49 protein-coding genes, 1 tRNA gene and 1 pseudogene (2 of these 51 running past the window's edge) are annotated in these 56939 nt (G+C 62.9%); 31 read left to right on the forward strand and 20 right to left on the reverse strand.

What is annotated here, in order from left to right:
• Positions 1–541, reverse strand: the 5' portion of a protein-coding gene (locus tag ACPPVP_RS38275; protein WP_426528706.1) for a hypothetical protein. Its footprint begins 863 nt before the window's first position; 541 of the gene's 1404 nt are visible here — the first part of the coding sequence; its start codon is at positions 539–541; its stop codon lies off the left edge, out of view.
• Between the two features lie 371 nt (positions 542–912).
• On the opposite strand from ACPPVP_RS38275, the gene ACPPVP_RS38280 reads away from it, so the two are divergent.
• Entirely contained in the window at positions 913–1386 is a 474-nt protein-coding gene (locus ACPPVP_RS38280; protein WP_426528707.1) for a hypothetical protein, read from the forward strand.
• A gap of 7 nt (positions 1387–1393) precedes the next feature.
• Here ACPPVP_RS38280 and ACPPVP_RS38285 read toward each other — a convergent pair whose 3' ends face one another.
• Positions 1394–2386: a Bug family tripartite tricarboxylate transporter substrate binding protein gene (locus tag ACPPVP_RS38285; protein WP_426528708.1), complete on the reverse strand. Its 993-nt coding sequence runs from the start codon at positions 2384–2386 to the stop codon at positions 1394–1396.
• Positions 2387–2587: 201 nt separating this feature from the next.
• On the opposite strand from ACPPVP_RS38285, the gene ACPPVP_RS38290 reads away from it, so the two are divergent.
• The 9 genes from ACPPVP_RS38290 (at position 2588) to ACPPVP_RS38330 (ending at position 13207) form a co-directional block, all read left to right on the forward strand.
• Positions 2588–3346: an IclR family transcriptional regulator gene (locus tag ACPPVP_RS38290; RefSeq protein ID WP_426528709.1), complete on the forward strand. Its 759-nt coding sequence runs from the start codon at positions 2588–2590 to the stop codon at positions 3344–3346.
• Positions 3347–3445: 99 nt separating this feature from the next.
• The gene (locus ACPPVP_RS38295) at positions 3446–5047 is read left to right on the forward strand and encodes an FAD-dependent monooxygenase (protein ID WP_426528710.1); all 1602 of its coding nucleotides are present in this window, start codon (positions 3446–3448) and stop codon (positions 5045–5047) included.
• Positions 5048–5117: 70 nt separating this feature from the next.
• Positions 5118–6851 carry a thiamine pyrophosphate-requiring protein gene (locus ACPPVP_RS38300; RefSeq protein ID WP_426528711.1) on the forward strand — a complete coding sequence of 578 codons (1734 nt, stop codon included), beginning with the start codon at positions 5118–5120 and terminating at the stop codon, positions 6849–6851.
• Positions 6852–6906: 55 nt separating this feature from the next.
• Positions 6907–7878: a Bug family tripartite tricarboxylate transporter substrate binding protein gene (locus tag ACPPVP_RS38305; RefSeq protein WP_426528712.1), complete on the forward strand. Its 972-nt coding sequence runs from the start codon at positions 6907–6909 to the stop codon at positions 7876–7878.
• 14 nt (positions 7879–7892) lie between these two features.
• Positions 7893–9551 carry an FAD-dependent oxidoreductase gene (locus tag ACPPVP_RS38310; protein ID WP_426528713.1) on the forward strand — a complete coding sequence of 553 codons (1659 nt, stop codon included), beginning with the start codon at positions 7893–7895 and terminating at the stop codon, positions 9549–9551.
• Between the two features lie 361 nt (positions 9552–9912).
• Positions 9913–10686, forward strand: a complete 774-nt coding sequence (locus tag ACPPVP_RS38315) for a LuxR C-terminal-related transcriptional regulator (protein WP_426528714.1) — start codon at positions 9913–9915, stop codon at positions 10684–10686.
• Between the two features lie 411 nt (positions 10687–11097).
• The gene (locus ACPPVP_RS38320; RefSeq protein ID WP_426528715.1) at positions 11098–12201 is read left to right on the forward strand and encodes a C1 family peptidase; all 1104 of its coding nucleotides are present in this window, start codon (positions 11098–11100) and stop codon (positions 12199–12201) included.
• Positions 12202–12216: 15 nt separating this feature from the next.
• The gene (locus ACPPVP_RS38325) at positions 12217–12588 is read left to right on the forward strand and encodes a hypothetical protein (RefSeq protein ID WP_426528716.1); all 372 of its coding nucleotides are present in this window, start codon (positions 12217–12219) and stop codon (positions 12586–12588) included.
• A 298-nt stretch (positions 12589–12886) separates the two neighbouring features.
• Positions 12887–13207, forward strand: a complete 321-nt coding sequence (locus tag ACPPVP_RS38330) for a protease inhibitor I42 family protein (protein ID WP_426528717.1) — start codon at positions 12887–12889, stop codon at positions 13205–13207.
• Positions 13208–14146: 939 nt separating this feature from the next.
• On the opposite strand, the gene ACPPVP_RS38335 is transcribed toward ACPPVP_RS38330, so the two are convergent.
• Positions 14147–14221 (reverse strand) — tRNA-Val (locus ACPPVP_RS38335).
• Between the two features lie 137 nt (positions 14222–14358).
• The gene (gene cpdR / locus ACPPVP_RS38340; protein WP_027539837.1) at positions 14359–14718 is read right to left on the reverse strand and encodes a cell cycle two-component system response regulator CpdR; all 360 of its coding nucleotides are present in this window, start codon (positions 14716–14718) and stop codon (positions 14359–14361) included.
• A gap of 319 nt (positions 14719–15037) precedes the next feature.
• On the opposite strand from cpdR, the gene ACPPVP_RS38345 reads away from it, so the two are divergent.
• The 5 genes from ACPPVP_RS38345 (at position 15038) to ACPPVP_RS38365 (ending at position 20002) form a co-directional block, all read left to right on the forward strand.
• Positions 15038–15925: an N-formylglutamate amidohydrolase gene (locus ACPPVP_RS38345; RefSeq protein WP_426528718.1), complete on the forward strand. Its 888-nt coding sequence runs from the start codon at positions 15038–15040 to the stop codon at positions 15923–15925.
• 619 nt (positions 15926–16544) lie between these two features.
• A complete protein-coding gene (hisN, locus tag ACPPVP_RS38350) occupies positions 16545–17324 on the forward strand; it encodes a histidinol-phosphatase (protein WP_426528719.1) in 780 nt (259 codons plus the stop codon).
• Between the two features lie 22 nt (positions 17325–17346).
• Positions 17347–17874 (forward strand): isochorismatase family protein, encoded by a 528-nt coding sequence (locus tag ACPPVP_RS38355; RefSeq protein WP_426528720.1) that lies wholly within the window; start codon positions 17347–17349, stop codon positions 17872–17874.
• 105 nt (positions 17875–17979) lie between these two features.
• A complete protein-coding gene (locus tag ACPPVP_RS38360) occupies positions 17980–18948 on the forward strand; it encodes a tripartite tricarboxylate transporter substrate binding protein (protein ID WP_426528721.1) in 969 nt (322 codons plus the stop codon).
• A gap of 88 nt (positions 18949–19036) precedes the next feature.
• Complete coding sequence (locus ACPPVP_RS38365) at positions 19037–20002, forward strand: Bug family tripartite tricarboxylate transporter substrate binding protein (protein ID WP_426528722.1); 966 nt, start codon at positions 19037–19039, stop codon at positions 20000–20002.
• A gap of 18 nt (positions 20003–20020) precedes the next feature.
• On the opposite strand, the gene ACPPVP_RS38370 is transcribed toward ACPPVP_RS38365, so the two are convergent.
• Both ACPPVP_RS38370 and ACPPVP_RS38375 read right to left on the reverse strand, forming a co-directional pair.
• Complete coding sequence (locus ACPPVP_RS38370) at positions 20021–20668, reverse strand: glutathione S-transferase family protein (RefSeq protein ID WP_426528723.1); 648 nt, start codon at positions 20666–20668, stop codon at positions 20021–20023.
• A 20-nt stretch (positions 20669–20688) separates the two neighbouring features.
• Positions 20689–21582, reverse strand: a complete 894-nt coding sequence (locus ACPPVP_RS38375) for a LysR substrate-binding domain-containing protein (protein ID WP_426528724.1) — start codon at positions 21580–21582, stop codon at positions 20689–20691.
• 193 nt (positions 21583–21775) lie between these two features.
• Here ACPPVP_RS38375 and ACPPVP_RS38380 point away from each other — a divergent pair, with 193 nt between their 5' ends.
• The gene (locus ACPPVP_RS38380) at positions 21776–22528 is read left to right on the forward strand and encodes a sulfite exporter TauE/SafE family protein (RefSeq protein ID WP_426528725.1); all 753 of its coding nucleotides are present in this window, start codon (positions 21776–21778) and stop codon (positions 22526–22528) included.
• A gap of 74 nt (positions 22529–22602) precedes the next feature.
• Here the strand turns inward: ACPPVP_RS38380 and ACPPVP_RS38385 are convergent, their stop codons facing one another.
• On the reverse strand, positions 22603–23247 hold the full coding sequence (locus tag ACPPVP_RS38385; RefSeq protein ID WP_426528726.1) for a LysE family translocator: 645 nt from the start codon (positions 23245–23247) through the stop codon (positions 22603–22605).
• Positions 23248–23439: 192 nt separating this feature from the next.
• Here ACPPVP_RS38385 and ACPPVP_RS38390 point away from each other — a divergent pair, with 192 nt between their 5' ends.
• Together ACPPVP_RS38390 and ACPPVP_RS38395 are read left to right on the forward strand one after the other, a co-directional pair.
• Positions 23440–25254 carry an adenylate/guanylate cyclase domain-containing protein gene (locus ACPPVP_RS38390; RefSeq protein WP_426528727.1) on the forward strand — a complete coding sequence of 605 codons (1815 nt, stop codon included), beginning with the start codon at positions 23440–23442 and terminating at the stop codon, positions 25252–25254.
• Positions 25255–25422: 168 nt separating this feature from the next.
• Positions 25423–26082 (forward strand): annotated as a pseudogene (locus ACPPVP_RS38395) (di-heme-cytochrome C peroxidase); the annotation flags it as partial.
• A gap of 12 nt (positions 26083–26094) precedes the next feature.
• Here the strand turns inward: ACPPVP_RS38395 and ACPPVP_RS38400 are convergent.
• Entirely contained in the window at positions 26095–27042 is a 948-nt protein-coding gene (locus ACPPVP_RS38400) for an alpha/beta fold hydrolase (protein WP_426528728.1), read from the reverse strand.
• Positions 27043–27279: 237 nt separating this feature from the next.
• Here ACPPVP_RS38400 and ACPPVP_RS38405 point away from each other — a divergent pair, with 237 nt between their 5' ends.
• A complete protein-coding gene (locus tag ACPPVP_RS38405; RefSeq protein WP_426528729.1) occupies positions 27280–27747 on the forward strand; it encodes an Hsp20 family protein in 468 nt (155 codons plus the stop codon).
• A gap of 166 nt (positions 27748–27913) precedes the next feature.
• Here ACPPVP_RS38405 and ACPPVP_RS38410 read toward each other — a convergent pair whose 3' ends face one another.
• Complete coding sequence (locus ACPPVP_RS38410) at positions 27914–28582, reverse strand: hypothetical protein (RefSeq protein ID WP_426528730.1); 669 nt, start codon at positions 28580–28582, stop codon at positions 27914–27916.
• Between the two features lie 476 nt (positions 28583–29058).
• Here ACPPVP_RS38410 and gltB point away from each other — a divergent pair, with 476 nt between their 5' ends.
• A complete protein-coding gene (gltB, locus tag ACPPVP_RS38415; protein ID WP_426528731.1) occupies positions 29059–33807 on the forward strand; it encodes a glutamate synthase large subunit in 4749 nt (1582 codons plus the stop codon).
• A 150-nt stretch (positions 33808–33957) separates the two neighbouring features.
• The gene (locus tag ACPPVP_RS38420; RefSeq protein ID WP_426528732.1) at positions 33958–35415 is read left to right on the forward strand and encodes a glutamate synthase subunit beta; all 1458 of its coding nucleotides are present in this window, start codon (positions 33958–33960) and stop codon (positions 35413–35415) included.
• A gap of 113 nt (positions 35416–35528) precedes the next feature.
• Here the strand turns inward: ACPPVP_RS38420 and ACPPVP_RS38425 are convergent, their stop codons facing one another.
• Complete coding sequence (locus ACPPVP_RS38425) at positions 35529–37241, reverse strand: outer membrane beta-barrel protein (RefSeq protein ID WP_426528733.1); 1713 nt, start codon at positions 37239–37241, stop codon at positions 35529–35531.
• A gap of 192 nt (positions 37242–37433) precedes the next feature.
• Here ACPPVP_RS38425 and ACPPVP_RS38430 point away from each other — a divergent pair, with 192 nt between their 5' ends.
• Positions 37434–38453: a KpsF/GutQ family sugar-phosphate isomerase gene (locus ACPPVP_RS38430; RefSeq protein ID WP_426528734.1), complete on the forward strand. Its 1020-nt coding sequence runs from the start codon at positions 37434–37436 to the stop codon at positions 38451–38453.
• A gap of 111 nt (positions 38454–38564) precedes the next feature.
• Here the strand turns inward: ACPPVP_RS38430 and ACPPVP_RS38435 are convergent, their stop codons facing one another.
• The gene (locus tag ACPPVP_RS38435; protein ID WP_426528735.1) at positions 38565–39116 is read right to left on the reverse strand and encodes a carboxymuconolactone decarboxylase family protein; all 552 of its coding nucleotides are present in this window, start codon (positions 39114–39116) and stop codon (positions 38565–38567) included.
• A gap of 73 nt (positions 39117–39189) precedes the next feature.
• Between ACPPVP_RS38435 and ACPPVP_RS38440 the strand changes: the two genes are divergently transcribed.
• Positions 39190–39525, forward strand: coding sequence for a winged helix-turn-helix transcriptional regulator (locus ACPPVP_RS38440; protein WP_426528736.1), 336 nt, complete (start codon positions 39190–39192; stop codon positions 39523–39525).
• A 174-nt stretch (positions 39526–39699) separates the two neighbouring features.
• On the opposite strand, the gene ACPPVP_RS38445 is transcribed toward ACPPVP_RS38440, so the two are convergent.
• From ACPPVP_RS38445 to hemH, 3 genes are all read right to left on the reverse strand, one after another.
• Positions 39700–40146: an NfeD family protein gene (locus tag ACPPVP_RS38445; RefSeq protein ID WP_426528737.1), complete on the reverse strand. Its 447-nt coding sequence runs from the start codon at positions 40144–40146 to the stop codon at positions 39700–39702.
• A 44-nt stretch (positions 40147–40190) separates the two neighbouring features.
• The gene (locus tag ACPPVP_RS38450) at positions 40191–41192 is read right to left on the reverse strand and encodes an SPFH domain-containing protein (protein WP_426528738.1); all 1002 of its coding nucleotides are present in this window, start codon (positions 41190–41192) and stop codon (positions 40191–40193) included.
• A gap of 187 nt (positions 41193–41379) precedes the next feature.
• Positions 41380–42417: a ferrochelatase gene (gene hemH, locus ACPPVP_RS38455; protein WP_426528739.1), complete on the reverse strand. Its 1038-nt coding sequence runs from the start codon at positions 42415–42417 to the stop codon at positions 41380–41382.
• An 81-nt stretch (positions 42418–42498) separates the two neighbouring features.
• Between hemH and ACPPVP_RS38460 the strand changes: the two genes are divergently transcribed.
• Positions 42499–42897, forward strand: a complete 399-nt coding sequence (locus ACPPVP_RS38460) for an MAPEG family protein (RefSeq protein WP_426528740.1) — start codon at positions 42499–42501, stop codon at positions 42895–42897.
• 126 nt (positions 42898–43023) lie between these two features.
• Here ACPPVP_RS38460 and ACPPVP_RS38465 read toward each other — a convergent pair whose 3' ends face one another.
• The 3 genes from ACPPVP_RS38465 to ACPPVP_RS38475 form a co-directional block, all read right to left on the reverse strand.
• On the reverse strand, positions 43024–44667 hold the full coding sequence (locus tag ACPPVP_RS38465) for a serine hydrolase (RefSeq protein ID WP_426528741.1): 1644 nt from the start codon (positions 44665–44667) through the stop codon (positions 43024–43026).
• Between the two features lie 46 nt (positions 44668–44713).
• Entirely contained in the window at positions 44714–45862 is a 1149-nt protein-coding gene (locus ACPPVP_RS38470) for a serine hydrolase domain-containing protein (RefSeq protein ID WP_426528742.1), read from the reverse strand.
• A gap of 100 nt (positions 45863–45962) precedes the next feature.
• On the reverse strand, positions 45963–46397 hold the full coding sequence (locus ACPPVP_RS38475; protein ID WP_426528743.1) for an acyl-CoA thioesterase: 435 nt from the start codon (positions 46395–46397) through the stop codon (positions 45963–45965).
• A 289-nt stretch (positions 46398–46686) separates the two neighbouring features.
• On the opposite strand from ACPPVP_RS38475, the gene ACPPVP_RS38480 reads away from it, so the two are divergent.
• On the forward strand, positions 46687–47190 hold the full coding sequence (locus ACPPVP_RS38480; RefSeq protein WP_426528744.1) for a hypothetical protein: 504 nt from the start codon (positions 46687–46689) through the stop codon (positions 47188–47190).
• 163 nt (positions 47191–47353) lie between these two features.
• Here the strand turns inward: ACPPVP_RS38480 and ACPPVP_RS38485 are convergent, their stop codons facing one another.
• The 3 genes from ACPPVP_RS38485 to ACPPVP_RS38495 all read right to left on the reverse strand — a co-directional run bounded on the left by ACPPVP_RS38485 (position 47354) and on the right by ACPPVP_RS38495 (position 51299).
• The gene (locus ACPPVP_RS38485; RefSeq protein WP_426528745.1) at positions 47354–48433 is read right to left on the reverse strand and encodes a nickel/cobalt transporter; all 1080 of its coding nucleotides are present in this window, start codon (positions 48431–48433) and stop codon (positions 47354–47356) included.
• Positions 48430–49065 carry a DUF1007 family protein gene (locus ACPPVP_RS38490; RefSeq protein ID WP_426538279.1) on the reverse strand — a complete coding sequence of 212 codons (636 nt, stop codon included), beginning with the start codon at positions 49063–49065 and terminating at the stop codon, positions 48430–48432. The genes ACPPVP_RS38485 and ACPPVP_RS38490 overlap by 4 nt, the downstream gene beginning before the upstream one ends.
• Positions 49066–49208: 143 nt before the next feature.
• Positions 49209–51299, reverse strand: a complete 2091-nt coding sequence (locus ACPPVP_RS38495; RefSeq protein WP_426528746.1) for a M3 family metallopeptidase — start codon at positions 51297–51299, stop codon at positions 49209–49211.
• A gap of 129 nt (positions 51300–51428) precedes the next feature.
• Here ACPPVP_RS38495 and ACPPVP_RS38500 point away from each other — a divergent pair, with 129 nt between their 5' ends.
• The 6 genes from ACPPVP_RS38500 to ACPPVP_RS38525 all read left to right on the forward strand — a co-directional run.
• Positions 51429–51689 (forward strand): hypothetical protein, encoded by a 261-nt coding sequence (locus ACPPVP_RS38500; protein WP_426528747.1) that lies wholly within the window; start codon positions 51429–51431, stop codon positions 51687–51689.
• A 651-nt stretch (positions 51690–52340) separates the two neighbouring features.
• Complete coding sequence (locus tag ACPPVP_RS38505) at positions 52341–53483, forward strand: type III PLP-dependent enzyme (protein ID WP_426528748.1); 1143 nt, start codon at positions 52341–52343, stop codon at positions 53481–53483.
• Positions 53484–53606: 123 nt separating this feature from the next.
• A complete protein-coding gene (locus tag ACPPVP_RS38510) occupies positions 53607–54206 on the forward strand; it encodes a GNAT family N-acetyltransferase (RefSeq protein ID WP_426528749.1) in 600 nt (199 codons plus the stop codon).
• Between the two features lie 139 nt (positions 54207–54345).
• The gene (locus ACPPVP_RS38515; RefSeq protein ID WP_426528750.1) at positions 54346–54732 is read left to right on the forward strand and encodes a RidA family protein; all 387 of its coding nucleotides are present in this window, start codon (positions 54346–54348) and stop codon (positions 54730–54732) included.
• A gap of 289 nt (positions 54733–55021) precedes the next feature.
• A complete protein-coding gene (gene rnk / locus ACPPVP_RS38520; protein WP_426528751.1) occupies positions 55022–55426 on the forward strand; it encodes a nucleoside diphosphate kinase regulator in 405 nt (134 codons plus the stop codon).
• Between the two features lie 102 nt (positions 55427–55528).
• A protein-coding gene (locus ACPPVP_RS38525) for a homospermidine synthase (protein WP_426528752.1) crosses the window boundary here: on the forward strand, positions 55529–56939 show its 5' portion. The gene runs 38 nt beyond the window's last position; the window shows 1411 of its 1449 coding nt (coding positions 1–1411); its start codon is at positions 55529–55531; its stop codon lies beyond the right edge, outside the window.

Here is a 56939-nt window from a genome sequence, read left to right on the forward strand (position 1 = left end):
TTTCGTGATCGTCAATGAGATGCCCGTCATAGGCGCTCGTATTGGGATCGGCATGCCCACCGAATACCGTGGCTACGATATTGGAAAAATGGAATTGGCCGATTGCCGGTGCCGCGGGCAGCGCGCTTGTCTTGGCCAGAACGTCCACGCTCCACGGCTGCGTGTCATCGTAAAGAGCCGGGACGTCAACTACCGAAACATGAACATGCTTTTCATGCGCATTGGTGCCTGTGTATGGCCTCCATTGCCACGGAGAATTTTGACTGCTGAAAATTTGCCGATTCGAAATTACGTATTTGATGCGCGAATCCTGTGAGATCCGCAGCATTTCGGCAATATCGCGGGCAACAACCCCGTGCGCGGGGTCGTTGGTGATATCCATCGCCGTAACGACGCCGCTGGCGTTGGGATTGTGATCGGATTTCCTCGACTGATGCGAGGGATCGCCGATCGTGCCGTCGCTTGATTTATCGCGGTGGGGCGCCGAGGCATCGACCTGATCGCGCAATGCAAGAAGACTTTTCGCTACTCTAAACCCCATGGCTTGCTCCGCTGACAGAACAATTCGAACCGTTGGGGGGACGCAAGCAAACAAGAGCGTTGAAGACTGAGGTCGTCGCTGCCCGCGCCCCGTACTAATGAATATATAAAAACCTTACTTACAATCTTTCGTTGTTCTAGTACAGAGTGTCTTCTATTTATTTACATCCAAGACCGAATTTGGATGCGCTGCACTGCCACCCCTGGATGGGCGGCAGCTATCCAGGCTCGGGCATCGCGCTCGGCACCAAGCTGACGTTCGGTACATCGCGCGGAAGGCATATCAGCGGCACTGGCCCTAGAAATGTCCGGAGCTGGAACGAACGTCGATCGATTCGATTGTCTCGACTCGAGCGAACCGGAGATCGATCCATGCGTGCGCCGTGCCTGTCTGCTGCTGTCATCCTGTTGGGATTCCTTCCGCAGTTCGCCCTTGCCGGCGACACCGAGTGGCGGCGCTACGTGATCCCGTCCACCGGGACCAGCGTCGACATGCCGGTCTCGATCTTCACCAGCGACGCCGGAGCGCCCGACGGCGGAGGCACCGGACGGCGGTTTTTCACCGAGGACCGCCGCGCCGACCTGACGGTACAGTCCGTTGCCAATCCCGCAAACGATTCGCCCGCGACCTTCCTCGGCAAAATGCAACCACCCGCCGGGATCGTCTACAAGCGGGTCACGTCCGACTTCTTTGTCGTGTCCAGCATTCGCAACGACCGCATCTGGTACAATCGCTGCAACCGAGGCAACGGCAGCATGAACTGCGTGATGATCAATTATCCCGTCGCCGAAAAGCGCCAGTGGGACGCGGTGGTGACCAGGATCAGCCGGACGCTCAGGGGCTAGCGTTGCCCTACTCTGCCGTGATCTGCGCGTCCTTGACGACTTTGGCCCAGCGCGGACGATCCTTGGCGATCAGGTCGGCCAGGCGCTGGGGCGGGCCGCCTTGTGCGATCAAGCCCTGCTTGCCGAGAAGCGCGCGAACGTTCGGCTCCGCGAGGATCTCGTTGAACACCGCATTGTAGCGATCGACGATCTCTTTCGGCGTATTGGCTGGCGCGAGAACGCCGTACCACAGATCGACATCGAAGTCGGTGACGCCGAGTTCGGCGAGCGTCGGCACATTTGCCGCCTGCGGCGTTCGCTTCTGGCTGCCCACGGCCAGGATGCGGATTTGTCCGGTCTCTGCGAGCGGAAGCGCGGTGTGGACCGGCAGGAACATGGCCGAGACGTGTCCGCCCGCCAGATCCTTTATCGCGCCGGCCGACCCTGAATAGGGAATGTGCGTCAGGTTGATCTGCGCCGTGAGCTTGAACAGCTCCATGGCGAGATGTTGCGGTGTGCCGCGGCCGGGAGACGCATAGTTGATCTCGCCCGGTTTGCTGCGGGCAAGTGCGATCAGCTCCGCCAGTGTGCTGACGCCAAGCGAAGGATGAACGACGAGCGCCAACGCACCCGTCGCGATCTCGGCGATCGGCACGAAATCCTTCTCCGGATCGTAGGGGACCGTCGGATAAAGGCTCGCATTCATCACGAACGTATTGACGGTCACCAGCAGGTTCTGGCCATCGGGCGCCGTACGCGCTGCGACCTGCGTGCCGATGTTGCCGCTGGCGCCGGGCTTGTTCTCGACGATGACCGGGTGATTCCAGCGCTGCCGCAGTTCCTCGCTGAGGATGCGCGCGAGCAGGTCAGGCCCGGTGCCCGGCGAGAAGGGGACGTTGAGCCGGATGGGCTGCTGCGACTGCCCGTGAGCCAGACCGGGCATCATGGGGGCAACGGCTGCGGCGAGAATCCCCAGCACCGTACGGCGCGAATGCATGCCGCTTGCGGAATCGATCGCCACGCTTTCCTCCTGTGATTTGCCACCAGCCAGCCAGCCCGCGGACTTTTTTGTTAAAATCTCTTAATATGAGATTATGATGTATTATGCGGCGATCGCGCGCAGTTCAAGGTTGATTCTGCCGAATCGGAAAAAGTATCTGTCCAAAGCGGCCACGCGCGCCGCGCCAAAGCTGGAGCGAAGTCAGACCATGCGGCGTGAGGCATGAAGCCGAAGAACAGCCTGGAACGGGTGCTGGCGGTCCTCGAGGTGTTTTCCGAGGAGCGGCTGGAATGGACGCCTGAGGATTTGATGCGCGAGCTCGGCTACAGCCGGCCGACGCTTTACCGCTATCTGAAGATCCTGAAAGACGCCGGCTTCCTGATGTCGACCCGCAACTCGGGCGTCACGCTGGGGCCGAAGGTCGTCGAGATGGATTATCTGACGCGCCGCTCCGACCCGCTGGTGCTGCTCGGCGGGCCTTACCTGAAGCAGCTGACGGCCGACCATTCCTGCACCGCCATGGTCTTGCGCTGGTACGGCAACAAGATTCTTTGCGTTGCCTCTGAATCCTCCACCAAGAACCCGATCAGTTCCTATCCGCGCGGCCGGCCGATGCCGCTCGGGCGCGGCGCGATCGCGCGCTCGATCCTGGCGCTGCTGCCGCGACCGCGCCTGCTGCCGCTGATCGAACGTAATCTCGCCGACCTGCGCGCGGTTGGTCTCGGCGACACCGCCGATGATGTCCTGAAAAGCCTGAGGAAGGTCCGCAAGGCCGGCTTTTGCGTCGCCTATGGCGAGGTCACCCCCGGCGCCGTCGGCATTGCCGCGCCTGTCGTCGACGATCGCGATTCCCCGATCGCCAGCGTCTGCGTCACCATTGCCGGCAATCTGGTGACCGGCGCGCAGATCGATCAGATCGGCGCCGAGGTCCGGCGCGTGGCGTCGCAGATTTCGGCCGATCAGGCCGGCGGGAAAACATGAGGCAAAATCTTATATTGTGAGATTATACTTGACTCGTGGCCGGACCTGTTCTCATTTTCCGCCGCCCGCGCGCCAAACAGCCCATCGCAAGAAGCCAAAATGAACATGCCCGCCGTATCAGCCACGCAAGCCGTCATTGTCGGAGGCGGGCCGGTTGGCCTTGGTCTTGCGATCGACCTCGGCCAGCGCGGCGTCAACTGCGTTCTGGTCGAGCGCTACGTCAGCCCGCAGCCGATCCCGAAGGGTCAAAACCTGACCCAGCGCACCCTCGAGCATTTTTACTTCTGGGGCGCGGAGGCGGAGTTGCGGGCGGCGCGAACGATCCCGCCGAACTACGGCATCGGCGGCATGACGTCCTACGGCACCCTGCTGAGCGGCTACCGGTACGACTGGCTCCAGCGCGAGCTGGTGCGGCCCTATTACTTCACCGACAACGAACGGCTGCCGCAATACGCCACCGAGGCCGTGCTGCGACAGCGCCTGAGTCAGTTGCCGAACGTCGAGACTATTTATGGCTGGGGTGCTTCCGGCATCGCACAGGACGCCGCGGGCGTGCAGGTGACGATTGCCGAGCGCAACACCGATCGGCAGCGCGTGCTGCGGGCAGACTATGTGGTGGGCTGTGACGGCAGCCGCTCGCTGGTCCGCGAGGCCGCCGGTATTCCACAGACCTTGACCGATCACGACCGGCTGATGGTGCTGCTGGTGTTCCGCTCGACCGGCCTGCACAGGCTGCTCGAGCGCTTTCCCAACAAGTCGTTCTACAATGTGCTGCATCCGGAGCTGAAGGGCTATTGGAAGTTCTTCGGCCGCGTCGATCTCGGCACCACCTGGTTCTTTCACGCGCCGGTGCCGCTCGGCACGACAAAAGACAATTTCGATTTCCGCGGCCTCCTGCATGGCGCGGTCGGCGATGAATTCGATGTCGAGTTCGAGCACATCGGCTTTTGGGACCTGCGCGTCGCGATCGCGGATCAATATCGCATCGGTCGCGTCTTCATCGCCGGCGATGCCGCCCACAGCCACCCGCCCTATGGCGGTTACGGCATCAACACCGGCCTCGAAGACGCCGCCAATCTCGGCTGGAAATTGGCGGCGGCGCTGCAAGGCTGGGCCGGAGCGCACCTGCTGGATTCCTACGGCGAGGAACGGCGCCCGGTGTTCGCATCGACCGCGCAGGATTTCATCGAGAAGGCGATCGAAAGCGACCGGAAATTCCTGGGCAAGTTCGATCCCGCCACCGACAAGGATGCGTTCGAAGCCGAATGGCAGGCGCGCTCGTCCGGCGCGCGTTCGGAAGTGAATTCGTTCGAGCCGAATTACGAGGGCTCCTCGATCGTCGCAGGTCCGCCAGGTGCTGCCTGCAGTGCGATCGGGTCGCATCAATTCGCTGCGCGCGCCGGCCATCATCTGGCGCCGCGGCAACTTACGTCAGGCCGCAATGTCTTCGAGGAACTGGGTGACGGATTTACGCTGCTCGATTTCGGCGCGCCGGATGCCGCCACCGCCTCGATCAGGCGCGCCGCCGAGACCAGCGGCGTACCACTGAAGCTGGTCAGGGACGACACCGCGGAAGCGCGGGAATTCTACGAGGCGGCGCTCGTGCTGGTCCGGCCCGATCAGTTTGTCGCCTGGGATTCGGACGGCGATGTGACAGACGCCGCCGGCATCATCCGTCGCGCGGTCGGTGGCCACCCCTGACAGATCGCGCCAGCTCTGTCGTTGAACAAGAACAGGCCGAAGGCCGACAAGGAAAACAAGGAGAAGGCTAGTGAGCCGTCACAGTGCCGCGCATTATTTCCTCGAAGGACTCGTCGACCTCGGCGTTGACTATATCTTTGCCAATCTCGGCACCGATCATGTCTCGCTGATCGAGGAGATCGCGCGCTGGGACCGCGAAGGCCGCAAGCATCCGGAAGTCATCCTCTGCCCGCACGAGATCGTCGCCGTTCACATGGCCGGCGGATACGCGCTGGCGACCGGCAGGGGACAGGCGGTGTTCGTGCATGTCGACGCCGGGACGGCCAATGCCTGCATGGCGATCCAGAACCTGTTTCGGTACCGGCTGCCGGTCATGCTGTTCGCCGGACGCGCCCCCTTCACGCTGCATGGCGAATTGACCGGATCGCGCGACACTTACGTACACTTCGTGCAGGATCCCTTCGACATCGCCAGCATCGTGCGGCCCTATGTCAAATGGGAGTATTCGCTGCCCTCCGGCGTCGTGGTCAAGGAAGCGCTCGCCCGCGCCGGCGCCTTCATGCACAGCGATCCGCCCGGACCGGTCTACATGATGCTGCCGCGCGAGACGCTGGCCGAGGAATGGGACGACGCGCAGATGCCGGCCTACAATCCCGCGCGCTATGGCGGCGTGGCGGCCGGCGGCATCGATCCTGCTCGCGTCGATGCCATCGCCACGCGATTGATGGCGGCGGAAAGTCCGATCGCGCTGACGGCCTATCTCGGGCGCAATGCCGAGGCGGTCTCGGCGCTGGAGCGCCTAGCACTTGCCTGCGGCATCCGGATCGCGGAGTTCAATTCGATCGATCTGAATGTTTCGCAGGATTCACCGTGCTTCGCCGGCTTCGATCCGTCGCCGTTGCTGGAACAGGCCGATGTCGGACTGCTGCTCGATACCGACGTGCCCTTTGTGCCGCAATACGCCAAACGCGTCGAAGCCATCGACTGGATCCAGATCGACATCGATCCATTGAAGTCGGATTTCCCGATGTGGGGTTTTCCGACCGACATCAGGGTCCAGGGCGATTGCGCGACCGTTCTGCGGCAGGTGCTCGAAGTGGTCGCGGCGCGCGCGGACGACGGCTATCGCAAGCGCGTCCTCGACCGCATTGCCGGCTGGAGCAGTGCCCGCGAGGCCGCGGACAAGCGGCGCACCGCCGCTGCCGCGAACAAGGGCGCATCAGGGGCGATCAGCGCGCCATATTTGTTTGCGACCTTGAACCGCGCGCTGTCGCAGGACGATATCGTGGTCAACGAAGCCATCCGCAATGCGCCGTTGTTGCAGGAGCACATCCGCCGCACGCGGCCGGGAAGCTATGTCGGCCTCGCCGGCGGCGGGCTTGGCTTCAGCGGCGGCATGGCGTTGGGCTTGAAGCTGGCGCAGCCGGAGCGACGCATCGTGCAGATCATCGGCGACGGCGGCTTTCATTTTTCCTCGCCGGATTCGGTATTCGCGGTCGCCCAGCAATATCAAATTCCGATTCTGACTGTGGTGCTCGACAATGGCGGCTGGCAGGCGGTCAAGTCGTCGGTGCAGCGGGTTTATCCAAAGGGCGTCGCCGCCGAGACCAATTCGTTTCAATCGCAACTGCGCTCGGGCCGCCAGGGCGAGCAGCGAAACTTCTCCGATATCGGCCGCGCGTTCGGCGCGCACGCTGAATTCGTCAGCGAGCCGGATGACCTCGCCGCGGCCGTCGATCGCTGCCTCGCCGCTGTCGACGGCGGGATCGCTGCCGTCCTGCATGTCCAGATCACGCCGCTCTAGCGGCCAAGTTTTGCCGCCAAGAGCACTAACGAAATAATTGTTCAGGAGGAACATAATGAAGGCCTTTTACCGCGTGGCGCTCGCCGCGCTCTGCTTGAGCTTCCTCGATCTCCTGCCCGCTACCGCCCAGGCGCAATACCCGAACCGGCCAATTCACATCGTCGTCGGTTTCACGCCCGGCGGCGGCAACGACATCATCGCGCGCGTCTTCGGACAAAAACTGTCGGAAAGCCTCGGCCAGCCCGTCATCATCGAGAACAAGCCCGGCGCCGGCGCAATGCTCGCCACCGAATATGTCGCGCGATCGGCGCCCGACGGTTACACGCTATTGGTCGGCGCCAGCGGCGCCATGACGATCAGCCCTGCCGTCTATGAGAAGATGAACTACGACACGATGCGGGATTTCAAGCCGGTGTCCGAGATGGGATCGTTTCCGCTGATCCTGATCGTCAACGCAAAGTCGCCATTCAAGTCGCTGGCCGATCTCGTCGCCTACGCCAAGGCCAATCCGGACAAGGCGAACTATTCTTCGTCGTCCGCCGCCTTCCAGCTCGCGACCGAACTGTTCAAGCAGAAGACCGGCGTGCCGATGCAGATGATCCCCTACAAGGGCGCCAACGATTCCGTGACCGCGGTGCTATCAGGCGAAGTGACAGCGACCATCGCTGATGCCGGTCCGGTGATCGGTCAGGTCAACGGCGGCACGGTCCGTGCGCTTGCGGTGGCGGCGCCGACGCGGGCGGAAAGTTTGCCCGACGTGCCGACCATGAAGGAAGCCGGCGCCGACGTCGAAGCCGTGCTGTGGAGCGGCATTTTCGTGCCTGCTGCGACGCCGCCGGACATCGTCAGCAAGCTGGAGGCCGAATTCATCCGCATCGCGCGGCTGCCGGATGTTGTCTCCCGCCTCAAGCAGCTCAATATCGATTCGGTGGGTAATTCATCCGAAGAGTTCTCACGCATCATCACGGCCGATCTCGAGCGCTGGAAGGCGGTCGCGCGCGCCAGCAATATCAAGATGGCCCAGTAGGACAGGCAAGTTTCATGACGGCTCCGGTCGAGACACAGGTTCTTGTCGTTGGCGGCGGTCCGGTCGGACTGACGCTGGCGATGGATCTTGCGCGGCGGGGAATCCGGACGGTCGTTGCCGAACTGCGGCACAAGGGCGAGCCGCCGAGCGTGAAATGCAATCACGTCTCGGCGCGCTCGATGGAAATTTTTCGGCGTCTCGGCGTCGCCAAGGCGATCCGGGACGCCGGTCTGCCAGCCGATTACCCGAACGACGTTTCGTATCGGGTCAGCTTCACCGGCAGGGAGCTGTCGCGCATCCCAATTCCGTGCCGGCGCGACCGGTATACCGCCAGCGGCGGTCCGGACACCTGGTGGCCGACCGCGGAGCCGCCGCACAGGATCAACCAGATCTATCTCGAACCGACGCTGTCGGCTTACGCCGAGACGATACCCGGCCTCACGCTGCTCAATCGCGTCGAGATCACCGGTTTTGAGCAAACGTCCGACGGCGTGGCCGCGCACGGCATCCAGCTCGATAATAACCAGACGATCACGATACGCGCCGACTTTCTTGTCGGATGCGACGGCGGACGGTCGGCCACTCGCAGGGCGATCGGCGCCACGCTGTCCGGCACCGCGGAAGTTCAGCGCGTTCAATCGACCTATATCCGCGCGCCGTCACTTCTCTCGACGAGCGATCTGAAGCCGTCCTGGGCCACGTTCTCGCTCAACCCCGTTCGCTCCGGCAACGTCTACGCGATCGACGGCCGCGAAACGTGGCTGGTGCATAATTATCTCAGGCCGGACGAGCACGAGTTCGATTCGGTAGACCGGGATTGGGCGCTGCGGAAGATCCTCGGTGTCGGCGCCGATTTTTCATACGAGATTATCCGCAAGGAAGACTGGATCGGCCGCCGGCTGGTTGCCGATAAATTTCGTGAAGGCCGGGTGTTCATTTGCGGAGACGCAGCCCATCTGTGGGTGCCGATGGCGGGATACGGCATGAATGCCGGCATCGCCGATGCGGCCAACCTGGCGTGGCTGCTGGCCGCGCACCTGTCGGGCTGGGCGCCCGCAGAAATTCTCGACGCGCATGAGGCGGAACGCCTGCCCATTACCGAGCAGGTATCCGTGTTTGCCATGAACCACGCGCTGTCGCTGTCGCGCCAGCGAAGCGAAGTCCCCGACAATATCGATGCCGACGACGAGGCCGGAGCGCGGGCCCGGATGGCGCTAGGCAAACAGGCCTATGATCTCAACGTCCAGCAGTACTGCTGCGGCGGGCTGAATTTTGGGTACTACTATGACAAGTCGCCGATCATCGCGTACGACGAAGGAACGCCGCCGGCCTACGGCATGGCGGACTTCACGCCGTCCACGGTGCCGGGCTGTCGCGTGCCGCACATCTGGCTGAACGATGGGCGCTCGCTGTATGACGCGCTGGGGACGGATTACACGCTGTTGCGCTTCGACCCTGCGATCGATGTTTCGGATTTGATGTCAGAAGCGGCGCGGGCGCGGGTGCCGATCGAGCTGCTGGATGTGACGCCAAGCGAAGGTGGCGGTGTGTATGATCGTTCGCTGGTGCTGGCGCGGCCTGACCAGCACGTGGGCTGGCGAGGTAATCACACGCCGGAGAATCCCCGCGAGCTCGTCGATTTGATTTCCGGGCGTCTGTTAGTGCGCCGATAGGTTGACTGGGTACGGGCCTTGCCGGAAGCCCGCCTTCGCCAAATGACTGCCGCACCATAGGCTCAGGGCTGCGGGGCACTGTCGCGACCGCATGGAGCGGTTGATGCGCCCAATATGCCTTGAGTGATTATCGCAGCAGCCTGCGTTCCGCCGGTTTCCAGGTCTCGATGAGCCGAAAAGCCGACTACTATGATCTAATTCATAGACAATTCATTATAGCTCGATTAAGTTGTAAGAAGATTAATTGCTGCCTCGCGGCGAGATGCGATCAGCCCATTTGCGTCGCAGCTCGGGCCAGCTCGCAGGCTGTCTGTTCGCTAGTGGCCGTGCCGCGCGCTCGCACTACGGCGAGGGGCGTAAAATGTTGCTCGTGAAAACTGACAACTCACCGGCTTCTGGCGGCGAAGAATACGCTCACACTACGAAAGCGACCCGCCTAAGGGTTTTCATCGTCAGCGATGTGCGCTTGTTGCGTGACGGTCTCGCATTATCGCTTAGCCAGCAACCTTCGCTAAATGTTTCAGGCTCAGCGGATCTGACGGTAGCGCCGACACAGATCGCCGCGGTCAATCCCGACGTGATGCTGCTCGATGTCGGCGGTCCAGGCGGCCTCGACCTGGCACCGGTGTTCCGCCGAGTGCTGCCCGACGTGAAGGTCGTCGCCATCGTGGTCAACGACGTCGAGCAGGAGATTTTCGCCTGTGCCGAAGCTAGGGTCTCAGGGTTCGTATCCCGCAACGGCTCGATTCGAGAACTGGTGTCAGCAATACATTGCGCCGTGCGGAACGAGCTTGTCTGTTCTCCACGCATTGCCGCTTTGCTGTTCGGGAGGGTGGCAACCACACGATCGGAACGAAGCGGCGAACTGCCTCACAGCGGGCTGACACGGCGTGAACACGAAATAGTTTCGCTGCTAACACAAGGTTTTTCAAACAAGGAGATCGCGCGTCACTTGCGAATCCAGAACGCGACGGTAAAGAATCACGTTCATAGCGTTCTCGGCAAGCTCCAACTGCGGCGCCGTGGAGAGGTCGCGGCGCGGATGGAGCGCGGCTTTTCGCAGCATCACTCAGCGCCAGCCGCCCATCATCGGCCCGAGCATGAAGCCGCCAGCGCAGTTGCGCCACTAGACTAGAGCCTTTTCGGTTCTGAATCAGAACCGGGCTCTAGATTCTTGTTTAGACGCGTTTTCTTGACACGAACCGGTATCCACTTCGCTCGAAAACGCTCTAGATCCGCCGGACTAGATCCTCTGTGAGCCCGAGCGCGAACGCTCGATCGCCGGTTATTAGCACCACGCGCGTCGTCGACGCGCAGTGCCGCAGATCCGAACGCCCGCGATAGTGGCGGAGGATCTGCATCCTCATCTAGAGCTTCCCTGGACCGAGCGGCTCAGTCGCGAAGACGCGGCGCGTGCCATATTCGCGAGCACGAAAGGCAATCTCTTGAAGCAGCTTCGTGTCCTTCTGGCGAGAATGCCGACATTGATGCTCGACATAGCTTTCGATTTTGATGGCTGGATCAACCTCCATTAAGGGAGATTTCAATGCCCCAAGATATCGATGCTTCTCAATTGAACACTCTGATTGCAGCTGCCAACGCCACATGGGTAGCGGGCAAGACATCGGTATCGGACTTGCCACCCCAGCAACAGTTGAATCGCCTTGGGTACGTACCCGCTGGGGGCGAGGAAACTCTGGAGCAGCGCACAGCTGCGTCGGCTGCGAAAATTAGCGCCACCGCAAGCGGTGCGATCGGCGCACCCGCGGCCTTCGATTGGCGCAACGTGAACGGCCAGAACTATATCACTCCAATCACGGATCAGAAACATTGCGGCTCTTGTGTTGCTTTTGGAGCAACCGCGGCGGTGGAAGGTACATTCCGCGTTCAACGCGGCAACCCAGGTCTGGCCGTCAACCTGTCCGAAGCTTCCCTGTTCTTCTGCAACGGTCCGGGCGCCGGCGCCGGGGCTTGCCCCGGAGGCGGGTGGTACATGACGCCAGCCATGGACGCTTACAAGACGACGGGCGTGCCTGACGAAGCCTGCTTCCCCTATGCCGATGGGACGCAGCAGTTGCCGTGCAGCAACCGGTGTTCCGACTGGCAGAGCCGCGCGGTCAAAATCACCGGATGGCATACAGTCAGCGGCGCCGATATCAAGACCTGGCTCTCCACCAAAGGACCCTTGGCAACCTGCTTCACGGTCTACAACGACTTCTTCTCATATACGAGTGGTGTGTATAAGCACGTATCCGGAGGAGTTGCCGGAGGGCACTGCGTCTGTTGCGTAGGCTACAACGATGCTGGCCAATTCTGGATCTGCAAGAATAGTTGGGGACCCAACTGGGGCGAGTCCGGCTATTTCTGTATTGCCTACGGCGAATGCGGCATCGACTCCACTATGTGGGCGGTCGAGGGAATCGTGGAGACTGCCTGGCTCTATAACACGCGGGTCATCGGTCTGTGGACCATCGACCAGGATCGCAATGCCTGGGCATACCTTGATGGAATTGGCTGGAGGCGAATTGCGTGGGACAACGACAATATCTTTATCGACTTGTTGCGGCTGCTCGCCGCCGCCAAAGAAGGCGGACGCCCAGTCAACGTGTATCAGGATAACGGTGTGATCAAGCAGATTTACGTCCTGTGAAAAAGGAGAATTCTCATGCCTGATACTCAACCAAACAAAGATGTACTGCCTGCGGCATCTATTTCTTCCGACCTCAGTTTAGCCAGCGCGGTTGCCGCCGCGCCGACCGCGGAGCCACCCGCCTTGGCTCAAACCGGTGGCGACGCGGGCGCAATTGCCGCTACCGTGTGGGTAACCGGCAAGAAGATCAACGCTCTGTGGGTCATCAACGAGAACCGAAATTCGTGGGTCGCCGTGGCTGGAATAGGCTGGGTGAAACTGGCGAACAACTCTGATACTGCGATCGTCGCGCTTACGATGCTGGGGGCCAACGCCAGACACACCCAAGGAATCGTGAATTACCGGCAGGAATCCGACAACATGATCCACGAAATGTATGTTTGGTGATGTTTCTCCCCTTCCGCGCGACGATCGGGAAGCCCTGCGATGATTGAGACGAAACCTTGCAATTTAACCGCGGAGCAACTGTCGCTCCTCGCGACACCGGCTAATCGCGGAACGGAAACCGTGCCCCTACGAATTCCTCCGGGAACGCTGATCCCCGTGGAGTTGCTGGACCCAACCGGAGGAATTACTTCTGCTTCCGAGTCGCCCCAGGCCGGCCCGAATGACTCGGCGGATTCGATTGGAGCCGTTACCACGGACAGCAAAATCCCAACTCAAAATCCACCAAGAGCGAAAGCGCGTGGCCGAGATCGTAGTCAAAGAGGAACATGACGGTCGGACTGTCTCGGCCAAGGTTGGTGACAGCCTGACCGTTGAACTTCCCGAGAACCCCACGACAGGCTTCCGGTGGGCTCCCATCGATTCGGACGCGAGCACTGTCGCTCTGGAGACGGACGAGTTCATACTGGGCAGTAAGGGTGCGGTTGGCGGTGGTGGAACAAGAGTGTTCCGACTCCGTGTCAAAGGCTTGGGCCGCGCGCGCTTGCAGTTCGAACTCATGCGGGCATGGGAGTCGAACGCCCCCTCAAAGCTCTTCGAGATCCACATCAGCGTCCAGTGACAGCCTGCTCCGAAGGATCCCCGCGAGCTCGTCGATTTGATTTCGGGGCGGCGCACAAACGGATGGATCGGATCGAGCCCGCCTTCGCCTAACGGCTTCGGTGCGGCAGCCTTTGCTTGCTTCACTACGATAGAATTGAGGCTGGCTTGCAGCGGCAGCAAGTCGCAAGCAGACGTGATCTCGGAAAGCTACGTCATTTTGGCACCGGTCGTGAAATCGACGAGAGCAAGCATCCACGTGAGCGGGAGTTCGAAGCCAACGAAACTCCCGATAGCAGATCGCTGAAGATTCGAGGCGGGGTAAAGGCGTCCCACTCCGCTCCATGGGGCTGGGGGCTTGAAAATGGAGCGGAGCTACTCGGGACACAACTAACGCCAACGACACCAACTTGCCGGGAGTTACGGGCGCGCGGGAGGCGGAATCATGGAGTGCGATCGAGCAAATAAGGAAAGTTGGTGTTGAGCGTGGCCTTCTTTCCTAACAAATCCTTAACGCCGGGGCGCTGTCGCAAAAGCAGAGCCTCTGCTGAGCTACATCGCGTGGGAGCGGGCTCGCGAACACACCAAGGCGCTCGATACGTTCGTCGGTGCGCCCGCAATGCGCAAGTCACTGCCGCGCCTTATCGAGAGGGGTCTCGGATACTCGATCACGCACGACACAGAACAGAGCCGCAGCAGCCCGTGAGCAACGAGCCTGCGCTTCATACTGCTTACTTCAAGCTTATGGCTTGGAATTGTTCATTCCACGCCCTGGCGCGGCAATCGCGCTGCGGAGAATCCCAGGGATTTCGTGGAGTTGATTTCGGGACGGCGCACCAACGGTTGATCGGATGGAGCCCACCTTTCGCCAAATGGCTTCGGCGCGGCAGCCCTCGCTTGCTTCGCTACGATAGAGTTCGGTTTGGCTTGCCGAGCCGTAGCTTGCGAAGCAAGCGAAGGCTGGTGGGCGCGACAGGGATCGAACCTGTGACCCCTACCATGTCAAGGTAGTGCTCTCCCGCTGAGCTACGCGCCCTGGAAATGGAATGACCGATCATCCCGCTCCAGCTTTAGATCGTATTGGGTGGGGTCCGTATATCGGCTCCAAAGCGCCCCCGCAAGGATGCTTGGACGTAATTTCCGGAGTGTTTTTGGACCAAAAAGGCGGCCGAATCAGGCCGCCAGCATCTTGTTCACTTCGCTGACCAGTTCGCGGAGGTGAACCGGCTTGGCCAGCACCTTGGCGTTCTTGGGCGCTTCCGAATCGGAATTCAGGGCGACGGCGGCAAAGCCGGTGATGAACATGATCTTGATGTCGGGGTCGAGTTCCGAGGCGCGGCGCGCCAGCTCGATGCCGTCCATTTCCGGCATCACGATATCGGTCAGCAGCATCTCGAACGGCTCCTCGCGCAGCCGCTGATAGGCCGACATGCCGTTGTCGTGAGGTGAGACCTGAAACCCCGCGTTTTCCAGCGCCTTAACCAGGAAGCGGCGCATGTCGTTGTCGTCTTCGGCGAGGAGGATCTTGTGCATGGCGGTCAGTCATCGAACCTAGCTTGGAGGATCATTGCGCCCACTTAGCCCGACAGAGGGTAAATTTCGGGTGAAAGGTAATTGCTTCTTGGCGGCGGCAGGCGGCGCTATTTATGTAGCGAACAGTACCAAGGTCGATCAAGGCGGCGCTTTTCAGGCGTTTGCGACACCTTCCAGTAGTTCGGCGGCTTTTTTCGCTTGGCAGAATGATTACGATTACGGACAATACATCCTTACAAAGCCCTGCCCTCCGGCAGAATCGGTCGCATGATCGATTCCGCCAAAGGGAAAGCGGACATTCAAGGGACGGCGACCCAAGATGACCCAGTTTGATGGCGAGCTGTCGCCCCCGTTCGAGATCGTGGAGCCGGCGCATTGGCGGGCGCCGATCATCTTCAACTCGCCCCATTCCGGCTCGGTCTATCCGCTCGAATTTCTCAACGCCTCCCGGATCGACCTCGCCGCGCTGCGCCGCTCCGAGGATTCGTTCATGGACGAGTTGATCGGAGACCTGAGCGAAAAGGGCTTTCCGACGGTCCGGGTCAATTTCCCGCGCTCCTATGTCGACGTGAACCGCGAGCCCTATGAGCTCGATCCGCGGATGTTCACCGGACGCCTGCCGAGTTTTGCCAATACCCGCTCGATGCGGGTGGCCGGCGGCCTCGGCACCATCCCGCGCGTCGTCGGTGACGGGCAGGAAATCTACCGCGAGCGGCTTTCCGTCGACGACGCGCTGGGGCGGATCGAGGCGCTGTACAAGCCATATCACCGCGCGCTGCGGAGGCTGATCAACAAGGCCCATCAGGCGTTCGGAACCGTGATCCTGGTGGATTGTCATTCGATGCCGTCGGTCGGGGTATCGCGCGACGAGCCGCGGCGGCCCGATATCGTGATCGGCGACCGCTACGGCACCAGCTGCGCCAGCCTGCTGCCCGATGTCGTCGAGGACATCATGAGCGGGCTCGGCTATTCGATCGGCCGCAACAAGCCCTATGCCGGCGGGTTCATTACCGAGCATTACGGCAACCCGGCCAGCGGACTGCACACCGTGCAGCTCGAACTCAACCGCGCAATCTATATGGACGAGCGGCGGCGCGAACGCAGCCCGCGCTTTGCGCAGGTCGCCACCGATTTCACCGCGCTCGCAGACGCGCTGGCCCAGGTGCCGCTCGGGGATCTCGGCCCGTTCCAGGCGGCCGCAGAGTAGCTGCGGTTCTATCTCTTCGTCATTCCGGGGCGCGCCACCTGGCGCGAGCCTTGATGTGCAATTGGACATCAGAGAATCCATCGGGCCGCATAAGGCATAACTAGCGGAGAAACGGATTTCGGCTTCGCGCTTCGCGCGCCCCGGAATGACAATGGAGCCCCAAAAGAAAAAAGGGCCGCTTGAATGAACAAGCGGCCCAAGTCTAGGGAGGAAACGCCCAAGGAGGGCAGCGATAGGGCAAGGCCCTACCGCACCGCAACAATATGCGGCCGCGCTGCACAAAACGCAAGGGTTTTTGGATTGGTTCGGGTCCAAAGTGGAACAGGCTGGCCGATCGGCAACACCTCTGGCATACGAGTTTTACTGAAGCAAAATCAATAACTTGCATAGATCATCGGCCAAGCCCCGGCCTCACTGCAGTGCTGGTATGCCAAAACTCGCAACTTCGTGATGGCAGGGCTAACCAAATATCCACGCTTAAACGAAGCCTTTGCGAAAGCCGATTCGAAAGCCGGTACGCAATACGAATGGGAATAACGCGCCGGCGGCGGTGCGCGACGGAGTGGATTGGGCTAGGCAAGAGGCAGTATTCTTCCTCTGTTGGCGGTAAGGGACAGTCGTGACGGTCATCGATTTCACAGCCTTCATCGGCCGCCTCGCGACCGCGTCCGGCGAAACCATTCTGCCGTTCTTCCGGACCTCGCTCTCGATCGACAACAAGAGCGCGAGCGATTTCGATCCGGTCACCGAGGCCGACCGCGCCGCCGAAGCGGTGATGCGCCGCCTGATCAAGGCCAATTTTCCCCAGCACGGCATCGTCGGCGAGGAATTCGGCAACGAGCGCGAGGACGCCGAATATGTCTGGGTGCTGGATCCGATCGACGGCACCAAATCCTTCATCGCGGGATTTCCGATCTGGGGCACCCTGATCGCGCTGTTGCACAAGGGCACGCCGGTGTTTGGCATGATGCACCAGCCCTATATCGGCGAGCGCTTTTCCGGCGATTCTGGTTCGGCGCTTTATACCGGGCCGTCCGGTGAGCGGCGGCTGACGGTGCGCCGCTGCGCGACGCTGAAGGAAGCGACTTCCTACACCACGAGCCCGCTATTGATGAACGCCGCCGACCGCGAGATCTTCGGCCGGGTTGAAACCGCGGTAAAGCTGTCGCGCTATGGCGGCGACTGCTATTCCTACTGCATGCTGGCGGCCGGCCATCTCGACCTCGTGGTCGAGACCGAACTCAAGCCCTATGACATCGCAGCCTTGATCCCGATCGTCACCGGCGCCGGCGGCGTCGTCACCAACTGGGAAGGCAAGCCCGCCCAGAACGGCGGCCGCATCGTCGCCGCCGGCGACGCCCGCGTGCACGAGGCCGCGCTGAAGCTCTTGAACAGCTAGCAGCGCAACCGCACGGAACCCGATGGATGCATTGATCGTCGTTGATATGCAGGTCGGGCTCCTCAACGGCGAGCCAAAGCACGATCTGCATGGCGTCATCGAACGCATCAACCAACTCGCGGCAAAAGTCCGCGAACGGTCCGGCGTGGTGATCTTCGTGCAGCATTGCAGTGGCGCGGAAGACGATTTCGTGCCGGGTACGCCGGGCTGGGCGCTTCTGCCGGAGCTCAATCGCGCGGCTGCCGACATCGTCATTCGCAAGACCCTGAACGATCCCTTCGCCGGCACCGACCTCGCGGCGCGCCTGAAAGAAATTGCGCCGGCTCGCGTCTTCATCACGGGATGGGCAACCGATCTCTGCGTCGATGCCACCGTTCGATCGGCCATTTCAAATCATTACGACGTCGTGGTGGTTACCGACGGCCATACCTTGAACGACCGGCCCCACCTCGACGCGCAGAGCGTCATCCGTCACCACCACTGGATCTGGGGCAATTTGATCACGCAGCGATCGATCAGTCTCGTGCGTACGGACGAACTCCTGCCTTGACGGGCTTGGCGCCTGCTGCAACCAGCCGGAGGCCTTGCATCGAACAGTTCATCGCGTACGATGCCTGCCAACACCGCACCTGAGATGCGGGATCGGGGAGCATTCATGAGACTGCCGAGCAAGCTGCTGGCTGGACTGACGTTGCTATTGTTGCCAGCTCTGGCCTCGGCGCAGGATTTCCCCGCAAAACCGATCAAGCTGATCGTGCCGTTCCCGGCCGGCGGTCCCAACGACATCATTGCGCGCGTGATCGGCCAGCGCATGTCCGAAATTGCCAGGCAGCCGGTGCTGATCGACAATCGCGGCGGCCAGGGCGGCGTGCTCGGCACCGACGCGGTCGCAAAGGCCCCACCCGACGGTTACACCATCGCGATCTCGAGTGCGGGCGCGCTCGCGATCAGCCCGAGCATGGAAAAGGTCGCCTACGATACGCTGAAGGATTTCGCGCCGGTGACGCTGGTCGCCACCGTGCCCGAAATGCTGGTGGTCGCGACCAACGTGCCCGCCAATGACTTGAAAGAACTGGTCGCGCTCGCAAAGGCGCAACCGGGAAAACTGAATTTCGCCTCGTCCGGTCCCGGCAGCCTGCCGCATCTGGCCGGCGAACTGCTCAAGCTGACGGCCAGCATCGACATCGTGCACGTGCCCTATCGCGGCGCCGCGCCGGCGGTGAACGACCTGCTCGGCCAGCAGGTGCAGATGACGTTCCTCGATCTGCCGGTGCTGTTGCCGCAGGTCAAGGCCGGCGCCCTGCGCCCGATCGCGATCGGCGCGCCCGAGCGGGCGCCGACCGCGATGGAGGTGCCGACTACCGCCGAGGCCGGGATGCCCGGCATGATCATCGAGAACTGGTACGGCATGGTGGCGCCCGCCGCCACGCCACCGGCGATCATCGCTTACCTGCACAAGATCACGACCGAAGCGATGGCCGATCCGACCGTGAAGGAAAAGCTCGCAGCCCAGGGCGCGACGCTGGTCGGCGACACGCCGGAACATTTCCGCGGCTTCATCGACAGCGAAATCAGGAAGTGGGCGAAGGTGATCAAGGACGCGGGGGTCGTGACGACGAAGTGAGGACCGCCGCGTCCCTGCCTATTGCTGAACTAGAGGCGTGAAATCGCCGGGACATCTCGCCCGGCCATGACAAGTTGCCGGAGGCTTCATGAAGGCTCTTCGCGTGCTTCTCACCGGATTGTCCGTGCTGCTGCCCGCTATGGCGGCAGCCCAGGATTTCCCGAGCAAACCGATCCGGCTGATCGTGCCGTTTCCACCCGGCGGGCCGAACGACATCATCGCGCGCCTGGTCGGCCAGCGCATGTCGGAAATGACGAAGCAGCCGGTTCTGATCGACAATCGCGGCGGCCAGGCCGGCGTGCTCGGCACCGATGCGATCGCCAAGGCGGCCCCCGACGGCTACACGATCGGGATCGTGAGCGCGAGTTCGCTGGTCATCAACCCGACTCTCGAGAAAGTGCCCTACGACGTGGCAAAGGATTTCGCCCCTGTCACGCTGGTGACGACGGTGCCGGAGATGCTTGTTGTCGCCAGCAACGTTCCCGCCGGCGACATGAAGGAACTGATCGCGCTCGCCAAGGCACAGCCCGGGAAACTCAATTTCGCATCCGCCGGCGTCGGCGGCCTGCCGCATCTGGCCGGTGAACTGCTCAAGCTGACCGCCAGCATCGACATTGTGCACGTGCCCTATCGGGGTGCTGCGCCCGCCATCAACGATCTGCTCGGCCAGCAGGTGCAGATGGCGTTCCTCGATTTGCCGGTGCTGCTGCCGCATATCAAGGCCGGCACCCTGCGCCCGATTGCCCTCGGCGCGCCGAAGCGCGCGTCCACCTCACCTGACGTGCCGACCACGGCGGAGGTCGGCATGCCGGACCTGCTGATCGAAAACTGGTACGGCATGCTCGCGCCGGGCGGAACGCCCGAGCCGATCATCACCACGCTGAACCGCCTCACCAACGAGGCGATGAACGATCCGCAGGTGAAGCAGAGGCTCGCCGATCAGGGCCTGACGGTCGCCGGCAACACGCCGGCGCAGTTTCGCGACTACATCGGAACCGAGACCCAAAAGTGGGCCCGCGTCATCAAGGCCGCCGGCCTGACCATGGGCAAATGACGTCTGGCTTCCACCCCATCAAAAATCAAGGCGTCCGCGTAATTCCCCGAACGGAATCATGATGTGGGTTCGAAACGCTTCGCGCTCCCTTAGCGCGCGGTACCAGCGCTCCACTCCCGGCAGCGCCGGCCGTTCGATCTCGAGTTCGAAATACCGGTACAGCGACGTCCCTGCGGTTATGTCGGCGAGCGACAGCGTCTCGCCGAGCAGGAAGGACCGGCCTTCCAGCAGCCGGTCCAGCTTGCCGAAATCTTTCGCACACCGCGCCAGCGCGGCGTTGATCGCCGGCCAGTTTCGCTTGTCTTCGGGCGTGCGATAGAAGCCCCAGAATACGCCGATCAGAAAATCGGGCTGCAGCGCGGTCTGAGACCAGTCCATCCAGCCGTCAACGGCGGTGCGCGCAACGGGATCGTCGGACCAAAAGCGCCCCGCACCGTGCTGCGCGGCAAGGTAGCGAAGGATCGCGTGCGATTCCCACACCGTCGCCGCGTCGTCCCGGATCACGGGAATGCGGCCGTGGGGATTCATTGCGAGGAAATCAGGCGCATCGAGCCCGCCAAACTGGCCCCCGGCATCGATATGTTCGTGCGGCAGTTCGAGTTCGCCGATCAGCCACATGACTTTCTGGAGGTTAAAAGAACTGCGGCGTCCCCAGACCTTCAGCATTTTTGCTCTCCTTCAGATGTTCAGCGTGGCGCAGATTTGCGCAGATGCTCCGCCAATTGTTGCGCGGGCTTGGGCAGCGCCCGAAAACTCCGCGCACAGATCACGAGCTTCCGGTTGGCCCAGGAATCCCTGATCCTGACAACATTGATCTTCATCGACCGCGCGCACCGCTTTGCCGCCACTTCAGGCATCACGCCGATCCCGATGCCGGCGGCGACCATCTGGCCGATCGCATCGAAACTGTTCAGCCGGGCGCGGAAGCGCAGACGCGCCCCGAGACGCGCCGCATGTCCGCTGATATGGGCGTGCAGCGCGATCGAGTTGATCAGCCCGACGAAATCGCGCTTCACCACCTCGCTGAAATCGACCTGCCGCCGGTTCGCCAGTTCATCATCCCGCGCGGCGACCAGCACCAGGCGGTCTTCGCTGAACGGCATCCGCTCGATATTGTCCGCAAGCGCGTGTTCGGCGGCGAGCCCGAGATCGGCGGCGCCGATGACGATGGCGCGGGCAATCTCGGCGCTTTCGCGCTCCTCGACGTCGATCGAAATGTGGGGATGCGCCGCCAGAAAGGCCGCCAGCGTCTTCGGCAGATATTCCGAGAGCCCGGACGTGTTGGCGAGGAAGCGGACGGTGGCCTTCGCGCCATGGGCAAAAGCCAGAAGATCGCCGCGCATCGCCTCCACATTGTGGAGCACGACCCTGGCGTGATCGAGCAGGCTTTCGCCGGCCGGCGTCAGTTCGACGCCACGGCGGCCGCGCGTCAGCAACGCAACGCCGAACGCGTCCTCCAGTCCCTTGATTCGCTCGCTCCCCGATGCCAGCGCGAGATGAACCCGCTGCGCGCCGTTGGTGATGCTGCGCGTCTCGGCCACCGCGACGAAGAGCTGAAGATCGACCAGATCGAAGCGCATCGGGATTCCCTGCGAAGTGATCGGCTTTGAGCCGTCATTGCGAGCGCAGCGAAGCAATCCATCTTTCCTTGTGCTGCAACATGGATTGCTTCGCTTCGCTCGCAATGACGAGGAGATAGCCTTCGTTCCTGCCGAAGGCTATCTCCGTAATCTCCAGATTGTGCCTGTTATGCCGATAGGTCAATGTCGTCCCATGTTCGATTCCCTGCTTCTCCTCGTCACTGCCGCCTTCCTGCTCGCGGGCTTCGTGAAGGGCGCGCTCGGGCTTGGCCTGCCGACGGTGTCGATGGGCCTGCTTGCGGTGTCGATGCCGCCGGCCCAGGCGCTCGCCATCGTCATCGTGCCGGCGATCATCACCAATATCTGGCAGACCTTCGGCGGTCCTTATCTGCGCGATATTTTCCGGCGGCTATGGCCATTGCTGATTGGTACGGCCGCCGGCATCTGGCTGAACGCAGGGGCGCTGACCGGGCCCTATGCGCGCTACACCACCATCGCGCTCGGCCTGTTGCTGGCGATCAATGCCGTCATCGGCCTGAGCAAGTTCAATTTCGCCATTGCCCCCCGAAACGAAAAATGGGTCGGCGGTATCGTCGGGCTGATTACCGGCATGATTTCGGCGGCAACCGGCGTGCAGGTCGTTCCGTCGGTGCCTTTCCTGCAGGCGATCGGCATGGAAAAGGAAGAGCTGATCCAGGCATTGGGCGTGTTCTTCACGGTCGCGACCCTGGCGCTTGGCCTCAACCTCACCGGCGCCGGCCTGCTAACGGCCGCAACCGCGCTGCCGGGCGCGGTCGCCATGGCGGCGTCCTTTGCCGGCATGTTTATCGGACAGGCGGTGCGGACGCGGCTGCAGCCGGATATCTTTCGGCGCTGGTTCCAGATCGGCATGATTGTCCTGGGCCTCTATCTCTCCAGCAATGCGCTTGCGAAATTGGTGTCGTAACTTCCACCTAAGCTGCGTGGGAAAGCCCGCGAATTCCCAGCGACGGAATTCATCGGGCGGGCGGGCAGCCGAACCTAGCGCGCCTCCAGCATCGCGACGCGGATGCCGAGATAGACGAACAGCCCGCCGAGAGCCCGGTTGATCCAGGCCATCGTGCCGGCCGATTGCCGGATGCGGCCGGCGGCCCTGGCCGCGAAGGCGGCAATCCCGAAGCACCACAACGTGCCGCTGGTGATGAAGATCAGGCCGAGCATCAGGAAGGCCAGCGTCTTGTGGGCAGATTCCGCCGTCACAAATTGCGGCAGGAACGCCAGAAAGAACAGCGCCACCTTCGGATTGAGCACGTTGGTCAGGGCGCCCTGCCAGAACACGCGGGCAAGCGAAGTCTCGTTGCCCGCCACGGCCGCCTCCGCCAGCGGCCGCGAATGTGACAGCAGCATCTGGACGCCCGTAATCAACAGATAGGCGGCACCTGCCCATTTCAGCACCGTGAAGGCGGCAGATGACGCCATCAACAGCGCCGACAGGCCGATGGCGGCGCCGAACACGTGAACAAGGCAGCCGACGCTGATCCCGGTCGCCGCTGCCGCCCCGCCACGCCATCCAAACTGGATGCTGCGGCCGACAATGTAGGCCGTGTCCGGTCCCGGGGTGACGTTGAGCAGGAGCCCGGAAAGGATGAAAAGCCAGAGTTCATGAATGCCGAGTGTTTCAACCATCTATTTGACCGGTTCCACGACCCTGTCTGCCCTTAAATTGCGCGTGTGCCAATTCTAGACGGTTTGCGGTACCATCATGAGCAAATCAGGCTTCCACCAGATAACGCATATTTTATAAACATTGGAATCGGCCGGCCGACCACGTAGTGGTTATCCCGCCCATTCCGGCGCCGTTGGGGATATAGTGGGGACATGGAAAGACGCTTGGCTGCCATCGTCTGTGCTGACGTCGCCGGCTACTCCCGCATGATGGGGGCCGACGAAGCGGGGACGCACGCCACGTTCAAGGCCCATCGCACCGCGATCTATCCGATCATCCTCAATCACGGCGGCCGCCTGGTGAAGAATACCGGCGACGGTTTCCTGCTGGAGTTTCCCTCCATCGTCGGCGCCATCGAGGCCGCGGTTGCGATGCAGATGGTGATGGCGGAGCGCAACGAGCACCTGCCCGCCGATCGATCCATGCAGTTCCGCATGGGCATCCACATGGGCGACGTGATGGCCGACGAGGACGAGGTGTTCGGCGACGACGTCAACATCGCCGTCCGCCTCGAATCGGTTGCCGCCTCCGGCGGCGTGGCGGTTTCGGGCAAGGCCTGTCATGAAGCCGGCAAGCGTCTCAGCGTCACGCTCGCCGATGCCGGCCCCCATCGGTTCAAGAATATCGAAGAGCCGATCCAGGTCTGGACTTGGCAGCCCGCCGGCTCCGACGCCAGCGGCCCGGCGCCCAAGGCCTCGACCGAAACATCGGTCACCAATCTCCCGGCCCAGTATCGGACGGCGATCGTAGGCGTACTGCCGTTCGCGAATTTGAGCGAAAGCGCCGACGAGTATTTTTCCGACGGGCTGACCGAGGACCTGATCCACGCGCTTTCGCTGCAATCGTTCTATCGGGTGCTGAGCCGCAACTCGACCTTCTCCTACAAAGGCAGGAATGTGAGCACGCGCCTGATCGCGCGCGAGATCGATGCGAGCTACCTGATCCAGGGCTCCGTACGCCGGGCCGCCAACAAGATTCGCGTCACCGCCGAGTTGATCGCGCCCGAGACCGGCGAGCAGTTGTGGACCGGCCGGTTCGACCGCGACATCGGCGACCTGTTCGCCATGCAGGACGAGCTCACCACCAGCCTCTCGGCGGCGATCGCGGCCGAGATCTACCGGGCGGAGGCCTCCGCGCCGCCGCGCTCGTCGTCGAACGACATCACCGCCTGGGATCGCTTCCTGAAAGGGCTTTCCTACTACTATTTGCAGACGCAGGCCGATCTCGAAACCTCGATCAGCTTGTTCAAGGAAGCCGTCACGCTCGATCCGACATTATCGATCGCCCGTGCCTATCTCGCCACGATCCAGATCCAGGGCATCCAGTTCGGATGGATCCGAAGCACGCGCGAAATGTTTGACTACGCAATGAGCCTTGCGGAAAGCAGTGTCCGGCTCGATCCCCGTTCGTCCTTTGCCTTCCAGACTCTCGCCTATTTGAACGCGGCGGGAGGGCACCACGAGACGGCAATGGATGCCGCCAAGCGGGCGGTCGGGCTCAATCCGTACGATATGGGCGCCCGCGGCGTGCTTGGGATTTGTCATCTCGTGTCCGGCGAACACCGGCCCGCAATCGAACTGTTTACGATGGCAGCGCAGAGCGGCAACAACGATCCCAGGTATCAATGGGCGGCCGTGAACGCGTTCGGCCATTACCTGCTCGGGCAGTACGATGCTTCGCTGTCCTGGGCGCGGGAGCAGCTCTATACCAATCCCAATATGCTTCAGGCACTCGCGATCCGCGCGGCGGCGCTCGCCCAGTTGGGACGAACTTCGGAGGCCGCAACGGCGACCGAGGTTTTGCTCAGCAACTATCCGAGCCTTACCGTCGAACGCCATTTGCGGAACTTCCACTGGAAGATGCCTGAGGATATCGCCCACTATCGCGACGGCCTTTTGAAGGCCGGCATCCCCTACAGCCGACTGACTCTGGTCGAGCCCTCGCCCAAGCTTGCCGCCGATTCATGAGCGTGTGAACGGTTTGGTTGACACGGCGTCGAATTCCGCCAAAACTTGCCTACACGCTGAAGTAGCGCGCCGCTGAATTCCTTTTTTCAGAACCGTCATCCGCTTCGCCCTGGCAGCGGACCGATTTTCATACTTGGCGCTTTCCCGGCGCTTTGAGGATTTGAAACCATGTCGGACAACCCCACCGGTACTGCTCCGGGCACCCCGTCGGCCGGACAGATTCCCGTTTCACCCAACAACCCCTGCCCGTTCCTGCGCGCGCTGGTCGCCAACGGCTATGTCGGCGGCCACGTCGTGCCGCTTTCGCAACTCGCCGAAATGGTCGGATTGGCGAGCGGCGAAACCGGCTCTGCCCAAAACGAGGTGCGGATGAAAACCAGGATGGTCGCCGTCATTGCCAACGGCCTTGGGCCGCTGAGCGTGCTGAAAAGCGCGACCTCCGGCGCGGTGCTCGACGAACTTCGCGATGGCCCGCTCGACAAGCACGGCGGCGGTTCGCGCATTCTCGACGTCGACGCGAAAGTCCATGAGGACGAAATCGCCCGGCTCGCCGGCTTCGGCAAGGACCGCAAGGATCCTGACGGCGGCGTCGAGCGCGGCCTGACGGAGAAAGAGATCGACACCTTCATGAAGGCCAATCTCAAGCGCGACGGCGATGCGGCGCACTGGTACTACCCTCTTCTCATGAAGGGCGAATGGCCTGTGCTGCTGAAGATCCTCGGCAAGGGCGAAGGTGAGGAGCGTTACCTCAGTGTCGCCGAAGTCAGGACGCTGTTCGTTGAGCGGCGATTGCCCGAGCGGATCACCAAGCGGCTGCCGAAGCCGGCCCCGCGCTGAGCATCACTTGAACAGCGGCGTGCCGGGCACGAAGGCGTCGAACGCCGCCCAGAATTGCCCGCGGTAGCGGTCCTGCTCCTGCAGGATCTCGTGCCGGGAGCCAGCGATCACCAGATGCGAGCCGGCGCGCAGATGGTAGGCGAATTCCTCGATCGCAGCCGTGGAAACAATGCTGTCGTTGCTGGCCGCCAGCATCAGGATCGGCTGGCGGATTTCGGACGGGTAGCTCACGCCGCGAAAGGTATGCATCGCCCTGAACGCGGTATCGGCCCAGGCCACCGTCGGCGAGCCGATGCCGAGCGTGGGATCTTCTTCCAGGATCGCGGCGTTGCGGGCGTAGCGCACGGGATCGCTGGTGAAGGGGTTGTTGATGAAGGATTCCGTTCCGGTCAGCGCGTCGCTGCCGCCGGGCACGTAGCGGCCGCCCTGCCCCATCAGCCGCATGGTTCGAAGCAGCACGCGCGTCGGGAACGAGGTCCTGCGCCCCGGAAGATCGATCATCGGCGCTGACAGCACCATGCGGTCGAACCAGCGCTTCCCCGCATGCGCGAGTCTCAGCATGACGGCGCCGCCCATCGAGTGCGCCAGCGCGAAGAAGGGCGGCGGGCAATCCGGCAGCACCACCTGCTGCACGAAGGTTTCGACGTCGACTTCAAAATCGGAGAAGTCGCGGACATAGCCCTTGCGCGGATCGCGCAGGCGGCGCGAGGAATGCCCCTGGCCGCGCCAGTCGATCATCGCCACCGCAAACCCGCGATCGCGCAAGTCGCGCACCGTCTCGAAATATTTCTCGATCGGCTCGGTCCGCCCGGGGAAGACGCAGACCGTGCCCTTGCGCCCTGCCGGTGGCGCCCAGCGCGCGAACCGCAACTCCGCGCCGTCGGGCGTCTTGATCGTGCCCGAGACGACGTCCTCCGGAACCGGATTGGCGGGGATAGAGACGAGCGTCATGACGGGCAACCGGCTAGGTGAAAATCACTGGAAATCAAGGCAGGAAGCGCAAAAAAGGGGGCCTGTTTCGCCCCTCTTGAACGCCGTTTCACCCCTCCCATATCATTTCTGTGCAGGCCGCTACCAGTGTTTCGGACCAAAACACGAAGGCTCCAAAACCCTGAGGCTGCACAGGACTACGGCCCGGCCCGATGGCGGGCGGGTAATTGAAACAGTCGCTCAATGGAGGACTACCCTATGCGTACCTACGACCTCACTCCGTTTTATCGTTCCACCGTCGGCTTCGACCGCTTCTTTAACCTGCTCGATCAGGTGACCTCAGACGGCAGCCCCGGTTATCCCCCCTACAATATCGAGCGCACCGGCGAGAACGCCTACCGCATCAGCGTTGCGGTCTCCGGCTTCTCGCAAGGCGAGCTTTCGATCGTCGCGAAAGAAAACACGCTGACGATCAAGGGCGAGAAGTCAGCCAACGAAAACGGCAAGGACACTTCCGAAGTACTCTACCGCGGCATCGCCGCGCGTGCCTTCGAGCGCGTATTCCAGCTTGCCGATTTCGTGCAGGTGAAGAACGCCTCGCTCGAGAACGGCCTGCTCCATGTCGATCTCGTCCGCGAGATCCCCGAGGCCAAGAAGCCGCGCAGCATTCCGATCAACTCCGGCGCGCAGGCGCCGCAGGTGGTCGACGCCTCGGTCGCCGCGTAACGCGCTTCAAGCTTTCGGCCGGTATTGGCTGAACGCGAAAACGCCCCGGGAAACCGGGGCGTTTTTTGGTTCGTTTGTGGCCCGGATGGAGCGCAGCGCAATCCGGGTCCTTTGCTCGCGGATAAAGTCACCCCGGATTTCGCTCCGCTCCATCCGGGCTACGCATTCACTCCAGTCCCTGCGCCGTGGGCATATCCTTCGTCGGTGCAATCGACGGGACGGGCTTGGCTGGAGCCGAACCGGTTGTCACCGGGGCGGCCGCCTGCACCTCGGCCGACTTCGGGGCAGGTGCAGTCGCCTGCTGGACCGGAGCCGGCGCTGGCTTGGCGGCGATCGGGCTGGCCTTCGGCATCGGCACCGCGCGGCTCGCGACATGGGCCGGCCGTGACGGTTTCGGCGCGGCCTGGACCTGGTCCGGCGCCGTAAAGGGCCCATGCAGCGCGCTCTGCTCCTCGTAGTAATTATCGCCGCCCATGCGGTAGACCGGCAGGAAGCGGATGATGCGGCCATTGCGCGCGTCAATAATCAGCCGCCCGTCCGCGCCGCCGCGATCGAGGGCCGCGATCGTGTAGACGAAGCCGCGGAGCCTGGGGATGCCGAGCGGCGAGAATCCGTTGTCACGCAGCACGGAGTACACTTCCGTCGACGGCAGCAGGCTTGGGCCGTTTCCGTAGTGCGGCCCGGGCACGTAGGACGGCCCGGGAACCGGGCGCGGCGCCATCGCATAGGGGGCTTCGACATCCGATGCCGCCACGTAGGGCCCGGGCACCTGCGCCTGCGCGCTGCCCGCCAGAAGGACCAGTCCCGCCGCTAAAGATCCCGTGAAAAACTTCATCACCGAAAGCTCCTGTAAGCCCCGCAACCACCGGGCCTGCGCGGGAGCATTTCGCTCTCCTGCCGGCCCGGACCAATATTTCATTGCGAAATCTGGCGGTCCTTGGGCCGGATCGCGGCACCGCTGCCGCAAACGCCCACCGGCGGGTTTTTCCCCGGCCGCAATGAGCCTATCCGCATGCAGGCGAGGACTTTCACGCGCTTGTGTGATAGACAAAAATTTGGCATGGTCGGAGTTAGGACAGCATCGCTGTCTTAATTGCGGGGCGGTCCCGGCACAGGGATTGCAAAGAAACCGTGGCGCCACGAGCTCCAGGGCAGTGCAGGCAAGGCCGTTCCTCAGGGACGTTGAACGCCCAGGCCTGAATTTAAGAAATTGCGGCTCGCGGAGGACGAGCGGTGGCCCGGTGGGTGCCGCAAGCGTCCAAGGTGCGCCGACGATGTGGTGAGGCCCTTAGCCTTTTTGAGAGGAATAAGATGAGCGGGTCGGAATTCGAGCGCGAAAACATCGTGGCAGAAACACTGTCGGCGACCGCGGCTTCGAAACCGGTCGACACTTTGCTCGAAGATTCTCCGCGCGAGCATGACTGGCGTCCGCCGGCCGTGGGCATGTACGACCTCTCGATGGAGAAGGATTCCTGCGGCGTTGGCTTCATCGCCAACATCAAGGGCAAGAAGTCGCATCAGATCGTCTCCGACGCGATCAGCATTCTCTGCAACCTCGAGCATCGCGGCGCGGTCGGCGCCGATCCGCGCGCCGGCGACGGCGCCGGCATTCTGGTGCAGATCCCGCATGCCTTCTTCGCCCGCAAGACCGCAGCCCTCGGCTTCAAGCTGCCGGAGCCCGGCCACTATGCCATCGGCGCGCTGTTCATGCCGAAGGAGACGGCGTGGCGAAAAGTGATCCAGAGCATCATCGCCGAACAGATCAAGGAAGAGGGCCTCGTGCTGCTCGGCTGGCGCGACGTGCCGTCCGACAACGCCTCGCTCGGCGTCACCGTCAAGCCGACCGAGCCCTATCACATGCAGGTGTTCATCGGCCGCAACGGCACGGCGAAGACCGAGGACGAATTCGAGCGCAGACTCTACATCCTGCGCAAGTCGATCTCGCAGGCGATCTATCAGCGCCGGGAGCGCGGGCTCGCCGGCTATTATCCGGTCTCGCTGTCGTGCCGCACCGTGATCTACAAGGGCATGTTCCTCGCCGACCAACTCGGCAAGTACTATCCCGACCTGCATGAAGCGGATTTCGAGAGCGCGCTGGCGCTGGTGCATCAGCGCTTCTCGACCAACACCTTCCCAACCTGGTCGCTCGCGCATCCCTACCGGATGATCGCCCATAACGGCGAAATCAACACGCTGCGCGGCAACGTCAACTGGATGGCGGCGCGCCAGGCTTCCGTGCATTCGGAGCTCTACGGCAAGGACATCAGCCGTCTGTGGCCGATCTCCTACGAAGGCCAGAGCGACACCGCCTGCTTCGACAACGCGCTCGAATTCCTGGTGCAGGGCGGCTACTCGCTGCCGCACGCCGTCATGATGATGATTCCGGAAGCGTGGGCCGGCAATCCCCTGATGGATGAGCAGCGCCGCGCCTTCTACGAATATCACGCCGCGCTGATGGAGCCGTGGGACGGCCCCGCCGCGATCGCGTTCACCGACGGCCGCCAGATCGGCGCTACGCTCGACCGCAACGGCTTACGTCCGGCGCGCTATCTCGTCACCAAGGACGACCGGATCGTGATGGCGTCCGAAATGGGCGTGCTGAAGATTCCCGAGGACGAAATCATCACCAAGTGGCGGCTGCAGCCCGGGAAGATGCTGCTGGTCGACCTCGAACAGGGACGCCTGATCCCCGACGACGAGATCAAGGCGACGCTGGCCAAGAGCCATCCCTACAGCGACTGGCTGCATCGCACCCAGCTCGTGCTGGAAGAATTGCCTGACGCGGCCACCAAGGGCATGCGCTCGAACCTGCCGCTGCTCGACCGGCAGCAGGCGTTCGGCTATTCGCAGGAAGACATCACCATCCTGATGACGCCGATGGCGGCGACCGGCGAAGAAGCCGCCGGTTCGATGGGCAACGACACGCCGATCTCGGCGCTGTCGGACCGGCCGAAGCCGCTCTTTACGTACTTCAAGCAGAACTTCGCGCAGGTCACCAACCCGCCGATCGATCCGATCCGCGAGGAGCTCGTCATGAGCCTCGTCTCGATCATCGGGCCGCGGCCGAACCTGTTCGACCTGCAGGGCATGGCCTCGACCAAGCGGCTCGAGGTGCGGCAGCCGATCCTCACCGATGCGGACCTGGAGAAGATCCGCTCGATCTCCGATGTCGCGGACACCCATTTCAAGTCGCGCACGCTCGACACCACCTTCCATGCCGGCTTCGGCGCGGCGGGCATGGAGCAGGTGCTCGACGAACTCTGCGCGCGCGCCGAAGGCGCGGTGCGCGAAGGTGTCAACATCATCATCCTGTCCGACCGCATGGCGGGCTCGGACCGGATTCCGATCCCCTCGCTTTTGGCCTGCGCCGCCGTGCATCATCATCTGATCCGCACAGGATTGCGCACCTCGGTCGGGCTCGTCGTCGAGTCCGGCGAGCCGCGCGAAGTGCATCATTTCGCGTGCCTGGCCGGCTACGGCGCCGAGGCGATCAATCCATATCTGGCGTTCGAAACCATCATCGCCATGAAGGACCGGCTGCCCGGCTCGCTCGACGACTACGAGATCGTCAAGCGCTACATCAAGTCGATCGGCAAGGGCCTGTTGAAGGTGATGTCCAAGATGGGCATCTCGACCTACCAGTCCTATTGCGGCGCGCAGATTTTTGACGCCGTCGGACTGAAGGCCGATTTCGTCGCCAAGTACTTTGCCGGCACCCACACCCGCATCGAGGGCGTGGGCCTGGCCGAGATCGCCGAGGAAACCGCGCGCCGCCATACCGACGCGTTCGGCGATGCGCAGGTCTACAAGACCGCGCTCGATGTCGGCGGCGAATATGCCTACCGGACCCGCGGCGAGGACCATGCATGGACCGCGGAATCCGTTTCCACGCTGCAGCATGCCGTGCGCGGCAACTCGCTGGAGCGCTACCGGGCGTTTGCAAAGATCCTCAATGAGCAGTCCGAGCGGCTGTTAACGCTGCGCGGCCTGTTCCGGCTCAAGACCGCCGAAGACGAGAAGCGCAAGCCGGTGAAGCTCGACCAGGTCGAGCCCGCCAAGGACATCGTCAAGCGTTTCGCCACGGGAGCCATGTCGTTCGGCTCGATCTCGCGCGAGGCGCATACGACGCTCGCGATCGCCATGAACCGGATCGGCGGCAAGTCGAACACCGGCGAAGGCGGTGAAGAATCCGATCGCTTCAAGCCGCTGCCGAACGGCGACAGCATGCGTTCGGCGATCAAGCAGGTCGCCTCCGGCCGCTTCGGCGTGACGACGGAGTATCTCGTCAACTCCGACATGATGCAGATCAAGATGGCGCAGGGCGCCAAGCCCGGCGAAGGCGGCCAGTTGCCCGGCCACAAGGTCGACGCGACCATTGCGCGCGTTCGGCACTCGACGCCCGGCGTCGGTCTGATTTCGCCGCCGCCGCATCACGACATCTATTCGATCGAGGATCTGGCGCAGCTGATCTACGACCTCAAGAACGTCAATCCGGACGGTCAGGTCTCGGTCAAGCTGGTTTCCGAAATCGGCGTCGGCACGGTGGCCGCGGGCGTCGCGAAAGCGCGCGCCGACCATGTCACCATCGCGGGCTTCGAGGGCGGCACCGGCGCGTCTCCCCTCACCTCGATCAAGCACGCGGGCAGCCCGTGGGAGATCGGCCTTGCCGAAACCCACCAGACGCTGGTGCGCGAGCGGCTGCGCAGCCGCATCGTGGTCCAGGTCGACGGCGGCTTCCGCACCGGGCGCGACGTCGTGATCGGCGCACTGCTTGGCGCCGACGAGTTCGGCTTCGCCACCGCGCCGCTGATCGCGGCCGGCTGCATCATGATGCGCAAGTGCCATCTCAACACCTGCCCGGTCGGCGTCGCGACGCAGGATCCGGTGCTGCGCAAGCGCTTCACCGGCCAGCCCGAGCATGTCATCAACTACTTCTTCTTCGTCGCCGAAGAGGTACGCGAGATCATGGCGCAGCTCGGCTACAAGAAGTTCGACGAGATGATCGGCCAGACCCAGATGCTCGACCAGTCCACGCTGGTCGCGCACTGGAAGGCCAAGGGGCTCGACTTCTCAAAACTCTTCGTCCGCCAGAAGGAAGAGAAGGGCCAGAAGATCTATCACGCCGAGGCGCAGAACCATCATCTGGAGAAGGTGCTCGACCGCCGCCTGATCGAGAAGGCGCAGGCCGCGCTCGACCGCGGCGCGCCGGTTAGAATCGAGGAAGAGATCAACAACACCGACCGCTCCGCCGGCGCGATGCTGTCGGGCACGGTGGCCAGGATCTACGGCCATGCCGGGCTGCCGCATGACACCATTCAGGTCAGCCTGAAGGGTACCGCGGGCCAGGCGTTCGGCGCGTGGCTGGCGCGCGGCGTCACCTTCGATCTCGAAGGCGAAGGCAACGACTATGTCGGCAAGGGCCTTTCCGGCGGCCGCATCATCGTCAAGCCGCCGCGGAACTCCGGTATCGTGCCGGAAGAATCCATCATCGTCGGCAACACGGTGATGTACGGCGCGGTCGAGGGCGAATGCTATTTCCGCGGCATCGCCGGCGAGCGCTTTGCGGTGCGTAACTCCGGCGCGATCGCGGTCGTCGAAGGCGCCGGCGATCACTGCTGCGAGTACATGACCGGCGGCATTGTCGTGGTGCTGGGCAAGACCGGGCGTAACTTCGCGGCCGGCATGTCGGGCGGCATCGCCTATGTGCTGGACGAGGCCGGCGACTTCGAGAAGCTCTGCAACCTCTCGATGGTCGAACTCGAGCCGGTGCTGTCGGAAGAGCTGATCAACGCCGGCACCTACAATCACTCCGGCGATCTTGAGGCGCATGGCCGGGTCGATGTTTTCGCCAATCTGCTGGAGTCCGATATCGAACGGCTGCACATCCTGATCACGCGCCATGCCAAGCTGACCGGCTCGAAGAAAGCGGCCGAAATCCTCGCCGACTGGAAGACGTGGCTCCTGAAATTCCGCAAGGTGATGCCGGTGGAATACCGCCGCGCACTGAAGGAAATGAAGGCGAACGCCGACGCCGAGCCAAAAATCGCGATCGGGGCTTAGTTGCACGAGCCCGTCATTGCGAGCGCAGCGAAGCAATCCATAGCGCCACAAGCCGAACCATGGATTGCTTCGTCGCCAGCGCTCCTCGCAATGACGGAGGCGTGACGGGAAGAAGCAAGACGAACGAGAGATTCAGGGACGTCAGTTTTTATGGGCAAGATCACAGGTTTTCTGGAAATCGACCGGCATGACCGCAAGTATGCGCCGGTCGCGGATCGTTTGAAGCACTATCGCGAATTCGTCATTCCCCTGAGCGAGAAGGACACCCGCGACCAGGCCGCGCGCTGCATGAATTGCGGCATCCCCTATTGCCACGGCACCGGTTCGGTGGCGCCGGGCACGCCGGGCTGCCCGGTCAATAACCAGATCCCCGATTTCAACGACCTCGTCTATCAGGCCAATTGGGAAGAGGCCTCGCGCAACCTGCACTCGACCAACAATTTCCCCGAGTTCACCGGCCGCATCTGCCCGGCGCCGTGCGAAGCGTCCTGCACGCTCAACATCGACGACAACCCGGTCACCATCAAGACCATCGAATGCGCCATCGTCGATCGCGCCTGGGACAATGGCTGGCTGAAGCCCGAGATTGCGCCCAGCAAGACCGGCAAGAAGGTAGCGATCATCGGCTCCGGACCCGCAGGCCTTGCGGCTGCGCAGCAGCTCGCGCGCGCCGGACACGACGTCCACGTCTACGAAAAATTCGCCAAGGCCGGCGGATTGCTTCGCTACGGCATTCCCGACTTCAAGATGGAAAAGCACGTCATCGACCGCCGCGTGGCGCAGATGGAAGCCGAGGGCGTGACGTTCCATTACGGCGTCCATGTCGGCGGCACCGTGCAAGGCGCGATCGATCCGCGCGAGCTGCTCAACCAGTATGACGCGGTGGCATTGACCGGCGGCGCCGAGGCCGGCCGCGATCTGCCGATTCCCGGCCGCGAGCTTGACGGCATTCACTTTGCGATGGATTTCTTGCCGCAACAAAACCGCCGCGTCTCCTCCGAGCCGCTCGGCGACGCCACGGAAATTCTCGCCGAAGGCAAGCATGTCGTCGTGATCGGCGGCGGCGACACCGGTTCGGACTGCATCGGCACCTCATTCCGGCAGGGCGCGAAATCTGTCACGCAACTTGAAATCATGCCGGCGCCGCCCGAGCACGAGAACAAGGGCATCACCTGGCCGAACTGGCCGTTGAAGATGCGGACCTCGTCGAGCCAGGCCGAAGGCGCCAAACGCGAATTCGCGGTGCTGACGCAAAAATTCTCGGGCGAGAATGGCAAGGTGCAGAAGCTGCACTGCGTCCAGGTCGACGACAAGTTCAAGCCGATCGCGGGCACCGAATTCGAGCTCGATGCCGAGCTCGTGCTGCTCGCCATGGGTTTTGTGCATCCGGTGCACGAGGGCATGCTGAAGAACCTCGGCGTCGATCTCGACCAGCGCGGCAACGTCCGCGCCAACACGCATGACTACCAGACCTCGCTGCCCAACGTGTTCTCCGCCGGCGACATGCGCCGCGGGCAATCGCTGGTGGTGTGGGCGATCCGCGAGGGCCGGCTGTGCGCGCGGGCGATCGACCAGTATCTGATGGGGACGACGACGCTGCCGCGGTAGCTCCGCTGTCATCACCCGCGAATGCGGGTGATCCAGTATTCCAGAGACGTCAGTGATGTCCGGATAAGCTGCGGCGTACTGGATGCCCCGCCTGCGCGGGGCATGACGAGTAGTCAATTCTGCACCCTTACCCCCAGCATCCCCACCGTCGATACCGTGCTGTTGCCCGGCAAATTCGAATCCAGCCAGTCGCGCCGCAGCGTGCCCCTGAGCCAGACGTTGCGGTTCATCTTGTAGATCACCTCGCCCGATACCGTGTAGATCTTGTCCTTGCGGTTATCGCCTTGATAGTCGAGATCCCCCCAGGTGAACTTGCCGATCGCGGTCAGCCAGCGGCGGAAGTCATGGTCGACTTCGACGGTGTAGATGTGCGTCAGCACGCCCGACGTGCCGGGCAGTGTGGTCTCCGCGATCGTGGTGTCGGAATAGAACTTTACCGTGGTCAGCGGCGTTGCGGTCCACACCAGCGAGGACGAAACGAGCAGGCCTTCGAGGCGATTGAGCCGCGGATCGACATAATCGCGCGCGGCGTAGCCGACGCCGATTTCGCCGGTCAACAGCCGCGAGAATTCAAAACTGGTGCCGCCCTTGACGTAGCCGCCCGCGGAATCGCGTGCAAAGCCGCCGCGGTCGAGCTTGACGTCATGCACGCGGCTATCGCCCTGCACTTCCACGAACGGCTTCAGGCCGGGCCGCAAATCATAGCTGACGCGGCCGATGCCGCCGTACTGGCTGAAGTTGCGGTCGTCGTTGGTGGTCGAGGTCCCATCGGTAAGCTTTGAGTTGGTGTAGTCGGTGCGATCGACGGCGGCGCCGGCGGAAACCTGCAGCCGGTTGAAGCTTTGATCGACACCCAGAGTGCCGCCCACCGTGCTGTAGATCGGATATCTGGCGAGGCCCGCCTGCACGTTGGGGCTGCCGGGATTGTCGGTCGAGACGAACAACCGCCCCTGCGCCAGCAGCTTAGTGTCGCGGCTGACGTCGAGCCGGCCGTCGATATGCCCGATGAAGTTCGGCCGGTCGATATCGAGCGGCGCCGACAGCGGCGTGCCATCGGCGTTCGGCGGGAGATTGCTGCCGTAGCCGGTAAAGGAGCCGCGCAGATCAGCCACCAGCGCGTGGCGCTCCCAGTCGGAGACCGCGAGGAATTCCGGCGCAATCACATAGAATGGCTTGCCTTGCGCCGGTACGAGCCGGCCGGGATTGGTATCGTAGCCACCGGAGAGTTCGACCGCGGATTTGACCAGGAAACTCCCGGCGTAATCGCCGACCGCGCCGAACGGATCGTCGTCGAGCCGCAGACGCTTGCGCGGGGGCTGTCCCACCACCGTGCCCGCCATGCCGGGCGGGATCGGCGCTTTGTGCGCCGATTCCGACGGAGCAATCGAAAGCCGCAGCCGCGTGTTCGACGCGATCGGCGGCGGTGGGCTGCCAGGACCAACCGGCGGCTTCGGCTTCGCCTGCGCGGGATAGTACTTTGGCTTTTTGCGCTTGCGGTTGAGCGAGTCGTAGCCGGAATCGGCGGCGCCGCTGGCGGCCGGCAGACCGTATTTCGGGATCTGACCGATCCGCGACGGCGCGGGCTTGTCCTTGTCGTTCCCCTGCAGCTTCGGACTATTGAGCGGATCGTTCGCCTCCGCCGCGGTCCGGCGCAGCGGCGAATCCGGCGAGGTCACCTGGCTGGTGCGTGTCGAACTGAACAGGTCCGGCGTGACGGTTTGTGCTCTCGCCGCAGTTCCCGCGAAAGCGATCAGCGCAAGGCACGGCACGGCTGCGCGAAAGACGCGCGCGCGGCTGTTCCGGCCGGTTGCTAGCCCCGCCCTCACGATGAGAAATACCCCAGCAGAAACAGATACTTGATTGATACGCCCCGAACGCCCGCAGGATCACTTCGTTAATGGAGTTAAAACAATTATGGTTAATGAGCCGTTGAGAGCGCCGCCGTACGCGTCGCATCGCCGGACGAGCCATGCTATGGAGAGGCCCGGGGGCAACGCCCCTCTTCCCTGGAAACAGATATGGCTAATCCGAAACCGCTGATGGCAGATTCATCCGGCTCCGATCCCGCTGATGCCGCCGTCCAGTCGGCCCTGCGCACGCTCGACGCCGAGGGCGGCGGAATCGCAGCGCTCACGGCAGCGCTGCAATCCGATCTCCGCGCCCCCTTTGTCGCCGCCGCCGACCTGATCCGGAATGCCAAGGGACGGCTGATCGTCACCGGACTCGGCAAGTCAGGCCATATCGGCCGCAAGATCGCCGCGACCTTTGCCTCCACCGGCACGCCCGCCTTCTTCGTCCACGCCGCCGAAGCCAGCCACGGCGATCTCGGCATGATCACGGCCGACGACGTCATCCTGGCGCTGTCCTGGTCCGGCGAGCAGCCGGAGATGAAGAACCTGATCAGCTACGCCGCACGGTTCCGGATTGCCGTGATCGCGATGACGTCGGAGCGGGAATCCTCGCTCTCCAAGGCGGCCGACGTCGCGCTGACGCTGCCGAAGGCGCGCGAGGCCTGCCCGCATAATCTCGCCCCCACCACTTCCTCGCTGATGATGCTCGCGCTCGGGGATGCCTTGGCGATCGCGCTGCTGGAAGGCCGCGGCTTTACGTCGGTCGATTTCAGCGTGCTGCATCCGGGCGGCAAGCTCGGCGCGATGTTGAAATATACCCGCGATCTCATGCACGCGGGCGACGCGGTGCCGCTGAAGCCGCTGGGGACAAAAATGTCCGACGCGCTGGTCGAGATGACGTCGAAGGGCTTTGGCTGCGTCGGCATCGTCGACGCACGTGGACATATTGCCGGCATCGTCACCGACGGCGATTTACGCCGCCACATGGACATGGGGCCCGATCTGATGGCGGCCACCGTCGACGAGGTGATGACGAAAAATCCGAAGACGATCGATCGCGACGTGCTGGCCGGCGAGGCGCTGGAGATCCTCAACTCCTCGAAGATAACGACGCTGATCGTCACCGACGCCGGCAAGCCGGTCGGCATCGTGCATCTGCACGATTTTCTGCGCGCCGGCGTGGCGTAGAGCGCCGGTCTCGTAGGGTGGGCAAAGGAGCGAAGCGACGTGCCCACCATCTATCGCCGCGCGCGCTGAGAGATGGTGGGCACGCTTCGCTTTGCCCACCCTACGGTGCCTTCACTTCGGAAACCTCGCCGCCTTCGCCTCCAGCGGCAGCGCCAGGCCATTCGCGAGATAGGATACGGTGCGGTAGAATCCGCACAGCAGGATGATCTCGAATATCTTCGCCTCGTCGTAATGCGCCGACAGGTCAGCGAACTCGGCTTCGCTCAGCGTCGCCCGCTCGTGCAGCGCGTCAACGGCGGCGATCAGCGTCTGCTCGGCTTCCGACCAGCAGGCCTCGGTGGCGGCACCGCGCACGGTGGCGCGGACCTGTTCTTCCGTCAGGTGAGCGGCTACCGCAAACGTCGTGACGTGCACGCCCCACTCGTACTCGCATCCCGTTCGCGCGCAGGTGCGGTCGATGACGATCTCGCGCTCCCGTAACGACAGCGGCCCGCGATCCAGCAGGCCGCCGGCGCGGAATTTTTCCCAGGCGCGGGCGTTGCCGGCCATGACGCGAAACAGCACCAGCGGCGGCGCGCCGCGCATAATGCGGTCGAACTGGGAGGCAATGTCAGGTGCATAAGGCGGCTCAAGCGGCGCGATGCGCGGCGCGGTCTGTGACATCGGCGGACTCCTGTGCTACAAATAACGTAGCAATACGCTACATTATCTGTAGCGACATGCAAGAAGGCTTTCGATGCCGAAACCGGCCGCCATCACCAAAAAAACTGCCGTTCGCGGCTCCCGAACCGGCCGGCCGATCATGGCCCTGCTCGATCTGCTGGGGCGGCGCTGGACGCTCCGCATCGTCTGGGAGCTGCGGGATAGCGCGCTGACCTCGCGTGCGCTCCGCACCGCCTGCGACGACGCCTCGCCGACCGTGATGCACGCCCGGCTGACCGAGTTGCGCGAGGCCGGGCTCGTCGAGCTCCTGGCCGGCGACGGTTACCGCCTGACGCCGCTGGGCAGGGAGCTCATGGAAAGCTTCCTGCCACTGCATCACTTCGCCGAGCGGTGGAGCAAGCAGCATTGAACGGCGTTTTCCAACCTCGCCCCGCTTGCGGGGTCGAGACGAGCAAAGCTCGCTCTTAGGTCGCCGCGCCCTTGCGCGGCGGGTGAGGGGGCACAGGTCTATCGATCGAGTTCACTCGCGGAAAGAGCCCCTCACCCCGACCCTCTCCCCGCAAGAGCGGGGCGAGGGAGTCCGTTAGGCCACCGCCACCGTCAGGCTCGCACCATCGGCCTGCACCACCTTGACCCGGCTGCCGGCCGGCGCGTCGGGGCCGGCGACGCGCCAGATGGTGTCGTCGATCCGCACTGTGCCGGTCCCGTCGACGATCGGCCTTTCCAGGGTGAATTCGCGGCCGATCAGCGCCTCGGTCCGCTTGTTGAGAAACGGGTTGCTCCGGCTGCGGCTGCCCTCGCTGCGCGCAAAGTACCGCCACGCCGGCACAGCCGCGACCGCGAACACCGCAAACATCAGGAGCTGCGCCTGCCAGGACGGGTTGATGACAAACGACAACAGCCCGACCAGCAGCGCCGCGAGCCCGAGCCAGAACATGAAGACACCCGGCGCCAGCAACTCCAGCGCCATCAGGATGAAGCCGAAGATCAGCCAGTTCCAGGTGCCCAGGGTAGAAAACATCTCGGCCATGACACGAACCTCTCACCAACCAGAATAAACTTCCGGATCGAACCTCACCGCTGCGGCGCGACCGGTGGCGGGGTCGGACCGGTGTTCGGCACCGAGGACGTTCGCCGCGCGGCGGCTGCCGCGGAGGCCGCGCTTTCGCCGAAGGTCGCCTTGGCGATCTCGCCGATGCCGGCCAGCGATCCCAAAATGCTCACCGCTTCGATCGGCAGCATGACGATCTTCTGGTTCGGCGAATCCGCGAGCTGCCCGAACGCCTTGATATATTTGTCGGCGATGAAATAGTTCAGCGCGGCGACGTCGCCCTTGGCGATGGCCTCGGAGACCATCTGCGTCGCCTTGGCCTCGGCCTCCGCAGAGCGCTCGCGCGCCTCGGCGTCGCGGAACGCGGCCTCCTTGCGGCCTTCGGCCTGCAGGATCTGGCCCTGCTTGGCACCTTCGGCACGAAGAATCTCGGACTGCCGCTGACCCTCGGCCTGCAAAATGTCGGCGCGCTTGACGCGCTCGGCCTTCATCTGCCGTCCCATCGCCTCGACCAGATCGGCCGGCGGCACGATGTCCTTGATCTCGATGCGGTTGACCTTCAGCCCCCACGGCGAGACCGCCGCATCGACCACGCGCAACAGCCGCTCGTTGATCTCGTCGCGATGCGACAGCACCTGGTCGAGGTCCATCGATCCCATCACCGAACGGATGTTGGTCATGGTCAAAACGATGATCGCCTGATCGAGATTGGATACTTCGTAGCTCGCCTTGGCGGCATCGAACACCTGATAGAACGCGACGCCGTCCACCGTCACGGTGGCGTTGTCCTTGGTGATCACCTCCTGCTCGGGAATGCTGATCACCTGCTCCATCATGTTCATCTTGCGGCCGACGCGGTCGAAATAGGGAATGATGAGATTCAACCCCGGCGACAACGTGCGGGTGTATTTGCCGAACCGCTCGATCGTCCAGTCATAGCCCTGCGGCACCGTCTTGACGCCCGCAAACAGCGTGACAATGACAAGCAGAACAAAGGCGATCGCGAAAATGTCGAAACCCGTCATATAGTCCTCCAAAGCCGGCAAGGTGAGCGTTGCCGGACGCGGTCTCTCATCATGAGTCGGCAAGGCCGCGGCGCCGGTTCGACCGGCTGTTCTCAGTTTATCGTTATATAGCTAGGGAACGGCTTTGCGGCCACCAGATGTTCGCAGGGCCCGAACGGCGGCAAGGCATCGGAAAATTTTCAGGCAGCTATATCCAGCCTTGAAGCTCGCGCAACACGAGTTGGCGGATGACGTCCATGCCGGGATCGCTGTCGTTGAGGCAGGGAATGGCGGAAAATTGCTCGCCGCCATTATGCTTGAAGATCTCGGCATTTTCCTCCGCGATCTCCTCCAGCGTCTCCAGGCAATCGGCGGAGAAACCGGGGGTCACGACGGCTATGTGTTTCACACCATCTTTCGCAAGTTTTTCGATGGTCTTGTCCGTATAGGGCTGCAGCCACGCGTCGAAGCCGAAGCGCGATTGAAATGTAAGGATCAGTTTGGAGGCATCAAGGCCCAGGCGCTTGCGCAACGCGTCGGTTGTTGCAACGCACTGCGCCTGATAGGGATCGCCCTTGTCGACATATTTCTGCGGCATGCCGTGAAACGACGCCACGATCAGCTCGGGCTGGAACGGCAAGGTCGCCAGATGCGTGTTGATCGAGACGGCGAGCGCGTCGATGTAATCGGGATCGTCGTAGTAAGGCGGGCTTACCCGCAGCGTCGGCTGCGCGCGCATGCCGGCGAGCACCCGAAACACCTCGTCGCAGACGGTTGCCGAGGTTGCCGCGGAATATTGCGGATAGAGCGGCACCACCAGCAGGCGGTCGCAGCCTTGCGCGGTCAGCGCATCGATGCGCGAGCGGATCGACGGGTTGCCGTAGCGCATCGCCCAATCGACCACGACGTGGTCATGATCGGCGATGGCGTCGGCGAGCTTTTCGGCCTGCGCGCGGGTGATCGTCTTGAGCGGGGATTCGTCTCTCTCGGTGTTCCAGATCTTCTGGTAGTCGCGCGCCTTGCGGGCAGGACGCACGCGCAGAATGATGCCGTTGAGGATCAGCTTCCAGAGCAGGCCCTGATCCTCGATCACGCGCGGATCGGAGAGGAATTCCTTGAGGTAGACCCGCACGCCCCGGGCGTCTGATGTATCGGGGGTGCCGAGATTGACCAGCAGCACGCCGACACGCTCCGGCATGGCTTCCGGCGCCGGCTTCGCATTTCCTATGGGGACGACCACGGTCATGATTTCGATGGCTTCGCGCGTTGCACCATCCTTGTCAAGATAACCGTCGGTTCGGTACGATTGCCGGGGGCTGGAGGAACCATGACGATCGCCGAATGGTGCGTTTTCGGAACGCTGATGCTCTATCTGCTGACGATCGTCTCGGTCAAATGGACCGGGCATCGCCATTTCGACAATGCCAGCCCACGCGATCCCGCCTTCTATGAGGACGCGATCCGTGCCCGCGCGCTGGGCGCCCACCAGAACGGCATCGAGGCGTTTCCGTTCTTTGCGGTCGCGGTCCTGCTGGCGGAATTCCGTCTCGGACCGCAGCACCTGATCGACGAGCTCGCCGTGCTGTTCCTGATCGTGCGGATCGCCTACGTCTTCACCTATCTCGGCAATCGCCCGACGCTGCGCTCGATTCTCTGGAGCATCGGGTTCGCGATCAATATCGCGATTTTCTTTCTGCCGGCGATCAGGGGGTATTTGCCGGCGTGAGGTCGTTTTCGACGTCGCGCACGCTCCTTCAAACGTCATTGCGAGCGAAGCGAAGCAATCCATCGTGCGGCATAGCGGATAGATGGATTGCTTCGTCGCTGACGCTCCTCGAAATGACGGCGCGCCCTAACGTCGCTCGCCCCGCAGGGTTTGTCCCCGCTGCTTGAGAGTAAGCGAGACCACCTTGCCGCCGGCGTCGCGCTCGAAGTCGATTTCGGCGCTAACGGACTCCGCGATGAAGACGTCCCTTTCGACGGACACGAACTCGATCGACCGCTGGTTGGTGCCCTGCACGAAGAGCTTGGCGCCCGTGGCGGACACCCGTAGCCCAAAATTGGGCATCAGCGGATAGTCGCCGATGTAATCTGCGAGCTGCGCTTCCGTCGGCGTCCATTTGCTCGCGACCGCCGCCGGCTGACCTATGCGCTCGGCCTCCAGCACGGCGCCGCCCTGAAACCAGGTGAAGGTGTAGGTTCCGTCCGCCTTGCGCTTTGGCCGCAACAGCGCATCGAACTTGAGCGGATAGAAGTCGCCCACGCTGTCGTAGCCCATTTCAAATTCGGGCTGACCGTCCGCCTGGATGGCCAAATGGCCAGCCGTGTGCCGCAATTCCACGCCGAGGCCACCCCGCAGGCGATACTTGCCGACGAGCGCGTCGATCAGCTTGGCGTCGGCCGTCGCGACGACATGCGGCCCACCCACGACAATGGAAGGATCGAGCAAATGCGCGCCAAGCGATCCGAGGCCGCCACTGGCGGTCAACGCCGTATCGCTGAGCAAGACGACGGCGCGCTTCGCCGTGCGATCGAACCCCGCGAACGACGAGTAACCGCCGGTGCCGCCCTCATGCGAAATGCGCGTGTGACCGTTCCGGGTGAACAGATTCCAGTTCATGCCCATCCGGTGGCCATCGACACTTGCGACTTGCTTCTGCGTCTGCTCCAGAGCAGGCGCGACCGCGCTTGAGCGCGTGCCAAGCTGGCCTTCGAGATAGCGCAACATGTCCGGCAACGTCGCACGCACGCCCCCGACGCCGGCCATGTCGGGATGAAAGTCCCACGGCACCGCGGGCGTCCCGTTGGGGAGGTGCCCCTGAGCCAGATGGACCTGCGACGGGCGCTGGGCCACATAGGTTTCGTTCATCCCGAGCGGGACCAGCAAACGTTCACGCAGCAGCGTCTCGTAGTCCTTGCCACTGCGCTTTGCGAGCGCATAGGACAGCACGATGACAGCGAAATTCGAATATTCCCACTTCGAGCCGGGCTCGCGTGTCAGTCGGGTGGCGGCCAAGGCGTCAAGCAAATCGCGTTCGCTCGCGCCGGCATAGGGGTTGTTGATATCGGGTGGGCGATACGTAGCGGGGACCGCCGGCAGGCCCGACGTGTGGGTCACGATATCGGCGATGGTGATTTCGCGACCGTTGAACGACGGCACCGGCGTTCCCGGCGGAAGCAACTTGGCGATCGGATCGCCGAGGGCAACTTCGCCGCGCGCGATGAATTCGGCCAGCAGCGCCGCGGTCATTGTCTTGGTGACCGAGCCGATTTCGAACGCGGTGTGCTCATCGTATGGCCGCTGCGAATTCGGATCCGCGCAGTAATAGGCCGTCGCGATCGTGCCGTCGTCGATCACGCCAGCCGCGATACAGGCGCCGGTACGATCGCCCTTGAAACGTTGCTCGAGTGCCGCGCGCACCTCGTCGTTGCTGATGGCCAAGGCGGGCGCTGCGCAAAACATGACGGCTGAAAAGCAGAGAAGCTGCGCTTTCATGGTCTCTCGCAATCCTTGGTTCGGGACGAGCCCGTCGGCTCCGGCGTCAATTTAGGTTCAAATGAAGGCTCGGCAAAATTCGCTCGGTCAGCACCCGATTAGGTGGCACGCCCTGGTCGCGCCGATTGTAGTTGCCGGCTGTGATGACGACCTGCAAATCGAGCCGCGGAAAGACATAAAGCCTTTGGCCACCATTGCCGAAGGCGGCGATCCAGCGCTCCTGGCGCGGTCCGTCCGCGCTGTTAAACACCATTTCGCCGAGATACCAGTGACAGCCATATTCGCGCCGGTCGCGGATCGTCACCTGTGGCTTGAACGATTCTTCCAGCCAATCGGCGGGCACGATCTGCCGCTCGCTGGCCTTGCCTCGCGCGAGGAGCATCTGTCCGATACGCGCCAGATCGCGGGGCCGCATGCCGATGCCGGAGGCGAAGTTTCGCTCGCCGTTGGGGCCGATCCGCCATACGGCCGGCCCAATCCCGAGCGGATCGAACAGCGCCGCACGTGCGTAGTCAGGCAGCTTCTGTTTCGTGCCATTCTCCAGAATCTTGCCGATCAGCGCGGTGGCGCCGCCACAATAAATCCACCGCGCGCCCGCCGCCGCGACAATCGGCAGCCCCAGCACATGGCGATAGGGATCGGCCGCCCTGTCCATCGCGGTCTGCCCGTTGCGCGGATCGTCGTAGGAAATTTCCTCGTTCCATTCGATACCGAGCGTCATGGTGATCGCATGCCTGATCGTCCAGCGGCGGCGCGGCTCCAGGTCCGGCAGATCCGTGTAATCAGGGAATTGCTCAAGCAGGGGCGCATCGAGCGGCGGCACTTTTCCCTCGCGGAGCGCGATCCCGTACAAGAGGCCAACGATGCTCTTGCTCACGGAACGCAGCTCATGGCTGCGCTCGGCCGAGAACGCGACGCGTTCAAAGTGCGCCCGTCCGTGTTCGTCCCGCACCTGATCGTCGCCCTCGAAATAGTTCTCGAAGACCACCCTGCCCCGCCTGACGACGATGACGCCGTGGATGTTCGGCGCCTGCCCTCCGAGAACGAACTGATCGAGCCGCTCGCCGAAGCCGGGGATGCATCCCGCATCGGCCGGCGATATTGCCTGCCACTCGTATGGCACCGCGGCACGCGCCAACGCGGAATATCCGGTGAGCGCCGTGGCTCCGACCAGAAGTTTGCGGCGATCGAGCATGGCGCCCTCCCTGCAACAGGTTCGAAACCTTCGTTACCCGTGTGACTGAGTCAAGGCTCGAGACGCTGATATTTGCCGGGACAACCTCTCCTGGTGCGCGTCAGGCCAGATGCGCCTCCCGCGCCGCAATCCGCTCCCGGATCGCCTTCGATATCGGGACCGGACGATGGGTCTGCTGATTGGTATTGACCCATACGATTTCACCGGTCACGAGCGCCTCGTTACCGCCCTTCAAAAAAATCGCGAGTTCGAAGGTGAGGCTCGAGTTGCCGATCCGCGCCACGCGCGCACCAACGTCCAGCTCCCAGTCGAACCGGACCGGCGCCTTGTATTCGATGACCGACTTGACGACGTGGAAATCCTCGCCCGTCTGCTTGGCGTCGGCATACTGATCATAGCCGAGCGCGCGAAAATACTCGGTGATGGTGGTGTCGAAATAGGTCAAATAGTGCGCGTTGAAGACGACGCCCTGACCGTCGATTTCGGAATAGCGCACCCGGAACGGGTGAAAGAACCAGAATTGTTCGCGTGACATGGGACTCCCGGTTTCGCCGCTTTGCTGGCACTTTGCATATCCCACCGCACTGTTCTGTCAAAGCGGCGCTGCCGTAACACGTCGCAATCCGGCAACCGCCTGGCCCGCCCTTTGGCGGACCACCAGTCCTGTACGCAGACCTGATGGAATGCCGCGCGAAGCTCCATCGAAAATCGCGGTCGGCTATCGCGATTAACCTTGTGTTAAGAGATCGTCAGCCGCCGCCGAACCAAATTGCGATTTCTAAGGTAATCTCACTTGCGAAGGATCCGGCGAGTGGGGGCTCAATGTGATCAGGACGATTTGGCTCGGCTTTATATTTTTGATTATTTTGGCTGGTGCAGGTTCATTCAGGTTTGCGTTTGGTCACTTCGATGCCGCCAATGCTTCTGGCATCGTTCACTCAGAGATCGATCGCGCCGTCAGCACAAAGACAATTCAAGACACCTTGACGAAAGCTGAACGGCTGCCCGTCGTCGCCTACGTCCCTCCTGTACCAGATGCGGCGGAATTGGCGAAGGCCGCTTACACGGCCGCGGAATTACTGCCTCGAACGCCTGCAGTGGTTGAACCAGCTGTCGTTGACCGACAGACCATTGTTGACCGACAGCCGCAAGAGGCCGCGCCTCCCGTCGTCAGGCAGACGAGAATTCAAAAGCCCAAGCGCAAACAGCCGAAGCCGGATACCGTCGTCAGTAAAGCTCTGCCGGCCGTGGATCCGAAGGCCTGCCAATTGGAAGAGTTTGACGCATTTCGCTGGGCATTCAGCTTGCCAACGGGCTGCCACACCTAGCCGCATCGCAGTGCTATTGGAATGCCAACGTTGGACAGGAAGGCGTATGCGGCTGATGCAAACGCAACGCCGCGAGGCGCGGCTCGCCTTGGCTGTAACCAGACTGAAGAGAGGTCGGCTGCCGCAGCCAGTTTTGCTTCTCGCAAGCTTGTCGGCCGTACAGTCACAAACACGTCGCGCGTTCGGCGGCGAGATAGCCGAACAACAGGCCGAGGCCGAACAGAAGCACGAGGCCAGCCGCACCGAATTCCATGCCGCGCATGATCAGCGCGCCGCCGCCCTCGCGCCCGGCGCTGAGGCGCTTCGCGAGTCCCTTTGCCGATACTGCAATCACGGCGATGGTCGCGACAGTGATTGCGGTGCCGAGCCCCATCAGGAAGGTGGCGGCGATGCCGGCCCAGAACAGCCCCTGCGCCAGCGAAAACACCAGCACCAGGATCGCGCCCGAGCAGGGCCTTAATCCCACGGCGAAGATCGTGCCCAGGCCGCGCCGCCAGCCGCCGGGGCCGGCGAGTTGGTCTGGCGTCGGCCCATGCGAATGGCCGCAATGTTCGTCGTGAACGTGACCATGTCCGTGGTCGTGAGAATGGTCATGGCCGTGATGATGATCATGGTGGTCATGATCATGCCCGCGATCATGATGATGATGCGCAACCGCCATTGCCGGCGCCGGCTTCGCCTGCAGCGCGCGCATGAAACCGCCACCCTTGGTCCAGACCAGCCGGGCGCCGAACGCCGCGATCAGGCCATAGCTTGCGATCTCGATCGCCTTTTCCGCGGAGCACATCGTCTTGGCGGTGGAGGAGAGCAGCCAGGCGAACACCGCCACGATCGCGACCGCCACCAGCGCCTGCAGCAGCGCCGAGGCAAACGACAGCACGATCCCGCGCCGCGCCGTTTCCTCGTTGGCGACAAGATAGGACGAGATCACCGCCTTGCCGTGGCCGGGGCCGGCGGCGTGAAAAATGCCGTAAGCAAAGGAAATGCCAAGCAGCGTCCATACCGCGCTGCCGTCCGACTTCGCCGCGCGGATCGTCGCCGACATCTCGCGATAGAATTCGGATTGTTTCGCGAGGATCCATCCGATGATGCCGCCGACCTGCGGCTCGGCCGGCGGCCGCGGGCCGCCGAACGGATTCTGCGCCATCACGGCATGCGCGGCGGCGTCGAAAACGATCACGGCCGCGAACGCCGCGGCCGCAATTGCGATGCCTCGCGCGAGATCTGCCTGTACTGGCCTCACGGGCAATCGACCATGATCTTGTTGGCGAACATCGCGCCATAGTTGGAGTTGTCGCCGTTCATGAAATTCTGCTCGTTGAGGCGCTGGGCATTGGCGGTGCCGTCATTCGGCCGCTGGAATTGCATCTTGCAGGCGGCGGGCGCACCGTTGAGCTTGATCGGGTCCTTGTCGTCGAATTTGAAGTCGATGAAGTAGGACGGGTCGAAGACTTCCAGCGCCGTCTGCTTCGCCTTGAACGGCGTCTTGAGCGGCAGTGTGAAGTGCAGCGTCAGTTCGCTATCCTTGTATTCGAGGAAGTAATCGACCGGCTCGACGAACTTCTCCTTCTTGCCGTCGGCCTTGGCGAAGGTGAAGAAGTTGAACTCCTTCAGCGATTCGACATTGGTCTGCGCCAGCGGCGCCAATTCTTCGCGGGTGTAGACCCCCTTGGTCTTGCTCGCGAGCCCCTGCAGCGCGTAGGTCGTGAACATTTCGTCGAAGGTCCAGGCGTGGCGCACCCCCGTGATCGATCCGTCGGGCGCATAGACCACCTCGCTCTTTGCGGTGATCCAGACATGCGGGTGCGCCTCGGCGGGAGAGGCGCCAAATGACCAGGCGAGGATGAAAGCAAACAGGCCTGACAACACATGCAGCACGTCGTCCCTGCGAACGCAGGGACCCATAACCCCGGACGTTCGTCGAGAAGGAAGGCGTCTGCCGACATGCCAAGAAGCTACGGCACGGCGTATGGGTCCCTGCGTTCGCAGGGACGACGTGTGGAGGGTGTGTCCGATGGTCACGCCGCCTCCGGGGTTTCGAGCAGGCCCCGCCGCCGCAACAACGCGTCGGGCTCCGGCTCCCGGCCGCGGAAGGCGACATACGCATCCTCCGGTTCGCGCGAACCGCCTGACGAATAGATATCGTCGTGCAGGCGTTTGGCGGTGCCCGGATCGAAGATGTCGCCGGCCTCCTCGAAGGCGCCGAAGGCGTCGGCGTCCATCACCTCGGACCACATGTAGCTGTAATAGCCGGACGCATAGTGATCGCCGGAGAAGATATGGCCGAACTGCGAGGGCCGGTGCCGCAGCGCGATTTCCGCGGGCATCCCGATCTTTTCCAGCTCCGCCTTCTCGAACGCGGCGACGTCGCGGCTGGCCGCGGCCGGCTGGGTGTGGAATTCGAGGTCGATCAGCGCCGAGGAGACGAACTCCACGGTAGCAAAACCCTGGTTGAACTTGCGGGCGGCGAGGAAGCGGGCCAGCAGGTCGTCCGGCAGCGGCTCGCCGGTCTGGTAGTGTTTTGCGAATTGCCGCAGCACCTGCGGCTGCTCCTGCCAGTGCTCGTAGAGCTGCGAGGGCAGTTCGACGAAGTCGGTGAAGACAGACGTGCCGGACAGCGAGGGATAGGTCACGTTGGACAGCATGCCGTGCAGGCCATGGCCGAACTCGTGGAACAGGGTGCGGGCATCGTCCGGCGACAGCAGCGACGGCTCGCCATTGGCGCCCCTGGCGAAGTTGCAGACATTGATGACCAGCGGGGCGATCTCGCCGTCGAGCTTCTGCTGGTCGCGCAGCGAGGTCATCCAGGCGCCGGAGCGTTTCGAGGGCCTGGCGAAATAATCGCCATAGAACAGCGCCTTGTGCTTGCCGTCGGCATCCCTGACCTCCCAGACCCGGACATCCGGATGCCAGACCGGGACATCCTTCCGCTCCGAGAAGGTGATCCCGAACAGGCGGGTGGCGCAGTCGAAAGCAGCCTCGATCATGTGGTCGAGGACGAGATAGGGCTTGATCGCGGCGTCGTCGAAATTGGCTTTGGCCTGGCGCAGGATCTCGGCGTAATAGCGCCAGTCCCACGGGGCGAGGGTAAAATTGCCGCCCTCCTCCGCAATCAGCGCCTGCAGGGCGTCGCGGTCAGCCAGCGCCCGCGCCCTGGCCGGTTTCCAGACCCGCTCCAGCAAGCCGCGCACCGCTTCCGGCGTCTTGGCCATGGAATCCTCCAGCCGGTAGGCGGCGTAGGTTGGGAAGCCCATGATCTTGGCGGCCTCCTCCCGCAGCGCGAGGATCTCCACGATGGTGGCGTTGTTGTCGTTGGCGTTGCCATTGTCGCCGCGCGTGGTGAAGGCCTTGAAGACCTTCTCGCGCAGGTCGCGGCGGGACGAGCTCTTCAGGAACGGCTCTACGGACGAGCGCGACAGCGTCACGATCGCTTTGCCTTCCATGCCGCGCTCTTCCGCGGTCGCCTTGGCCGCGGCGACAAAGGCCTCGGGAAGTCCGGCGCGGTCGTCCTCGCCGAGCTCCATGAACCAGTCCTGCTCGTCGCCGAGCAAATGGTGGCTGAACGAGGTGCCGAGCTGGGCCAGCCGCTCGTTGATCTCGGCCCGCCGCTTCTTGGCGGCCTCGTCGAGACCGGCGCCGGCACGGTAGAAGTTGGTGTAGGTGCGCTCCAGCAGCCGCAGCTGCTCCGACGTCAGGCCTAGCTTGGCGCGTTTCTCATGCAGCATCGCGATACGGCCGAACAGCACCGCGTTCATCATGATCGGGTTCCAGTGCCGCGCCATCCGCAAGGAGACTTCCTTGTCGATCTCGAGAATGGCTGGATTGGAGTGCGCCGAGACCAGGTCGTAGAAAACGGCGGCGACCTTGGAGAGCAGCTTGCCGGAGCGCTCCAGCGCCGTGATGGTGTTGGCGAAGTCCGGCAGCGTGGGATCATGGGTGATCGCCGCGATCTCGGCGGAATGGTCGGCAAAGGCCTGCTCGAAGGCGGGCAGGAAATGCTCCGGCTCGATCTGGGCGAAAGGCGGCGTCTCGAACGGCGTCTGCCACGGCTGTAGCAACGGATTTGCTCCGGCTTCCGGAACGGCTGCCGTCTGCTGGGTTTCTGACATCACAATTCCCGTCTTTTCCTTGAAAATATGCGGCAATCTATATCACGCGATACGGCCTTTTTGGGCCTTTTGCGCTTGATAGATGGGGGCTTTTCGGAGAGATTGCGCCCCTTGAACAGGACCTTTTCCATGAGCCCACAGCCCGCCTCCACCTCCTCCCGCGCGATCGTCTGGCCGAGCGTCATCACCGTCATTTCGGCGGCGATCCTGATCGGCGCCGAAGTGTTCGGCGCGGCGTTTGCCGGCGGCTGGGCGCTCGCGATCCTGTTCGGCCTCGACGACACCGCCGCGCACATCCTCCAGGCGGTGCTGTTCGCCATCGGCGTGCTGATCATGGCGGCGTTCATCCGCGCCGCGCAGCGCATCGAGCCGTTCTTCAAGCGCGCCTGACGCGCGTATCCAAGAAAGCGCTGCGGCACAGGCGCGCAAGCGCTCACGCATCTCCCGGAAATCTTAACGTCCATTCATATTCGTCGTCAGCGGCGCGCGCTGAGAACCAATTTGTAAGCACGCATGGGGAAATTTGTCCCCAGCCTAAAAAAATTGTTGCGAAGCAGAATCAAAAGTCTTATTTCCAGCCTTGCCCAATTTCGCACGTGCCTGTGGTCGTGTGTCAGTCGGTAGGTATCCGGACAAGAGGCCGGACAGCCGCCAAGGGGTGGAAGAACCGAGGGTCGCTCCATAAGCGGCCAGCATCTCTCTCAAGAGATGCCGTTGAAGGTCTCTCCATCCTTTGCAACCGTGACTGGCAGCCGGAGGCGAACCGGCGCACCCCGCTCTCAACGGGGGACGCGACTTAAAGCAACGACGGATCGGGCTTTTTTGGTCTCTACCGGCATTCCAACGCCGGCGCGGGCTACTGAAAAGGCTTGTCCTTCATTGCCAGGTGTGCGGGCGGGATCATTCCCAACCAATCCACGGCAGCACAATTCGGTCTGAGTTCAAGGCCTTGTCGCGTCTCCATCGTGCGGCAACGCCAGCAAACTCATGTCCGAGATCACATTTGAACGGGTCCCGTCGCTGGGCCGTTTGGAGGGTGCTATGACCGAACGTATTCAGGAATTCCTGCGTAACCGCCGCAGCGAGGGCCAGGACACCGAGCCGTGTCTCGTGGTCGACCTCGAAGTCGTGCGCGACAATTACCAGACCTTCGCGAAGGCCTTGCCGGACAGCCGCGTGTTCTACGCGGTGAAGGCGAATCCTTCGCCGGAAGTGCTGCAGCTCTTGGCCTCGATGGGCTCGTGCTTCGACACGGCGACCGTCGCCGAGATCGAAATGGCGCTGGCCGCCGGTGCGACGCCGGACCGCATCTCCTATGGCAATACGATCAAGAAGGAGCGCGACATCGCGCGTGCCTTCGCGCTCGGCATTCGCCTGTTCGCGGTCGACTGCGCTGCAGAGGTCGAAAAGATCGCCCGTGCCGCCCCCGGCGCAAAAGTGTTCTGCCGCATTCTCTATGACTGCGCAGGCGCCGAGTGGCCGTTGTCGCGCAAGTTCGGCTGCGATCCGGAGATGGCGGTCGAGGTGCTCGACCTCGCCAAGCGTCTGGGCCTGGAGCCGTGCGGCATCTCGTTCCATGTCGGCTCGCAGCAGCGCAAGGTGAAGGCGTGGGATCGTGCCCTGTCGATGGCCTCGACGGTGTTCCGTGACTGCGCCGAGCGCGGGATCAACCTGTCCATGGTCAACATGGGCGGCGGCTTCCCGACCAAGTACCTCAAGGACGTTCCTCCGGTCGTGCAGTACGGCCGGTCGATCTTCCGTGCGCTGCGCAAGCATTTCGGCAACCAGATCCCGGAAACCATCATCGAGCCGGGCCGCGGCATGGTCGGAAATGCCGGCATCATCGAGACCGAAGTCGTCCTGATCTCCAGGAAGAGCGACGAGGACGAGGTGCGCTGGGTATATCTCGACATCGGCAAGTTCGGCGGTCTCGCCGAGACGATGGACGAGTCGATCCGCTACGCCATCCGCACCCCGCATGACGGTGCGGACATGACGCCGTGCGTGCTCGCAGGACCGACCTGCGATAGCGCCGACGTGCTGTACGAGAAGATGCCGTATCCGCTTCCGGTGACGCTCGAGATCGGCGACAAGCTGCTGATCGAAGGCACCGGGGCCTATACGTCGACCTACTCGTCGGTGGCGTTCAACGGCATCCCGCCGCTGCGGACCTACCACATCTAAGCAGCCTCGTTTGAGGCTCGAATAACGGGAGCCGGTGCGCCGGCTCCCTCCCTGTCATTTGCGAAATTCCAAGACAACGCTTGGCGCGGCTTGATGGCCGTTGCGAGCGGGGACTGACGTGCCATGACTGCTTTGCGGAAGACCACCACTGCCCTCCTCTCCGATGCCGCTCCGTTCGCGATCCGTGCGGAGCGAGCCTCGGACGTCGCCGCGCGCGAAGCGCTGCTGGATGCCTGCTTTGGCGACGACCGCCATATGCGCACCTGCCAGCGCCTGCGCGACGGACGCGCGCCCGCCGAAGGCCTTGCCTTGTCGGCCGTGCGCCAGGGCCGCGTGGTCGGATCCGTGCGGTTGTGGCACGTCAGCGTCGGGGGCCTCCCGGCGCTCATGCTCGGCCCGCTGGCGGTTGAGGCTTCCTCCCGCCAGCTCGGCGTCGGGGCTGCGCTGATGGACCACGCGCTCGCGGCGGCGAAGGCGCATGGCCATCGCGCGGTCGTCCTGCTGGGCGACGCGCCCTACTACGCCCGCTTCGGCTTCTCAGCCGCCAAGACCGGAGAGCTGACGCTGCCAGGTGCGTTCGAGCGCGACCGGCTGCTCGGCCTCGAACTCAGCGAAGGCGCGCTCGAGGGCGCCTGGGGCATGATCGTCCCGACCGGCAGGCCGCTGCCCAAAACCAAGGCAAGCCGCGCCAGGAAGGCACTGCTCGTGCCGCGCGTGGCCTGAGGCCATTTTGGACGTGGCGACCCGATAACACGTGATGGCGGGCGCTGACGGCGCTTTCGCCAGGGGTTGCGCACGTCGAGGAAAAGCCCTTAAACCGCGCCAATCCCGTTCCCCGATCAAGCTTGGACCGAGGTTCCTGATGCCACGCCGCCTGATTTCCACCGGCTCGCCCCTTGAGAAGACCGTCGGCTACAGCCGCGCCGTCATTGACGGCGACTTCGCCTTCGTCGCCGGCACCACCGGCTACGACTACGCCACCATGACGATGCCGGCCGATGTCACCAGCCAGTCACGGAACTGCTTCAAGACCATCGAGGTCGCGCTGAAAGAGGGCGGCTTCGCGATGGCCGATATTGTCCGAGCGACTTATTACGTCACCGACGCCAAGGACGTGGATGCCCACTTCGCCGTCTGTGGCGAAGTCCTCGGCGACATTCGCCCTGCGGCGACGCTGCTGATCGTCGTTGGCCTCGCCAGACCCGAGATGAAAGTCGAGATCGAAGTGACCGCTAAACGCCGCACCTAAAACCCGCCGGCCGCGGCTGCTGGCTTGTTACGCGACCGAATACCACATCGTCCCGCTGGTTGACTTTGCCGGCAACGCACCTAGGTTCAAGGCATCATGATGAGCCTGCATAGCAAACGATTGTTGCTGCGCGCCGGTCACCTTCTCGCAGGAAGGTAGCCCGGACGGAGAGCTTTGCCCCGTCCGGGTTTTGATTGCCTGTGTTTTAAACTCCCCGCAACGTCACATTTGTCCAGTATTGATCGCTTCATGCCGTTGGCATGGCGCATCCGAATGACCGTGAAAAACCATGACCCATTTACCTCGCACACAGCTTCCTCCCATCAAGATCCGACAGGCGGAGTGCAAACGGCTCGGCCATCTCGCCGACGCTTCCGCCGAAACCTTTCCGGCCACGGCTGAATTCCTGGCCCGGGAAATCGAACGCGCGACGGTCGTTTCCGATACAGCGCCGCTGGTCGGAATCGTCGGAATGGAATCCGAAGTAACCTTCAGGGACGACGCGACGGGCTCGCAGAAGCAGGTCAGACTCGTCTATCCGAATGCGGCAGACATCGACGCCGGCCGCGTCTCGGTTCTGACCCCGATCGGCGCCGCGCTGATCGGGCTGTCGGCCGGACAGGCCATCAGCTTCATAACACCGTCGGGCGAACAAAAATCGCTCACCGTCTTGGACGTTCGCGGACCCAATTGACCGCCTGACACCGATCGGCAACGATCGCCCCAGCCACTGCAACCTTGCATTCCCTGAACGCACCTTTTGAGCGTTCGCATTCTCTCTCGGAGCCCGATGCCAATGCCCGCTTCCCCCGCCTCGCAAATCCATGCGAAAATTTCCGGCCCCATCGTCATGGTCGGCTTCGGCTCCATCGGCAAAGGCACGCTGCCGATGATCGAGCGGCATCTCGATTACGACAAGTCGCGCATCACCGTGATCGATCCCAAGGACGAGGGCCGCAAGGCACATTGCGAGAAGCACAATGTACGCTTCATCCAGCAGGGCGTAACCAGGGACAATTATCGCGAGCTGCTGACCCCGCTGCTCACGGAAGGCGGCGGGCAGGGTTTTTGCGTCAATCTCTCGGTCGATACCGGCTCGACCGACATCATGGAACTCTGCAACGAGCTCGGCGCTCTTTATATCGACACCGTCAATGAGCCCTGGCTCGGCTTCTATTTCGATTCGTCGAAGGGCCCGGAAGCGCGCTCCAACTACGCCCTTCGCGAAGCGACGCTGTCCGCCAAGAAGGCGCGTCCCGCGGGCTCGACGACGGCCGTCTCCTGCTGTGGCGCCAATCCCGGCATGGTTTCCTTTTTCGTCAAGCAGGCGCTGCTCAATGTCGCCGCCGATCTGAAGCTCAATGCCCCTAAGCCGAAGACCAAAGCCGAATGGGCCGACTTGATGCGGCAGGCCGGCATCAAGGGCATCCACATCGCCGAACGCGACACCCAGCGCTCTAAGTCGCCGAAAGAGCCTGATGTCTTCGTCAACACCTGGTCGGTGGAAGGTTTCCTGTCGGAAGGCGTGCAGCCGTCCGAACTCGGTTGGGGCACCCATGAAAAATGGATGCCCGAGAATGCGCGTACCCACCAAGCCGGCTGCGGCGCCGCCATCTACCTGATGCAGCCCGGCGCCAATACGCGCGTGCGCACGTGGTGCCCGACCCGCGGCGCGCAATATGGCTTCCTCGTCACCCACAACGAGTCGATCTCGATCGCCGATTACTTCACGGTGCGTGACGCATCTGATACGGCAATCTATCGGCCGACCTGCCACTATGCCTATCACCCGGCTGACGATGCCGTGCTGTCGCTGCATGAAATGTTCGGTCGGGCAGCCAAGATGCAGGAGAAGCACCACATCCTCGATGAGAACGAAATCGTCGATGGCATCGACGAACTCGGCGTGCTGCTGTTCGGCCACGACAACAATGCCTATTGGTACGGCTCGCAGCTCTCCATCGAGGAGACCCGTAAACTCGCGCCCTATCAGAACGCCACCGGCCTGCAAGTGACCTCCGCCGTGCTCGGCGGCATGGTGTGGGCGCTGGAAAATCCGAACGAAGGCATCGTCGAAGCCGACGAAATGGATTTCGATCGTCTGCTGGAAATCCAGATGCCGTATCTCGGCCCGGTGAAGGGCTTCTACACCGACTGGACGCCGCTCACCGACCGTCCCGGACTGTTCCCGGAAGACATCGACACCT

The organism is Bradyrhizobium sp. McL0615 (assembly GCF_049993905.1).
In the GTDB taxonomy this organism is placed as follows: domain Bacteria; phylum Pseudomonadota; class Alphaproteobacteria; order Rhizobiales; family Xanthobacteraceae; genus Bradyrhizobium.

What these genes read in the sequence shown, in the direction of transcription:
- ACPPVP_RS38410 (WP_426528730.1), bottom strand. Translation starts at nt 28,582, where the DNA reads ATGAAGTTTTTCACGGGATCTTTAGCGGCGGGACTGGTCCTTCTGGCG.
- ACPPVP_RS38390 (WP_426528727.1), top strand. Translation starts at nt 23,440, where the DNA reads ATGGAAAGACGCTTGGCTGCCATCGTCTGTGCTGACGTCGCCGGCTAC.
- ACPPVP_RS38320 (WP_426528715.1), top strand. Translation starts at nt 11,098, where the DNA reads ATGCCCCAAGATATCGATGCTTCTCAATTGAACACTCTGATTGCAGCT.
- ACPPVP_RS38380 (WP_426528725.1), top strand. Translation starts at nt 21,776, where the DNA reads ATGTTCGATTCCCTGCTTCTCCTCGTCACTGCCGCCTTCCTGCTCGCG.
- ACPPVP_RS38280 (WP_426528707.1), top strand. Translation starts at nt 913, where the DNA reads ATGCGTGCGCCGTGCCTGTCTGCTGCTGTCATCCTGTTGGGATTCCTT.
- ACPPVP_RS38515 (WP_426528750.1), top strand. Translation starts at nt 54,346, where the DNA reads ATGCCACGCCGCCTGATTTCCACCGGCTCGCCCCTTGAGAAGACCGTC.
- ACPPVP_RS38430 (WP_426528734.1), top strand. Translation starts at nt 37,434, where the DNA reads ATGGCTAATCCGAAACCGCTGATGGCAGATTCATCCGGCTCCGATCCC.
- ACPPVP_RS38500 (WP_426528747.1), top strand. Translation starts at nt 51,429, where the DNA reads ATGAGCCCACAGCCCGCCTCCACCTCCTCCCGCGCGATCGTCTGGCCG.
- ACPPVP_RS38405 (WP_426528729.1), top strand. Translation starts at nt 27,280, where the DNA reads ATGCGTACCTACGACCTCACTCCGTTTTATCGTTCCACCGTCGGCTTC.
- ACPPVP_RS38305 (WP_426528712.1), top strand. Translation starts at nt 6,907, where the DNA reads ATGAAGGCCTTTTACCGCGTGGCGCTCGCCGCGCTCTGCTTGAGCTTC.
- ACPPVP_RS38310 (WP_426528713.1), top strand. Translation starts at nt 7,893, where the DNA reads ATGACGGCTCCGGTCGAGACACAGGTTCTTGTCGTTGGCGGCGGTCCG.
- ACPPVP_RS38435 (WP_426528735.1), bottom strand. Translation starts at nt 39,116, where the DNA reads ATGTCACAGACCGCGCCGCGCATCGCGCCGCTTGAGCCGCCTTATGCA.
- ACPPVP_RS38420 (WP_426528732.1), top strand. Translation starts at nt 33,958, where the DNA reads ATGGGCAAGATCACAGGTTTTCTGGAAATCGACCGGCATGACCGCAAG.
- gltB (WP_426528731.1), top strand. Translation starts at nt 29,059, where the DNA reads ATGAGCGGGTCGGAATTCGAGCGCGAAAACATCGTGGCAGAAACACTG.
- ACPPVP_RS38440 (WP_426528736.1), top strand. Translation starts at nt 39,190, where the DNA reads ATGCCGAAACCGGCCGCCATCACCAAAAAAACTGCCGTTCGCGGCTCC.
- ACPPVP_RS38450 (WP_426528738.1), bottom strand. Translation starts at nt 41,192, where the DNA reads ATGACGGGTTTCGACATTTTCGCGATCGCCTTTGTTCTGCTTGTCATT.
- ACPPVP_RS38315 (WP_426528714.1), top strand. Translation starts at nt 9,913, where the DNA reads ATGTTGCTCGTGAAAACTGACAACTCACCGGCTTCTGGCGGCGAAGAA.
- ACPPVP_RS38325 (WP_426528716.1), top strand. Translation starts at nt 12,217, where the DNA reads ATGCCTGATACTCAACCAAACAAAGATGTACTGCCTGCGGCATCTATT.
- hemH (WP_426528739.1), bottom strand. Translation starts at nt 42,417, where the DNA reads ATGACCGTGGTCGTCCCCATAGGAAATGCGAAGCCGGCGCCGGAAGCC.
- ACPPVP_RS38385 (WP_426528726.1), bottom strand. Translation starts at nt 23,247, where the DNA reads ATGGTTGAAACACTCGGCATTCATGAACTCTGGCTTTTCATCCTTTCC.
- ACPPVP_RS38460 (WP_426528740.1), top strand. Translation starts at nt 42,499, where the DNA reads ATGACGATCGCCGAATGGTGCGTTTTCGGAACGCTGATGCTCTATCTG.
- ACPPVP_RS38510 (WP_426528749.1), top strand. Translation starts at nt 53,607, where the DNA reads ATGACTGCTTTGCGGAAGACCACCACTGCCCTCCTCTCCGATGCCGCT.
- cpdR (WP_027539837.1), bottom strand. Translation starts at nt 14,718, where the DNA reads ATGCACAAGATCCTCCTCGCCGAAGACGACAACGACATGCGCCGCTTC.
- ACPPVP_RS38290 (WP_426528709.1), top strand. Translation starts at nt 2,588, where the DNA reads ATGAAGCCGAAGAACAGCCTGGAACGGGTGCTGGCGGTCCTCGAGGTG.
- ACPPVP_RS38505 (WP_426528748.1), top strand. Translation starts at nt 52,341, where the DNA reads ATGACCGAACGTATTCAGGAATTCCTGCGTAACCGCCGCAGCGAGGGC.
- ACPPVP_RS38400 (WP_426528728.1), bottom strand. Translation starts at nt 27,042, where the DNA reads ATGACGCTCGTCTCTATCCCCGCCAATCCGGTTCCGGAGGACGTCGTC.
- ACPPVP_RS38375 (WP_426528724.1), bottom strand. Translation starts at nt 21,582, where the DNA reads ATGCGCTTCGATCTGGTCGATCTTCAGCTCTTCGTCGCGGTGGCCGAG.
- ACPPVP_RS38355 (WP_426528720.1), top strand. Translation starts at nt 17,347, where the DNA reads ATGGATGCATTGATCGTCGTTGATATGCAGGTCGGGCTCCTCAACGGC.
- ACPPVP_RS38365 (WP_426528722.1), top strand. Translation starts at nt 19,037, where the DNA reads ATGAAGGCTCTTCGCGTGCTTCTCACCGGATTGTCCGTGCTGCTGCCC.
- ACPPVP_RS38475 (WP_426528743.1), bottom strand. Translation starts at nt 46,397, where the DNA reads ATGTCACGCGAACAATTCTGGTTCTTTCACCCGTTCCGGGTGCGCTAT.
- ACPPVP_RS38360 (WP_426528721.1), top strand. Translation starts at nt 17,980, where the DNA reads ATGAGACTGCCGAGCAAGCTGCTGGCTGGACTGACGTTGCTATTGTTG.
- ACPPVP_RS38295 (WP_426528710.1), top strand. Translation starts at nt 3,446, where the DNA reads ATGAACATGCCCGCCGTATCAGCCACGCAAGCCGTCATTGTCGGAGGC.
- ACPPVP_RS38445 (WP_426528737.1), bottom strand. Translation starts at nt 40,146, where the DNA reads ATGGCCGAGATGTTTTCTACCCTGGGCACCTGGAACTGGCTGATCTTC.
- ACPPVP_RS38370 (WP_426528723.1), bottom strand. Translation starts at nt 20,668, where the DNA reads ATGCTGAAGGTCTGGGGACGCCGCAGTTCTTTTAACCTCCAGAAAGTC.
- ACPPVP_RS38470 (WP_426528742.1), bottom strand. Translation starts at nt 45,862, where the DNA reads ATGCTCGATCGCCGCAAACTTCTGGTCGGAGCCACGGCGCTCACCGGA.
- ACPPVP_RS38465 (WP_426528741.1), bottom strand. Translation starts at nt 44,667, where the DNA reads ATGAAAGCGCAGCTTCTCTGCTTTTCAGCCGTCATGTTTTGCGCAGCG.
- ACPPVP_RS38495 (WP_426528746.1), bottom strand. Translation starts at nt 51,299, where the DNA reads ATGTCAGAAACCCAGCAGACGGCAGCCGTTCCGGAAGCCGGAGCAAAT.
- rnk (WP_426528751.1), top strand. Translation starts at nt 55,022, where the DNA reads ATGACCCATTTACCTCGCACACAGCTTCCTCCCATCAAGATCCGACAG.
- ACPPVP_RS38345 (WP_426528718.1), top strand. Translation starts at nt 15,038, where the DNA reads ATGACCCAGTTTGATGGCGAGCTGTCGCCCCCGTTCGAGATCGTGGAG.